The following is a 57671-nucleotide window of genomic DNA, read 5'->3' as shown; positions in this document are numbered from 1 at the left end:
TTGGATGGCTGGTGACCAAAGCCATACATTTCACTTCAGATTCCCGCTATCAGATTATGCTATCAGTGATTTTAGCTTATGGAAGCTTCTATATTGGTGAGGAAATAGGTGTTTCGGGAGTTCTTGCAACCGTGGCAAGCGGCATTATGCTTTCCTCTGAATATGAACGGACCATTAAAGAAGATCATTTCAGAAAACAGCTGGATGGTTTCTGGGAAGTCATTGAACCCACCATCCTCACCTTCCTGTTCTTATTGATCGGGATCAAAGCGGTCGATTATATCTCTTTTTCAATGATGGGATGGTTTTTCTTCTTATTTATCATTACCTTATTGGTCCGCTATGTTATTATTATTGGAGTTGTAAAGATAAGAAAAACATGGAGAAGCACCTACGGCTGGAAAGAAGTATTTATCCTGACATTATCAGGGATAAAGGGGACGATGTCGGTTGCCCTGCTTCTTGGTATGGAAGGAAAAGGAGCAGAATCGATTCAATCCATTTCGTTCGGCGTGATCATGTTCTCACTTATTATTCAGAGCTTGTCGATTTATCCTTTTTCCAAAATACTCTTTTCAAAAAGGAGTTAAGCAGGAAAGTGATAAAATTCAGGCATTTGTGAAAGTATAGAGGTAAGACTAAAGTGAATTTAGGTGAATCACTCAATATGAGAAAAGCCAAAGAGATTGCCCTTAAAGTAGCTCTTGCTTATGTGCTGCTCGGCATACTGTGGGTTATTCTGTCAGACTATTTTTCTGTGATCCTTGCGCATGAGAAGCTTAGTCTGTACATTTACTTTCAGCGCTTCAAGGGCTGGTTTTTTATATTTGTCACAGGAGTCATCCTGTATCTGCTGGTCTACCGCAGGACCAGGGATGTACTTCATTCAAATGAACAGCTGCGAAAGAAAGAACGGGAATTATATATTCAGAATGAACAGTATCATTCGCTGTTCAAACATAATCCTGATGGTGTATTGGAACTGGATTTGAAGGGGAAAATCATGGCTGTCAATCCTGAAGCTGAAGCGCTTCTGGAATCTTCCCAGGAAGAGTTGGAAGATATTCAATTGAGAAATTTCCTGAAGGAAGAGGACATAAAGGTCGTAACGGGTCATTTTATTGATACGCTTTCTGGAAAAGGATCGATGTTTGAAACGAATATCCATCTTGCAGGAGAAAAAGCAAAGATCCTGCGCTGTTCCTTCATCCCGATTATTGTAAGCGGTGAAGTGACGGGCGTATTCGCGATTGCCAGGGACATCACTCAATTCAGGAAAAACGAGGAAATGATGATCGTCTCTGAAAAAATGTCCGTCATCGGGCAGCTGGCTGCAGCGGTGGCCCATGAAATCAGGAATCCACTCACATCCCTTAAAGGATTCATCCAGCTGATGCAGACAACCGGCAGCGTCAACCGTGATCATCTGGATATCATGCTCTCAGAGGTCGATCGTATAGATTTGATATCAGGTGAAATGCTGATTTTAGGGAAACAGCAGGATCTGCACTATCAAATTGAAAATGTCGACTCCATCCTGAAGCAAGTGATTGTATTGATGAAAGCACAGGCGAATATTGACAATGTATCGATAGATCATAAACCTTATTCAGTTGAACCGTTATATGTTGAAGCTGAAGCAAATCAATTGAAACAGGTCTTTATTAATATAATCAAAAATGCGGTGGAGGCGATTCCCCATGATCGAAGAGGAAGGGTGTCCATATCTCTCAACCGGAAAGACAACGAGGCGATTATCATCGTGTCGGACAACGGTACAGGGATGGATCCCGAACGAATCGAGAAGGTCGGCGAACCTTTTTACTCTACAAAAGAAAAAGGTACCGGACTGGGACTCGCAATCTGTAAAAAAATCATCGAAAAACATAAAGGGAAAATTGTCTTTCACAGTGAAAAACAAAAAGGAACGGTCGTGGAAATATGTTTGCCATTGATCCAGGGAAACAGTTTGCGTGAAACGGCCGAGAGGGAAAGGAAATCGTAAAAATGAATACAATATCTGACATGATCCAAGCATCTTTTTTAAAAAACAATTGGGAGGAATCGGGTTTCTCCGCGTTAACACCGGTCCAGGAACGTGTGCTGCCGCTCATCCTTGACGGCAAAGACGTGGTTTGTGAATCTCCGACAGGAACAGGGAAAACCCTGGCCTATTTACTGCCGATCATTCAAGGGATCGACCCGGCGCGCAAACAGGCACAGGCCGTCATTATTGCTCCTTCCCGGGAACTCGTGATGCAGATCCAGCAGGAAATCCAAAAATGGGCAAAGGGCAGTGATGTGACAAGTGCCGCTTTCATCGGAGGCGCCAATATCAAGAAGCAATTGGAGAAATTAAAGAAGAAGCCTCATATCGTGGTCGGTACGACAGGCCGCCTTCTGGAACTGATGAAACTGAAAAAATTGAAAATGCATGAAGTCAAAACGATCGTCGTCGATGAGTTTGATTTAATGGTAGGTCATGAGCATAAACGCGAAGTGGAGGATATCATCAAATCGACGCTTAAAGAGAGGCAGGTCCTCTTCTTCTCAGCGACTCTTTCCGACCGGACGGAGGAAGTGGCAGAAGAACTCCTCCAAGATCATGAAATCGTCAAGATGGATGCCAATCTCGACAACCCGAAAGTCGACCATATCTACGTGTATACTGAGCTTCGGGACAAAATTGAGGCGCTCAGAAGCCTTGCCTATTTCAAAGACATCAAGGCGCTTGTATTCTTCAATCAGCTCGATAAACTGTCCGAAGCCGAAGAAAAATTGAAGTATAAAGGCGTTGAGCTCGAAGTTCTCGCAGGGGAATCGAAGAAAACGGAACGAAAACAATCCCTCGACCGCTTCCGGGCAGGGAAGGTGCCGCTTCTTCTTACGACTGATGTAGCGGCGCGGGGCCTCGATATTACCGACGTAACCCACGTCATTCATTTTGACTTTCCGACGGACACCAAGCAGTACATCCACCGTTCTGGAAGGACAGGCCGTATGGGAGCCGAAGGAACCGTCATTTCCCTCGTTTCCAAGCGCGAGCAAAGTTTCCTGGAGAAACTGAGCAGGGAACTGGACCTTCCATTCCAGGAAAAAACCATTCACGGCGGAGGATTGAAAGAACCCCGCAAATAAGTGGAAGGCCCGTCCCTCAATGCTTTACACATTGAGGGACGGGCCTTATTTATGCACTTCGTTCAGCCTTCAAAAATAATCTCCCCATCCATTATCGTCATAACTGTTTTCACCTCAAGGATTTCTTCGGGATGTACTTCAAATAAATTGCGGTCGAGCACAACAAGGTCCGCTTTCTTGCCGGCTTCAATCGTCCCGAGGTCGTTCTCGCGGAAATTCCCGTACGCCGCGCTATTTGTATAATGGATGAGCGCCTCGCCCAATGTTATTTTTTCCTCAGGGTTCCAGCCTCCCTCAGGTGTGCCATCCTCATGTTTTCTTGTGACCGCCCTGTATATGCCGAGCATCGGGTTTAGGTCGACGATTGGAAAATCCGTACCGAATGCAATCGGGGCACCATGCTGATTCATGGAACCGATCGGCCAAGTGTATCTTGAACGCTCCAAACCGAGGCGGTCTATGTATGCATGGGTGTCCATCGAGCCCGAGGTCATATGTTCAGGTTGAATCGATGCGATGACACCAAGCTCTTTGAAGCGGTTGAAGTCACTTGGATGGCATACTTCGATATGCTCGATTGTATGGCGCGAATCGCGCTTCCCGTTCACGCTTTCTGCATGCTCGAATAAATCGAGCCCCATGCGGACAGCCCCGTCCCCGCATGCATGGAGCCTGACCCTGAAGCCTTCCCGGTCTGCATCCTCGATCCATTTTTTGTACTGCTCCACTTCATAGATCGTTCCGCCTCTTTCATCCGGCCGGTCGGCGTAAGGCTCGAGCAGATAGCCGGTGTACGTAAGGGGGACGCCGTCCAGGAATTGCTTCAACCCGGAGAACTGGAGGCGGTCCGACTGAAACTCTTCTTTCAAGGCGCGGCTTCTGGCAAGATCCCCGTCCATCACGTCAAGGAAGTGGATCCGCGTCGTCAATCTCCCGCGTTCTTCAAACCTGCGGTAAAAAGAGGGGGCACCAAGCGTATAGCCTGGAAGCGGGAGCATATCCCCTACTGAAGTGATGCCGAATGAAGCGGTTTTTTTCAGCATATTCTCCATTAACTTTGCCTTCACGGACTCACTAAATTGAAAGGCCCTCGTGACGTATTTTACTGCAGTCTCATATAAGAACCCGGTCGGATCTCCATTTTCATCTTTTTCAATCCGGCCGAAAGGAGGCTCCGGTGTGTACCGGTCGATTCCAAGCTTCTTGAGTGCGGCTGTATTCAGCCACGCACTGTGTGCTTCCTCGTTCAGCAGGATGGCGGGACGGTCGGGGAGGAAGCGGTCCAGTGAATGGCGGCTCGGAAGCTTCTGGCCCGGCCAGCGGACGTGATGCCACCCGAAGCCGAGAACCCATTCATCCTCGGGATGGGCTAAGGCATAGTCCGCTGCCATCTTAGCCGTCTCATCTTCCGTTCCTCCATATGTCAACTGACAGAAGCTTTCAAACATCGCCCCTAGAAAAAAGTGAACATGAAAATCATGAAACCCGGGCATGATCAGCCGGTTCCCCATGTCGTATACTTTCGTCGAAGCATCAAGATAGCTTTCCAGTTCAGAAGGAGCACCCGTACCAATGATTTTATCTCTATTCAGCGCAACAAACCCGGGTGCAGGGAAGAGGGATGTACCGGTAAATAAAGCCGCACTCTTAATGATTTTCTGTGCTTTCATTCTGTTCATCCTTTGCAATGATCGTTTCTTTTCATTATACAGAATGCTGAACATTGAAAAACACCATTATTTTCAAAAAAGAGGTGATTGAAGGCGGGGTATTGAATAAAGTTAACAGACAAGAAACAAAGGAGTTAATAAGATGGATCACACACAGAAATTCCCGGTTCTGACAACCGGAAGATATATGTTGAGGCAGATGGAAGAAAGAGATGCGCCGGACGTATTTGCTTATTTTTCAAAAGATGAAGTGACGAAGTACTATGATTTTGAAACATTTACCGAAAGAGGGCAGGCAGTTGAGATTATTGACCGGTGGAATAAGAGATTCCAAAAGGGAGAAGGAATCAGATGGGGAATCGCAGATAAAGAATCCGGCAGAATCATCGGAAGCTGCGGATACCACTGCTGGGAGAAGGAACATTTCAAAGCGGAAATCGGTTTCGAAGTGCACCCGGATTACTGGAGGAAGGGAGTCATGTCGGAAGTATTGAAGCCGATTATCCAATATGGATTCGAAATGATGTCCCTGAATCGGATCGAGGCTTTCTATGACCCGGAAAATACGGCTTCGAGGGATTGTCTTTTTAAAGCGGGCTTCATATTTGAAGGGGTATTAAGGAGATCAGCATTTGAAAAAGGGGTATTCTGCGATGCGGCAGTATGCTCTATTTTGAAAGAGGAGTATGTATAAACAATTAAGACGCTGTCTATGTATCTTTCACATAAACAGCGCCTTAATGTAAGTAAATCTTTTTCAATTACACGTTCTATCCTTTCTTACTAATACACATACCAAACATTCAATTAATTTAAATTAATGGTGTTGCATGTTATTTAGTTTATTTTTTCTTTCGCTGCATCCCCACATGCCCACATGGTGCGAAGATAGTTTTCACGGGCTATCTTCTATATGCAACATGATCCTAGCATGCTTCGCTTACACTCTTCATTGGAATCATCTCCTGAAATAAGATTTGCGCGTCCCCGCATATCCACACATCTTGAAATCAGTTTTCACGGGCCGATTTCAGTTGCAAGATGTGATGTTGACATGCTTTGCTTTCACTGCGACATTGGAATCACGCCTTCCTTAAAGATTGTGTAAATCTTTTGTTAAATATATAGTAGCAAATCCCACCGGTTATTTAAATGTTCAGAAAAGTCCATATTTTCCGATTTCAGACGAATTTCAAATCGTAATAGGCATTTATCTTTCTTTATCGCATTCTATCTCATTTTTTGAAACTACACTTGCCTGCGCGAAAGGTAATAGTGTTCAAACCCCATTTCCCGATTGACGAGCAGCTCCATTTCTTCCAGGTGATGTGTTTCAACCACCGGATCACGGGAGGACCAGTGCACCTTATTGACAAAATAAAACGATCTGATTTTCCTGAGTATCACCAAAGAATGAGGGAATAGATCAAACTCTGCCTTTATCGAATTGCGCCGGGTAAAACCCCATTTTGTTATTTTCACGTTCATCACCTATTTGTTACTTACCTTTTTTTGACTTGTTTTAATCCTGGGAATGAGAGTTGTGGTTAAACTTAAGCCCGTTCCTTTCACTGCAGGCACAAGAAAGGAGGGCCGTCATCCGCCCGAGGAAAGCGAAGTCTTCCACACGGAAATCGGGCAGCGGTATATAAAACCCGATTTAAACAAACGTTTGTTTAACATCCGCAAACCTTGCAGCAGCAGGCTTAAACGATTTAAACAGTTGTTTAACTCCAATCCTATGAAATCAACATTTTGATCGAAAAAGTTAAACAAACGTTTGATTAACTTCCGGAAACCTAATGATAACGGCATGTAGAGGATTTAAACAGTTGTTTAAGAGAATTGGCAGAAATTGATTTTCACGAGAATCGATTGCGGGATGCCGGCGGCGCTTGTTATGATAGAAAGGTTACCTATTTCGGAAATGAACTTTTGCTATAGAGCAAGGAGAATGTGCGTTGAATAAAGTACAGGCGAACTACTCGATTTATCCATTTGAGGCAGAGAAGACGGACATCCCCTCAGCCTCATTACATAAAGGACAAACGTCAAGGGAATTGGTTGCTTCAGAAGAGGGGGATGCATTCTTTTTCAGGAAAATAGAAGAGGCGGGCATTCTTTTGAATGAAGCGCAGATAGCAGCGGTGCGTCACGGGAGCGGTCCGTGCCTGACACTTGCGGGTGCCGGGACAGGGAAGACGACGGTCCTTGTATGCCGCGCAGGATATCTGATGAATGTGAAGGACATCATGCCGCAGAACATCCTCCTCGTCACGTTCACGAAAAAAGCAGCCGAGGAAATGAAGCAGCGCATCAACTCGCTTCCAGGCATAGAAGGAAGGGGACGCAGTATCCAGGCCAGCACCTTTCATGCACTGTTCCTCTACTTGCTGCGTTCGAGGCATTATACCCAGGAGATTATTGGGAATGACCGCTACAAGCAAATCATCCTGAAGCAGCTCCAGCGTGAAATGAATATCTACGACCCATATGATGCCGAAACACTGCTTGCGAAGCTTTCGCACTATAAATTAAATAAAATAAACATAAAAGAAATGCCGCACTCTTCAAAGTCGGACAAGGAAATCCGGGACATCTTGATTCGTTACGAAGAATGGAAGCGAAGGAATCACAAGATGGATTTCGATGATATCCTGACCGAAGCATACGATCTGCTCGACATGAACCCGAATCTTCTGCAAAGTCTGCAGCACCGTTTTCAGTATGTCATGGTCGATGAGTTCCAGGATACAAACCTCATACAATATGAATTGATCAAGATGATCGCGGCCCATGGAAACCTGTTCGTGGTCGGTGATGACGACCAGACGATCTATTCCTTCAACGGGGCACGAAACGAGTTCATCCTCGATTTTGACGATGAGTTCCCCGAAGCGCGGATCGTCACGCTGAAAGAAAATTACCGTTCCGACGCCTCCATCATCGGGCTTGGGAATGAAGTCATCGACCGTAATGTCCACAGGCGGAATAAGAGATTGATAGCCACGAAAGAAGAAAAAGAGAAGCCTCTTTACGCAAGGCCGGCGACTGCCGATGAAGAAGCGGTCTGGGTGACAGAAGAGATTGAAAGACTGGTAGAAGGGGGCTATTCTTATCGCGACATCACCATCCTGCACAGGACAATGAGCAGCGGACGTGCTGTCTTTGAGCAGCTGTTGATGAAGGAAATCCCTTTCCAGCCATACAATCAGAAAGACTCTCTATTTTATGAAAACTGGACGGTCAAACCTGTCGTCGATTACTTGAGATTATGTATCGTGCCGCGAAACTTTGACGCGATCGGAAACATCCTCCCGACCATGTTCATCAGAAGGGAACAGGGGATGGCCCATATTTTACAGGAAGACAGCAAGGCAAGAAAAAAATATCCGCTCATCCACCTGACCACCATGAACGGGCTGAAGCCTTTTCAGGTGAAAAATATAAAATCAAGGATGAAATTCATTAAATCCCTTCAGGAGGATTCGCCCGAGACGGCCATCAAGAAAATCCGCAAAGAATTCTACCATCAATACCTTGATGCCCAGGAATCACATGTCGTGACGGAGCAGAAGGAACTGATCAAAGAAATGCTGTCGGAACTCGAAGGCTCGGCAAAGAGATTTGAAACGATATCGAGCTTCATCACCTTCATAGATGAAATGAAAGCAAAGTACGAAGACGTGAATCAGAATAAAAACCGCGACACAGACAGCGTGTCCCTTATGACGATTCACCGTTCGAAAGGTCTCGAGTTCCCGGTTGTCTTTCTGATCGGAGCGATCGAAGGCAATCTTCCGCACAGCTCCGCTTTGAATGCAGGGAAGCTTGAAGACAAGATCTACAAGGAATCTACCCATAAAGAGAAAGGGGCGCTCGAAGAAGAAAGAAGGCTCGCCTATGTGGCGATCACCCGTGCCAAAGAGAAGCTATATATATCGTCCCCTGCCTATTATCAGGGGGAGGCAAGGAAGTGTTCGCGCTTCATCAGTGATATCTTCAGCAAAGAACCCCACAAGGACGAGGTGAAAAGCGGCGGCTCCCGTGAGAAACGGACCGGCAGGCTGCACCGCGTCAAAGCCTGGCTCTGTACAAAAGGGAACTGCATCGCCTGGCAAAGGCGTGAAGCTGGTGAAACGGCTGCGGATAAAAAGAAATGCCCGATGTGCTCGAGCCCGATGGAGCTTGGGGAGAAAGAAGTATACAGTTAGAGATGAGCCTCTGCCTTGGATGCAGGGGCTTTTTTGTGAGTTGAAAATAAGTTTTTGCGGAGTTGAAGATAAAAGGATTAAAGTTGAAAACAATAGCCTGCAACTTGAAAATAAATGATCCGTTGACATCCAAGGAGGCAATGCCGGATACGAAAAAACGTTTCCACCGGAAGAATAACTCTCTTCCAATGAAAACGCCGCTGTTATTGCGAAAAATGGTCATGATCCTTATGCTCGTCAATCCGCTTCGAATCATTCGAGTCCAGGGCTTGTCTTAAGAAATAGATGAGGACGCCTAAAATCATACCAAGGAACACAATGAATCCCACTGTCGTCAATATACCCAATTCATCTTCCTCCTTCCGCCTTATCAGTTATGACAAACTTTCCAGGATTTTAAACCTTTATACGTTAAGTCTATGAACATTGTGTGGAATTTATATCTGTTGGCGGGGAATTAAGTGAGGCAGAGGTTTTTCAGGGAATGGGAGCTGAGTGCGGGAGGTGGGGGTGTACCAGGCACATTTGGGGCGGATTGTACCTGGTACACGGCTCCCGGATTGTACCTGGTACACGGCTCCCGGATTGTACCAGGTACAGGGGAGAAGTTGAGCCTGGCTCAAATCCGCGGTCACGAGCCTGGCTCATAACAATAGAATTGAGCCAGGCACCGCCCCTAAAATCGAAGGCACAGAAAGGCCAAATTGTACCAGGCACAAAACCACTCGATTGTTCCTGGCACAATCCTCGGTCCAATACCACCACCCCACAAAAAAAAGCAGCCATAAAGCTGCTTCCAACAAACAAAATTATTTTCCTTCCCGGTCAATCAATACCGCACGGACCGGTGAACCGTCACCGTCCCTGAGGGCGAGCGGCATGGCATACAAATCATAATAACCGGGTTCTACATCGTTCAACACGATGCCTTCCAGGATCAATATATCATTCTCGGTCAGTGCATGGTGGGCCTCCATCTCCTTGCTGTCCAGTTCATCCACCGAAGGGAGATCCACCCCGATCAGGTGGATACCTTTCTCTTTTAGCAACGGTGCCAGTTCCGGCTGGATCGGGGGGATGGACTCAGGGAAAGCATTAAGATCTTTCCACGCCCCTGTCTTGAAAAGTACTTTTTCAACCCCGCTTAAGTCTATGCCTGAAAGGTGTTCGGGGCCGATGCTCTCAGCGTTTTCAGCCGAAACGACGACGGCTGGTCCGATATAGCGGTCCAGCGGCAGATCCAATATACGCCTGCCGTCATTTTTAAAATGAAACGGGGCATCCACGTGGGTTCCGGTATGGGCGCTCAGGGTGAGCTGTCCGACATTGACCGAGCCCGTATCTTCCATTGCCCAATTGAGGGAAAAGGAAAAAGGGGTATCGCCCGGCCATACTGGTATATCATTGTGCAATGGCTGTGTAATATCGATGATTTTCATAATAGCCTCCTCATGCTACAACGTCACGGACGTTTTCAAATTGTTTATATTCTTCGTTCTCCATGATTTTCTTTAAAATCTGTACGGTGTTCCAAACGTCTTCATAAGACGAATACAGGGCCACGGGAGCAAGGCGGATATTATTGGGCGCACGGAAGTCAGGCGTCACTTTATTGACTTTCAAGGCCTTGCAGATCCTGGCGGCTTCGTCGTGCTGAAGGCTGATATGCCCCCCGCGCCTTTCATCTTCAATCGGGTTGCAGATTTTGAACCCGTATCCATTAAGTTCTTGATTCACAAGGTCCATCAAGAATCTTGTCAGGGAGAGGGATTTTTTTCGAAGTTCCCCGATTCCCGCTTCCTCAAAAAGTTCAAGGGATCCCAGTAAAGGCGCACTGCTCAAAATATGCGGCGTCCCGATCTGGAATGCCCCGGCGGATTCCGCTGGGGTGAGCACATGCTCCATATCGAACTGCTTATCTTTTTTTGAACCGAACCAGCCCGCGAGACCAGGTTTCTTCCCGAAGTAGCGTTCATGGACAAATAATCCACCGACTCCGCCTGGACCGCTGTTCAGGTATTTATAATTGCACCAGACCGCAAAATCCACACCGTCTTCATGAAGCTGATGGGGAAGGGCGCCGATTGAATGGGCCAGGTCGAAGCCGATGATGATCCCGCGCTTATGGGCTTCCGCCGTCAACCGTTTCATATCCAGGAGCTGACCGCTCCGGTATAAGACGGAAGGAAGGAGAATCAGGGCGATATCGTCTGTCATGGCCTCGATGATATCCTCTTCCTTCAGAGTATATCCGTCCCGGCTTTTCACCTGCACGAGATGCTCCTCATGGCTGTACCCTTTTAACTCCAGCTGGCTTTGGATTGCGTAAATGTCTGAAGGGAACGTCAATTCATCGGCCAAGATCTTTGTCCTGGTTCCCTCAGGCTCATAGAATGTCGCAATCAGTTGATGAAGGTTTGTCGTGATCGATCCCGTCACGATGACTTCTTCCGGTTTGGCCCCGGCTAAGGGAGCTGTTTTAGCACCTAGTTTTTCAGAATAATAGTACCAGGGCTCTTCGCCGTTCATCCAGCCGTCGATGCCGTGATCCTTCCAATCCTGGAGTGAAGTATTAAGCGCTTTCTCCGCACGTTTTGATAATAGGCCGAGAGAGTTGCCGTCCATATAGTAATGGTCTTCTTTTATGTAAAATTCGTCTTTAAAACGAGCGAGAGAGTCGCTCTTATCAAGTTCCTTTGCATGTTCGAGTGTATGCTTCTGTGACATCTTGATCCCGCCTTTTATTAGTTTCTTCTTTACATAGAATGATAATCCAAATGGTCTGAATAGTAAAACATTTCAAAAGCACCTTCCAAAACAAAAAAACAGCGCGGACCAAAAATGGCCCGCGCACCTATAGTTTAAATCCTCTTCAAAGATATTGCCTTCCTCATCTTCTTCAACGCATCCTGTCCGGTGGCTTCACGCTTCATCATGATGTTCACGTACAGGGTATCAATCAGCGTAAGCTGCGCGATCCGCGATGAAAGGGCTTCTGATCGGTAATCCGTTTCTTCTGATACGGTATATAAGGGAATGTCGACCCCTTGGCTCAGCGGGGATTTGGCGAAGTTTGTGATGCAAATGGTCTTCGCTCCCGTTTCCTTTACAACTTCCAATGTTTGAAGGATATCCTTCGTCGAACCGCTGTGAGAGATGAAAACGGCACAATCTGTATCAGTCATCTGTGAAGCGGTCATCAGCTGGATGTGGCTGTCCGAAGTTGCCCGAACGCGAAGTCCTGTCCGGATCAGCTTGTGATAGGCATCCAGTGCAACCACGCCCGAGCCTCCGCTTCCGAAAAACTCGATAGATTCAGCTCCGGTTAACGCATCGACTGCTTCCTGAAGCCTGCTTTCATCGACGACCATCAGGGTGTCTTCGATCGTTTTGATGTTTGAACGGAATACTTTTGAGGCGATTGTTTGAGGGGTGTCGCCCTCATCGACCCGTTCATGGATGTCTTTCAGCCCTGTCACGATTTCGGAGGCGAGTGCTATTTTCATAGCCTGGTAGCCTTTGAAACCGATTCGTTTGCAGAATCGGAAGACAGTTGAATCAGCTACACCAAGATCTTCAGCCAGGCTGTTGATGGTGGAATGAATGATATGGGTGGGATTTTCCAATATATAATCGGCAATCTTTTTTTCCGTCTCACTGAATTGCGGGTAATGTGAGCGGATGCTTGCCAGACAATGCTGATGTTCTTTCATCATGGGCAACACTCCTGTAAGGGTTTTCATGATTTTATTATACTAGAATAAAAGAAAAAGAAAAATATTTTTTGTAAACGGTTGCAATTCGAAAAATATTTTTTATAATAGAGATATCAAGAAAAAATAATTTTTCCGACTCGCGCGCTTCTCAAGAAAATATTTTCCTAGATAAACAGGTTGAGAGGCTCACTTACATAATGTGTTTTGTAAACGCTTAAATGTATTGGTTGGAATAAGAAATAAGTATATTCAAAAAAAGAAGGGCAGGGGTTCAAGATGTCAGATCAAATGCTGATATTGGTTGCGTTAGCAGGAATTTTTCTTCTATTATTTTTAGTTATTAAAACGAAGCTTCATGCTTTTGTTTCGCTGCTTCTGGTAAGTTTAATCGTCGGGATTGCAGCGGGTATGCCTCTTGGTGATGTTGTCACCTCGATCCAGAACGGAATGGGAGGGACACTCGGATTCGTCGCTGTCGTCGTTGGTTTAGGTGCGATGTTCGGGCGCATGCTTGAAGTTTCAGGAGGGGCAGAACGTCTTGCCCAGACATTGATCAACAAATTCGGGGAAGATAAAGCACAGTGGTCACTAGGAATTACAGGGTTCCTTGTAGCGATTCCCGTATTCTTCGATGTCGGTTTCATCATCCTTGTGCCGATCGTATACGGACTGGCAAGAAAAACAGGAAAATCATTATTGTACTATGGTATTCCGCTGCTTGCGGGTCTTGCCGTAACACACAGTTTCATTCCGCCGACACCTGGACCGATTGCGGTTGCCGACTTGCTCGGTGCAGATCTTGGCTGGGTCATTCTTTTCGGGGTGATTGCAGGGATTCCGTCCATGATTATTGCTGGACCGCTTTTTGCAAAATTCATCTCGAAAAAAATTCATGCAGTTGTGCCTGATTATATGCAGGTAGAAGAAATGGAATATGATAAGGAGCTTCCAAGCTTCGGTCTGATTGCATCATTGATTTCGATTCCACTCGTATTGATTCTTTTGAATACGCTGTCAGGAGTATTGCTGGATGAAGGGAATACACTGCGTTCGATCTTGACATTCCTTGGTCATCCGTTCGTTGCGCTCACTATCGCGACGATCCTTACATTCATCCTTCTTGGGACGAAGCGCGGCTACACAAGGGATGAAGTGCAGGAAATTGCAACAAAAGCACTTGAACCTGCAGGGATCATCATCCTTGTAACAGGTGCCGGAGGAGTCTTCAAGCAAGTCTTGATCGACTCAGGAGTTGGTGAGGTCCTTGGTGAAATGATGGCGGGATCAAGTCTTCCTCCAATCGCCCTGGCCTTCCTGATTGCGATGGTCGTGCGTGTTGCACAAGGTTCTGCGACCGTGTCGATGGTTACCGCGGCAGGTCTGATGAGCCCGCTGATTTCAACACTGGGCTTGGAAGGTCCTGTACTGGGATTGATGGTAATCGCCATCGCATCCGGCGCGACAGTATTCTCGCATGTCAATGACAGCGGGTTCTGGCTGGTCAACCGTTACTTCGGGCTGGACGTTAAAGACACGTTGAAATCATGGACCGTGATGGAAACCCTCATTGGTTTCGTCGGATTCGCGGTTGCGTTCATCCTGGGTATTTTTATCTCTTAAAGGTTTCATACTAAAGTCAAAGAAAGAAAAGGAAGGGCTCCCGGGGCTTCTTCCTTTTCTCTGTTTTCTATTATAACGGGTGACTTTTAACAAACCCCGTCTTATACTTGTCACAGCAATGGTTACAGGAGGAATGAATATGGCACAGATGATTGGCGTAGATATCGGAACAACAAGTACGAAAGCGGTACTTTTTAATGAAAAAGGAGAAGCACTCTGCCGTCATGGAGTGGAATATCCATTGCATACACCCGCACCGGGAACAGCTGAACAGGACCCTGAAGAAATTTTTCAGGCGGTCATAAAAGCAATCAGGGAAGTGACGGTGCAAGCGGAGGAAGAGATTTCGTTTGTTTCGTTCAGTTCAGCGATGCATAGCTTGATCCTTGTCGATGAGAACGGCCAGCCGCTCACGGGATCGATTACGTGGGCAGATAACCGCAGCGCCGGATGGGCTGAGAAAATCAAGAAGGAATACAATGGGATGGACATTTACCGCAGGACGGGCACACCGATCCATCCAATGTCGCCACTTGTGAAACTGGCCTGGCTCAATGCGGAGCATAATGATTTATTTTCAAAAGCAGCGAAATTTATATCTATAAAAGAATTTGTCTTCCACCGTTTCTTCGGTGAATATGTAGTCGATTATTCCATTGCGTCTGCCACTGGGATGTTCAACCTGGAAAATCTCTCCTGGGATGAAGAAGCCTTAAATACAGCAGGTGTAACGGGCGTTCAATTATCAAAACCTGTTCCTACAACCGAAAGTCTGACAGGCTTGAAAGAGGAATATACAGAAATGCTCGGGCTGCCGGCGGACACACCTTTTGTAGTCGGCGCAAGCGACGGCGTCCTGTCGAATCTCGGGGTGAACGCCATCGAACCGGGTGTCGTGGCAGTGACCATAGGTACGAGCGGAGCCATACGGGCCGTCACCGACCGGCCTGTGACCGATCCCAAAGGACGGATCTTCTGCTACGCATTGACGGACAAGCACTGGGTCATCGGAGGGCCGGTGAATAACGGCGGAATGATTTTCAGATGGGTGCGTGACGAACTCGCCTCAGCCGAAGTGGAAGTCGCCAAGCGGATAGGGAAAGATCCTTATGAAGTACTCACGGACATCGCAGAAAAAGTCGAACCGGGATCTGAAGGGCTCCTCTTCCACCCGTATATGGCAGGGGAAAGGGCGCCATTATGGAACGCAAAAGCCCGCGGATCATTCTTCGGACTCGGGATGCATCACAAAAAAGAGCATATGATCCGTGCGGTGCTTGAAGGGATCGTTATGAATCTGTACAGCGTGCTGCTCGCCCTTGAGGAACTGATCGGTTCCCCAACCCGCGTACAGGCAACGGGAGGATTCGCACGCTCAGAGCTGTGGCGCCAGATGCTCGCGGATATTTTCGACCAGGAAGTCGAAGTGCCGGAAAGCTTTGAAAGCTCCTGTCTTGGGGCGGTCGTCCTCGGCATGTACGGGCAGGGAACGCTGGACTCGCTCGAAGAAGTCAAATCGATGGTCGGCTCCGTCCACTCCCATCAGCCTGACAATAAAGCAACCGAAGCCTACCGCAGACTGATGCCGATCTTCATCCGCCTGCCGCGTCTTTTGGAAAGCGAATACGAAGAAATCAGTGCATACCAGGAACAAAACCGGCCGTAGAGCCGGTTTTTTCTTTTGAAGTTTTTAATAGGAATAATATAGATGTCAATTTACTTTTTAGCAGACCACTTATTTAGAATGATTCTTAAAAGATCATATTTTCCTGAAATGGATCATAAATTCCCAGAATGGAACGTATTTTTTTAGAATGGATCATAAATTTCTAAAATGGAACATAAATCGCCAAAATGGATCATAACCCCGTCCCGACCACCAAATTTCCGCCGTTCAAAATTCTCATAAAGTCGAATGAGGATTTTATTTGCACAAATATCCATTTTTTTTACTCACCAAAGACGATTTTGCACAAAAAAGAGCAACCTTAAGGCTCACCAACCGCCGACGGAAAGCGAAGCATTGCACGGAAATCAACTGCGTATTTTAGCCTCACTCCAACACATTAGCCAACTTTCGCCCTTTTCATGTATAATGAAATGGACAAACAAACATTCATTATCGATTAATTTTATAGACTGAAAGAGAGTGAAACAGAATGGGACGTAAGTGGAATAATATTAAAGAAAAGAAAGCGTCAAAGGACGCAAATACAAGCCGTATTTATGCGAAGTTCGGACGTGAAATCTATGTAGCGGCGAAATCCGGCGAGCCTGATCCAGACCTGAATCAGAATTTGAAATTCGTGCTGGAGCGTGCGAAAACGTACAACGTTCCTAAACATATCATCGACCGTGCCATTGAAAAGGCTAAGGGCGGTTCCGAGGAGAATTATGATGAGCTGCGCTATGAAGGCTTCGGCCCGAATGGATCAATGGTCATCGTTGATGCACTTACAAACAATGTTAACCGCACAGCTTCGGAAGTACGGGCGGCGTTCGGTAAAAACGGCGGTAACATGGGTGTGAGCGGCTCGGTTGCGTATATGTTTGATGCAACTGCCGTCATTGGAGTTGAAGGGAAATCTGAAGAGGAAGTCCTTGAGATTTTGATGGAAGCAGATGTAGATGCACGCGATATCCTTGAAGAAGATGAAGCAGTCATCGTTTATGCCGAGCCGGATCAGTTCCATGCCGTGCAGGAAGCGTTCAAAGGTGCAGGCGTGGACGAGTTCACGGTTGCTGAATTGACGATGCTTGCCCAAAATGATGTGGAGCTTCCTGAAGATGCTCAGGCACAATTCGAAAAAATGATCGATGCCATTGAAGACCTGGAAGATGTCCAGCAGGTCTATCATAATGTGGATTTGGGAGAGTAAATAACCTGTAGCGTATTCCTTAATGGGATACGCTTTTTCTTTTGCTTTTTTAGACGATGCTGTTTTTTAAAAGTTTGTTGCTTTTCGTAAATTGGCTGGCAGTCTGAATATTGCTCGTGGACGTGCTCTTTTCGAATTCAAGTTTAAACTACAGGTGGACGGACATCAGTAAATACCCAAGTTCAAAAGCAACAAAGTATGCGAAAAGAGCTAGACGAAAAACAACCCTGCATGTTTTGAATCCGCACAACTCATACTAAAACATGGAGGTGGTACAGGTGGAAAGAGATAAAAAAGAAACCGAACTGAACTTTGACACACCCATCAATCCGGAATATCAAAGCTTCATGCCGGAGAAGGATGGGCGCTATACTTCTGTGGAATTTAAGGAAGCATTCCACGGGGAATCAGTTGATGAACTGAGGGCGATCGAGGAAGGGAATATTTATTTTGCCGGGAAAGAAATCGGCCAGCAAAACGAAAATGGATAAGGAGGAGTCGTAATGAACACAGAACATTATCCGGTGGCAAAGCTTTCAGATGAAACGCTGGACAAATTACAGCATATTGAAAGCGAATTGCGCAGCCAAACCGATGAAGATATTGTGCTTATTGCCTATAAAAAAGAGAAGGAAGCTCATTAAAATGGAGGCAGGGGAAATGGATAAAGGAAAAAAAGAACTGCCTGACTTCAAGCAGCTTGATGATCGGCTGATTGCGGAGCCTTCACAAGGCCCCTTTTTTGAAATCAAAACCAATCTTGATACGCCGGTCACCGAAGACAATCCGTACATCTCATCAGAAACGAGCAATGAAGAGATCGAAAAGATCAAACGATTTTTCGATGATGACGTTTACTGATGTAAGACCTGGTCTTATAGGGATCAGGTCTTTTATATTTGTCTGTTTCGGGCCGGTTCATTCAGAGGGTCGAACGAACAATTTTTTTCAAAAGCCGTCCTTATTGTTACAATTGATAACTAAGAGGTGATATTTTGAAAGTATTGGTCATTATTTCACATCCCAGAACAAATTCTTTGACGTTCTCGATTGCCAAGCATTTTCAGGAAGGTTTGCAGGAACAGGGACACAAAGCGACAGTGTTGGATCTCTACCGGGAAGAATTCGATCCCGTACTCAAGGAGAAAGATGAGCCCGGATGGGGGAACCCCGTTAAAACGCGGGCGACACATGTGGTGGAAAGTGAAAGGAAAAGGCTGAAACGTTATGATGCTTACGTCTTTATCTTTCCGATATGGTGGGGAGGTTTACCGGCGATATTAAAAGGGTATATAGATAGAGTCTTCTTCTACCCTTCTCCTTCTAAATTCCGTGCTGACAAAGTGCTCTGGCTGGGACTTGCCGGCGACACCGAGCAGGAATTTACTTCAAGCGGACATGATAACGCTTTAAAACACCAACTAATTCATGGTATTTCAAAAAAAATGGGCATAATGAGTTCAGAAACAAAATTCTTTTTCGACACGAGTGACAAGGATAAAAAATTCGATTATGAAAAAACTATGGAAAAAGCTTATCAACTCGGCCTTTCTTTTTAAAAAAACAGGAAAAATGTCACGGTCTCTTTAAAATAAATTTAAATAATTTTTAATGAATAAATATCGAGTAATACTTTATATTTGTGTTTAAAATGGATATTTAATGTATATTTATTCATTGGTATCCTCGTTTTTGAAGCGCCGGACTTTTATTTTTTCTGTGTTATGTTATGATAATTCCTGTGTCTACATCGGAGAAGGTTATTGCAGAAGAGATTTATTGTGTATAAAAAATACAAAAATATGTATAAGGAGGTTGTTGCTGCGTGGGAGAACAATTGACTATGGCAACGTGGTTATGGCTGACCATACCAATGCCGCTATTGATTCTTTTATCGATCATTACATTCTTTACAGAAAAAACAAAGGAGTAGATAACAGACTATGGATATCAATATAGAAACGTTAACGTCGATTATCATTTATTTAGTAGGTATGTTAATCATCGGTTATTTGGCCGCTAAATTGACAAGTAATTTATCTGATTATGTATTGGGAGGAAGACGACTGGGCGCGGGAGTTGCAGCGCTGAGTGCGGGATCCTCGGACATGAGTGGATGGTTGATGCTTGGACTGCCGGGTGCGGTATACGCAAGCGGTATGGGTTCCATCTGGCTGGCAATCGGGCTGGCTGTGGGTGCATACTTGAACTGGCAATTCGTTGCGAAACCATTCAGGGTCTATACGGAAGTAGCGAACGATTCAATCACCGTTCCTGATTTCTTTGAAAATCGTTTCCACGATAAAAGCAAAATACTTCGAGTGTTTTCTGCAATAATCATTCTCATTTTCTTCACCTTTTACACTTCATCAAGTTTAGTCGGTGGAGCAATCTTATTGGAACAATCATTTAATATGGATTACCGTTTGGCCCTTTGGGTAGGTGCTGCAGTTATTCTGTCTTACACATTCTTCGGCGGATTCCTGGCGGCAAGCTGGACGGACTTCATCCAGGGGATCCTGATGTTCCTTGCATTGATCATCATCCCGATTGTTGCAATCAATGAGCTCGGCGGCTGGAGTGAAACAGTAAGTGCTGTCGGAGCCATCGATACGTCTTATCTTAATATCTACACCGGCGCTACATTTGTAGGTGTCGTTTCACTATTGGCATGGGGTCTTGGATACTTTGGACAGCCTCATATCATCGTCCGTTTTATGGGGATTAAATCAACAAGGGAAATTCCAAAAGCACGCCTGATCGGTATGGTGTGGATGATTGTTTCCCTATTCGGAGCAATCTTCGTCGGATTCTCAGGTATCGCTTACTTTGCAGATTCACCGCTTGAGAACTCAGAAACAGTATTCATCATGTTCTCCCAAGTTCTGTTCAACCCTTGGGTAGCCGGATTCTTACTGGCGGCAATCCTTTCTGCGATCATGAGCACAGTGGATTCACAGCTGCTTGTTTCTTCAAGTGCACTGGCTCAGGATTTCTATTCTGCAATCTTCCGAAAAGATGCAAGTCAGAAAGAAGAAGTTCTCGTCGGCCGTATTTCAGTTGTGGTCATCGCGATCATCGCCATCTTCCTTGGATATGACCGTGACAGTAAAGTATTGGAGCTTGTAAGTTATGCGTGGGCAGGATTCGGTGCCGCATTCGGACCGGTTGTCATCTTCAGCTTGTTCTGGAAACGCATGACGCGTAATGGTGCGCTTGCAGGTATGCTGACAGGTGCAGCAACCGTCATCATCTGGAAACAGCTGAGCGGCGGACTGTTCGACGTCTATGAATTACTTCCGGGATTCATCTTTGCATCGATTGCAATCATGGTCTTCAGTTTTGTCGGCAATGGCCCATCAAAAGAAGTACAGGAAGAATTCGATACAGTGAAAGCTCGTTTAAGAGATTAATCAGTATAAAAGAAAGGCCCGATACTCCGGTATCGGGCCTTTCTGTTTTAGAAATAAAAATAAAGTACATAAATGACCAATACCAGCAAAATGCGGTAGATCGCAAACGGAATCAATTTCACTTTGTTGATCAACTTTAGAAAGAATTTAATCGAAACAAGCGCGAAAATAAACGCAGAGATGAACCCTGCAGCCATGAACGGAAAGACATCGATCGTAAAGTACTGCCAGTTCTTTGCGAGAGACAGCACGCTTGCCCCGAGCATGATCGGAACGGCCATGATGAAGGTGAAATCTGCTGCCGTCCTGTGATTCATGCCAAGCAGGACCCCGCCCGATATCGTAGAACCCGACCGTGAAAAGCCCGGCCAAAGTGCGAGACATTGGATGAGTCCGACGATCAACGCCTGCTTGTGAGTAATCATGTCCACCGATTCAACCTTCACAGAGTTGTATTTCGAGCTGATCACATCGGCAATGATCATGAATACCGCGCCGACGAATAAACCGATCAGGACTGTCTCTATTGAAAATAAATATTCATCGATCGCGTCTTCGAATAAGACACCTAACACACCTGCCGGAAGCAGGCCGACAATAATGTGTGACAATTTTAGTTTATCGCCTGAAGATTTAACCGCTGTTCTCCGGGACTTGAAGTCCAGCATATCCATGAACCGTTCCCCGAAGATGACGATCACGGCCAATATCGAGCCGAGCTGGATGACTACCTTGAATGTATTCGCCGGGTACTTACCCAGAAATTCCTTTGACTGCAGCCACAGGTCATCCACAATGATCATATGTCCTGTCGATGAGATTGGCGCAAATTCAGTCAGACCTTCGACCAGTCCTAAGATGACTGCTTTAATTAATGTGTATAGATCCATTGTTGTTCTCCATTCTGTAAAAAATAATGTGGGGCGATAAAACTCTGTACCCGCGGCGGTCAGAGGCCGAATATCTTTGCAATCTTATCCCAGTTCATCAACTGCGACGCAGGGATATCGGGGAAAATGGAATCCAGGCTTTCTCCCATTAAGATGGAAGAAAAATAAATTGCCGCTAAGAAAGCCGCCAGACCTGCAAGGCAGGTGATGATGCAAATAATCGACTCTTTACTATAATTGTTCTCTCTCAATGAAATTCTCTCCTATACTCGGAATTTAATTTTCTAAGGCAATACAAACAAACCTCAGAAATGACTGAAGTTGAAAATAAATCATCTATTCATTTGAGTATGAGATTTAGATAGAGAGGTAATTCGAACAGTGCATGACCATATGGAGGAATCCGCCGGAATCAGGCGAAATGACCATATCAAATAAGTTCACATTGGAAAGTGAAGTGAGGATGGCTTGTCTGAAATGTAAAGAAGGCTTTTTGGGTAGCAAAATGTCAGGAAGCTGCGGCAAAGATGACACCGATGAAAGTATGACATCGACTCCTGTAATATAGGAGTTGTCGGTTATGCTCTGCTCATCGTCTGTAATCAATACATAGCGGTCTGTATTCTGCATAGGAAAGAAAAACACGATAGTGCTTAACAGAAATAATAGAGCAAACTTCTTCACCTTCAAAGCCTCCTTCTCAAACAAGACTAAATCTATTATAACTGCTTTTACCGGAGTGTCTAGAAAATGATGGGGATTTCTTTTAGTATTAGAATATGGAACTCTATTAAAATATGAAAGGAGGCGCTGCATGGATGAATAGGAAGCTGAGGGGCCACCATCTCCTATGTACCCACGGATTCAGGGGGATGGGGTACAGCGAGCGCTTCGTTAAAGTCATGTCAGATATCACTGATGATATCCGTGATGAAGATTCGGATTTTCAGGTGCAGGTGCTGCAGGGATTCGATGATGCCTGTCAGGCTTGTCCGCACAGGGGCCGGACAGCATGCGAGAAGAGTGAGGACTCAAACGGGCACGTCCTGTCGATGGATGGGAAAGTAATTAGCCATTTAGGATTAACTGCCGGGGAGACCTATATGAAATCAGACCTTGTCCAGCTGACAGTTGAAAAGGTGAACCCGGATGATCTCGATTACTTATGTGAAGGATGTTCCTGGCTGGAGTATGGGGTGTGCAAGGAAGGGATCAGGGAGTTGAAAGAGAAGTATGGGGGTTAGAGGGTAAGTGAGTTGGATTGGTGATGAATTTGGCAGGTTTTTTAGATGGATTCAGCTGGGATTTAGTCAAGTCCGGTTAATATTGAGGGATATACCTGGATAATGGTTGTTTTTATTAGCAGGAAGGAAGATATGCTCCCATCCAGGGGTTTATGCTCCTAATTCAAATTTTATGCTCCAAACTGGAAATTTATGCTCCAAATCAAGATTTTATGCTCTTATAATAATGATTCTAATATGGCGGTTACCAATCCAACCTCAGGGCCCAAACCATCAAAAAACCGGGTATCCCTACCCGGCCCAAGCCTGAAGCTCTTAAAGTTCGTAATACTCCCTGATTTTCTCCACTAATCCGCGCAGCGAAGAGTCACCTTCTATGTTAACGATCATTCCCTTGATCACAACCGTCCGTGTTTCTTCTTTTAATATTTCTTCTTTAATCACTTCAAGCGAGATCAATCCTGTTTCGTCTTCAACACTTAGAAGATGTTCATCGATCATGTTGACCAGCATATCTTCATTTACCGGCCCGGCTTCTGCCGACTGCAGCAGGGGAGCCAGTTTCTCGGTGGACAGGACAGGTTCTTCTCTGCTTCCGAGGAGGCCGTGAACCAGGTCATCCACACGTTTCATTATAAACTCTGACAAGTAACGGAAATCCATTTCGACTTTATCGAGCATCACGACTTCAAGGTAAGATTTGAGGATCCCCTGGATGATCAGTGAAAGGTCCCAGAAATATGGTTCGATTTCTTTTCCGTAAATGGCGGTCAGCCGGCGTTTATAAAATTCATACGTGTGTACCTTCATTTGGTGAAGCAGGGCGTGGATGTCTTCGTTGAAGGGCATCGCGTTTTCCCTGATCTGCATGATGATGAATTCTTTATGTTTCCAGACTTCCACGAGCTGGAACTCGAGCTGCTTGCGGAATTTTTCGTATGGCGCCAGGTCTTCGTGCTCGATAAGATCCACCTGATCCCTGATCATTTCGAAATAATATTTCATGATGGCCAGCAGGAGGGCTTCCTTCGATTTAAAATATAAGTAAAAGGCCCCTTTGGAAATGTCACATTCATTGACAATTTCCTGGACTGAGGTGGCATTGAATCCCTTGCTGGCAAATAACTTTATGGATGTTTCGATGATTAACTTTTCTTTTTCCTTCATGCTTTTCTCTCCCCGGTAAACTCCTTATTTACATTATGACCGATTGGTCAGTAAAAATAAACCTTTATTTTCTAACAAGTATTGACTATTGACTGTACGGTCAGTTATATTAGTCTATGTTATGACTAGTCAGTCAGAAAGAGAAGGGATGAATAAAGAGTGAACAGTATAATCAATTTTGTGCTTAAGAATAAGTTTGCTGTTTGGCTGATGACCATCATCGTCATCGTGGCAGGCTTATACTCAGGCTTTAATATGAAGCTTGAAACACTTCCAAATATCAATGTACCGGTTGTCAGTGTGACGACTGTCTACCCAGGCGCAGCGCCTGAAGATGTGGCAGATAAAGTCTCTGAACCGATTGAAAAACGTCTGGAAAACCTGGACGGGGTGAATGTGGTGAGTTCCTCATCTTTTCAAAACGCATCTTCCGTCCAAATTGAATACAAATTTTCAAAAGATATGGATGAAGCAAAGACAGAAGTAGAAGAAGCTTTATCCGAAGTTTCATTTCCTGAAGGCGTCCAGGATCCTGATGTGACAAGAATCAGTATGAACGCTTTTCCGGTCATCGCGTTGAGTGTCGCAAACGAGGATCAGTCACTTGCCCAGTTGACTTCTACAGTTGAAGAGACCATTATTCCGGGCCTTGAAGGTCTTGACGGTGTAGCTTCTGTTCAGGTTTCCGGACAGGAAATCCAAGAAGCCAATCTGGTATTCGACCAGGAAAAACTGACGAAATACGGCCTTGATGAAGAAACGGTCAAAAATATGATCAAGGGCTCCGATGTAACGGCGCCGCTCGGTCTTTATACGTTTGGTGATACCCAGAAGTCGGTTCTCGTTGACGGGAATATCTCCACTCTGGAAGATTTAAAAGAAATCAAAATTCCTGTGACGCCGTCCGGCGGAGAGGGCATGGCACCGTCCCAGGGTACACAGGACCAACAGGCACCAACTCAGCAGGCGGCTCCGCAGCAGAACATGCCTGCCGATGTGAAGATCCCTACGGTTGAACTGGGAGAGATCGCAAGCATCGAGGTGACCGGTAAAGCCGAATCGGTTTCAAGAACGAACGGGAAAGAATCCATCGGCGTACAAATCGTAAAGGCGGCTGATGCCAATACCGTCGATGTTGTAAATGCGGTTAAGGACGAAGTGAAGAAATTCGAGGGAGATATCGATAATATCGAGATCATCTCTACCTTTGACCAGGGTGAACCGATTGAACAATCCGTCAGTACGATGCTGAATAAAGCATTGTTCGGGGCGATATTTGCGGTCATCATCATCCTTCTGTTTCTGCGTGACATAAAATCGACGATCATTTCGGTCATCTCGATTCCTTTATCGCTTTTAATTGCGATTTTAGTGTTGAATCAAATGGATATTACGCTGAATATCATGACGCTTGGTGCGATGACGGTAGCCATCGGACGCGTCATCGATGACTCCATTGTCGTAGTGGAGAACATCTACCGAAGAATGTCCCTGAAGGGTGAAATGCTGAAAGGGAAAGAATTGATCCGTGAAGCAACGAAAGAAATGTTCGTGCCGATCATGTCTTCAACGATCGTTACGATCGCGGTATTCCTTCCGCTTGCACTGGTTTCCGGCATGGTAGGGGAGCTCTTCCTTCCATTTGCATTGACGATTGTGTTTGCCCTGCTGGCATCACTTCTCGTTGCCGTGACCATCGTGCCGATGCTTGCGCATTCCATGTTCAAAAAAGGTGCAGGCAAGAAGCATAAAGAGAAGCCCAGCCGCCTGGCGAACTGGTACAAAGGAGTACTGAATTGGACGCTGAATCACAAAATCATCACATCACTCCTTGCAGTGGCGATGCTTGTGGGAAGCTTGTTCCTCGTTCCCCTCATCGGAGTCAGCTTCATCCCTTCCGATGAAGAAAAAATGATGATGGCTACGTATAAGCCGGATCCTGGTCAGACGAAAGAAGATGTAATGGAAATCGCAGGTGAAGCGGAAGAATATCTGCAGGATCGTAAAGGTGCAGAAACGATCCAGTATTCAGTCGGAGGGGAAAACCCGATGAATCCCGGCAGCACAAGCGATGCCATCTTCTTTGTGGAATACAATGACGACACAGAAAATTTTGCTGATGAAAAAGAAAAAGTCATCCAGGACCTTCAGAAACAGACAGATAAAGGCGAGTGGGCACAGCAGGATTTCTCCGCGAGTGCAGGCAGCAATGAAATCGTCGTATTTGTGTACGGTGACACGCTCGAAGAAATCGAACCTGTTGTAAATGATGTCCAGGATAAGATGAAAGACATCAAGGATGTTAAAAAAGTGGATTCAAGCATCTCCGAGTCTTATGAAGAATACTCGCTTGTTGCAGATCAGGAAAAACTGAGCCAGTATGGCCTGACTGCGGGCCAGATTGCCATGGAACTCGGCCAGACCCGCGAACGGCCTGTCCTGACAACAATCGAGAAAGACGGGGAAGACGTAAATGTCTATCTTGATGTTGAAAAAGAAGAATATGAAAACATTGAAGATCTGACCGGAAAAACGATTCAATCTCCGCTGGGTATGGAAGTGCCGATCGAAGAGGTCGTGAAGGTCGAAGAAGGAGAAACATCTGATACCGTCTCAAGACGTGACGGAAAGGTGTACGCGAAAGTCAGCGGAGAACTGAGCTCAAGCGATGTTTCCAAAGCTTCCGCTGCCATCCAGAAAGATATTGAAGATCTTGACCTTCCATCGGGTGTTGATGTAAACATGGGCGGAGTGACAGAGGATATCCAGGAATCATTCACGCAACTGGGTCTTGCGATGCTAGCGGCGATCGCGATTGTCTATCTGATCCTGGTCATTACATTCGGCGGCGGCCTTGCGCCATTTGCCATCCTGTTCTCGCTTCCATTCGCGATCACAGGTGCCCTTGTCGCCCTGCTGATCTCCGGGGAAACCATCAGTATCTCTTCCATGATCGGAGCCCTGATGCTGATCGGTATCGTCGTGACGAATGCCATTGTGTTGATCGACCGCGTCATCCATAAGGAAAAAGAAGGGTTATCTACACGCGAAGCCCTCCTTGAAGCAGGAGCGACCCGTCTGCGTCCGATCCTGATGACGGCGATTGCAACAATCGGGGCACTGTTCCCGCTGGCTCTTGGTCTTGAAGGCGGCGGACTTATCTCGAAAGGCCTGGGTGTGACGGTTATCGGCGGACTGACAAGCTCGACGCTGTTGACGCTTATCGTCGTACCGATCGTGTATGAGATTTTAATGAAATTGAAACGGAAATTGTCCCGTAAAAAGAACGTGACAGAAGAAGTATAAGGTATAAAGGTAAGATGGACAGCTCCCGCTTGGTGCGGGGGCTGTTTTTTTATGGGGGAGGGGATGGATTTTTATGTGTGGAGGGTGAATTTGGACGAATGTGAGGGAGGAATTGCTCCAATTATATGAGTGGGGGGGGTGCCAGGCACCACGGATGGCGGAATGTGAGTTATCAGCGTTTTTGGAGTGGTTAGCGAGAAAGTGAGGGTTTATCGACAATTTTTCCGTGATACCGACGATTCTTCAAAAATCGACAAATTTCACCAGACTCCCAGCGAGCCGCCGCGCAGCTGCTTCTAAGCCGAGCGTTCGAATCCGAACTCACGAGGTTGAGGCTACGAAGTTGAGTCAGGCTCAATCCAGGCATCCTGAGCCTGGCTCATATCATCCCAATAGAGCCAGGCTCAAAACCTCCACTCTGAGCCAGGCTCAATTCACCATATCTGAGCCAGGCTCAATCACCCCTATCCGAGCCAGGCACCACTCTCCCAAGGCACCGCTCACCCAATCCAATCCCCAAATACCCACCCAACCCGCAAACACATAATCACCGGACAACCCTCATACAATGAATTATCATATTCGAAGGTGGTCCGGATCTATGAGTTTGTTTTTAAAAGGCACGCTGGTGCTTGTGATAACGGCTTTTTTTGGTGAATTGGTCGAATTCATGATCAATATGATTTTGGCTCGGGAGCTCGGGGAGGCGGGACTTGGTACATATATGTCGATTTTACCGACGGTTTTTTTGGTGATGATTCTCTCTAGTATGGAGCTGCCGATCAGCTTGTCGAAGTTCATTGCGGAAAAGGATGAGAAGTATCATCGCGGCATGCTTCAGTATGTATTCAGGTTTGCCGTGCTGACGACGATTTTTCTTTTGATTGGGATGGTACTTGTCTATATGTGGACACCTCTGTTCCAAGGGATTCATGCGGGTATCCGCTGGCTGATCCTGGCTGTTATTCCTATTGTGGCGTTTACCTCGATCACAAGGGGGTATTTTATGGGGGTCCAGCAGATGCGGAAGATCGCGGTCGCCAATTTTCTGCGTAAAGGGATACAGCTGATCCTCCTTGTTTCCATTTATCAATTTTTATCCTTCACAAGCGATACATCCATCTTTATTGCATTATGTACGCTGGTCGCCAGTGAAGCGGTCGTATTTATTTATTTGATGCAGGCTTACATTCTTAACCGGAGGGGTAAAGGGAAGGAAGGTATCCTGCATGTTCGTTTATCGAAGGGGGAGATGAGGAGGTCGATATTATCCGTCTCTGTCCCGACCACTGTCCTGAGGATTTTTCATGCTTTTACCCATGCCGTTCAGCCTTTTCTTATAAAATTGGCACTCGTCCACGCAGGGATGGGGGCGGTAGAAGCGAATGAACATTTTGGCATGATGGCCGGGATTGCATTGACTATCGGCTTTTTCCCTTCATTTATCGCTTTTTCGCTGTTGATCGTCCTGATACCGACAATTTCCGAGAAAGCTTCGGCGAATGATGGGGAGGGGATCCTCCAGCACTTGAAGCAGGTGATGTGGATCACGCTTGGGTACGGGGTGCCGGCAGTTGCCATCTATTATTTGCTGGGTGACTATATCACTGTGACGTTTTTCCACTCGACTACCTCTGCGTTTTACCTCAAGCTGCTGTGGCCGTATTTTTTCTTTCATTTTCTAGTGCTGCCACTCCAGGCTTTTCTCATCGGTCTCGGTCTGGTAAAGGATGCACTGATCCATACGGTTTGGGCAAGCATATTTTCCTTCAGCCTGATTTACATACTCGGGTCTCATCCTGATTTCGGCATGACAGGGGTCATCATCGGCATGAATGCAGGTGCAGTATTGAGTGCTCTTCTTCATTATGTGACGATATGCAGAGAATTGGAAACGACTATTTGGTTAAAATCAGCGGTAAAAATGTAAACTAACACATACTAGGATTCTTATCTTTTGCAACGAACCGCCCTTACCGATTATCATGTTCCATAAGCATAATGCCATCATTACAGCAGCGAATTTGCTAATTCATACATCAAAGGAGTACGCGATGATTGATTCTATATTGTTTAACTTAATGCTAATCGGTTTTCTCGGCATTGCTTCCCAATGGCTCGCATGGCGATTCAGGATGCCTGCCATTGTCGTGATGTCGATTGCAGGCCTTCTTGTAGGGCCGATATTCGGGCTGATCGATCCAAAAGCTGATTTCGGTGATATGTTCAAACCGATCGTGTCGCTGGCCGTGGCCATCATATTATTTGAGGGAAGTTTGAACCTCGACTTCCGTGAAGTAAGGGGACTTGGAAAACCTGTCTTCCGCATCGTGACATTCGGGGCTCTGCTGGCTTGGATTTTCGGTTCTCTCGGCGCCCACTATGTAGCCGGATTGTCATGGGCGGTGGCATTTGTCATCGGAGGATTGTTCATTGTGACAGGTCCGACAGTGATCCTGCCCCTTCTCAGGCAGGCAAAGCTGAAGCCGCGGCCTGCCGCAATTTTGAAATGGGAAGGGATCGTGGTAGACCCGTTTGGGGCATTACTGGCTGTCTTTGCATTTGAAATCATCAACTTTCTGATCAGCGAACATGTCACTGCAACCTCATTGCTCCTTTTCTTTGCAGCATCTATTTTTGCAGGAGTGTTCGGATGGCTCGTGGGGAAATTCACTGCCTTCATTTTTGAAAAAGGACATGTCCCCGAATTTTTAAAGTCGCCGGTTGTGTTCGTATTGGTGCTTGCAAGTTTTGCGATATCCGACCAAATCATGCATGAAACGGGTCTACTGGCAGTAACGGTGATGGGGATGACCCTGGCGAATATGCATATCTCTTCAATTGATGATATGCGCCATTTCAAAGAGAATATCTCGGTGCTGTTGATATCGACCATTTTCGTCATGCTGACAGCATCGTTATCAGTTGATACGCTGCTGCGGATCTTTAATTGGAATATCGTTGCATTCGTTCTGCTGATGCTTTTCATTGTCAGACCTTTATCAATCTGGCTGTCAACGATCGGGACTGATCTTTCGAATAAAGAGAAGCTTCTTGTCGGGTGGATCGCTCCGAGGGGGATCGTGGCACTGACGGTTTCAAGTTACTTTGCTTCCGTCCTGCTGGAAAAAGGATTCGAGGATGCATCGATCCTGACGTCGCTCACGTTTGCCCTCGTATTCTCGACTGTCGTGGCACATGGGTTCTCGATCAAGTGGCTGGCCAAGAAACTGGATCTTGCCATTGATGAGCAGCCGGGTGTTGTGATTGTCGGAGGCAACAGCTTCAGTACAGAACTCGCAAAGACACTCCAGGAATTGAAGATTCCGGTTTTGATTGCCGATTCTTCCTGGCAGCGTCTGATTCCGGTAAGGAAAGCGGGAGTACCTTTTTACAAAGGAGAAATCCTTTCGGAGCAGACGGAGTATTATCTCGATCTGACACCGTATGAATATATGATTGCGGCAACTGAACTTGACTCTTATAATGCACTTGTCTGCACCACCTTTGTCCCTGAAATCGGGAGGAATAATTTATTCCAGCTGAGCCTGCGCAATCAGGGGGAAGTGGATCTTGAGGACATGGTTCACACCATCGGGGGAAGAATCCTCTTCCAGGAAAATGTGACTTGGGAAGAATTGAATAAGCGGATAGAAAGAGGAGATGTGTTCAGGAAGACGAGCATCACGGAAAAATACCGCTTTGAGGCTTATCTTGAAGAACGTGATGAAAATACACTGCTGCTATTCGCCCTGAAGCCTTCAGGCAGAATCGAATTCTTCACCGAGGGTGCATCTCCAAAAATCGAACAGGGAGATACCATCGTAAGTCTTACCCAGCGCTGCAAGGAAATGAAAAAAATCAACGAGAAGCTTGCAGAACAGCGTGAGAACAATCAGAATGGGAATGTGAAATAAAAACAAAAAGAAGCTGGGACAAAAATGTTTTAGTCTGAATAAAACCCGAACTAATTTGCACAAAATGAGGCAACTCAGTTCGGGTTTTTAATTTCTACCGGTTGATTGGAGTGCAGGACGAAGACTCCTGCGGGAAAAGCGAGTTAGGTGAGACCTGTCCAGCTCCAGCGGCTAGAGGCTCGAGGTCATAAGTCAAGAAAGCCAAAAAGGCAAAGTACGCCTTTCCGGCTTTCTCGCCTTATGCTTGTCGCCTCTGGGCGAGCCGCTTCCGCTTTTCTATTTGTCCAGCTCCAGCGGCTAGAGGCTCGAGGTCATAAGTCAAGAAAGCCAAAAAGGCAAAGTACGCCTTTCCGGCTTTCTCGCCTTATGCTTGTCGCCTCTGGGCGAGCCGCTTCCGCTTTTCTATTTGTCCAGCTCCAGTGCTTAGAGGCACATGACATAAGTCAACTCGCCCAAGAAGGCAAAGAACGCCTTCGTGGGCGATTCGCCTTATGCCACCAGCCTCTGACCAAAGCCCTTCCGCTTACCTAACCCGCAGGAGCAGAGCGACGAGGAGGCTCACCAACCGCCCGCGGAAGGCGAAGTCTTGCCCGGAAATCATTAGCGGTATTAAGAACCTACTGCTATTGTTCGTATTTAATGATGATTTTTTTAGTCCCAACCTCTTTTCACACTGATTATTTATCCAGCTGCCAATAAAGCATATCATTAACTTTTCCGGTTTTTGTCATATTTAGTTTCTCTAATACTTTAATGGAAGGGATATTATCCTCCAGGCATTCAGCAACTATTTTATCTACAGAATGAGAATGAAGTGCCCATTCAATGAGACATGTTAATGCTTCTGTTGCATATCCTTTATTTTATTCAGAAGCTTTTATCCCGTAACCGACTTCTACGGAATTTTCTTCATCAGGCTTGCCTTTAAACCCCATATCTCCAATGATTTTATTCGTTTGTTTATCGATTACAAACCAGACACCCCACCCAAACACAGATGGGTCTTCTTTTAATTCTTCAAGGTGCATTTCGATGTGAGGTCCAAGTTCGTAGTCTTGAGCAGAGTGAGTTGCGAATGCCTCATCACTGCAAGGAATTAGTTTTAACCTCTCTGAAAACAGCTCTATACTCATGTTCATTCCCCTTTGATTCTGATTGATAAAATCATTTTATATCCAATAATTTGAAATAACAACAAAAAATGTTGATCTGCAAGACAAAAAACGCACTGTGAATTCCATGTAGAATTCAAGTGCGTTTTTCTAAAGCAACTCATAGAGCATCAGCCCGGTGCTTTAAGTTATTTTTTCCGGGAGTACTGCCCGCCAAGGAGTTGTTTCACCTGGTTGTACGTCAATCCCGACTCGCTGTTCAGCTTTTTCACTTCTTCAATATCTGTTCCGGAAACCGTCCGCTTCTTGCCGTGACCATTTTCCATACAAAAACACCCCCTCCAACTTAATGTCAGTCAGAAGCGGTGTTTCTATACCTGGGTACCCTGATGCCGTTAAGGACGTCCGGGAATGCGGGTCTTTCGGTAGAACAGGGTGATGAGCAGAATGACGATAGCCAGGGTGTATGCGGTATAAGCAAATGCTCCATGTGCATCTAAGTTTTTCATGCCGATCCCAACAAACGCGCAAACGAAGACAAGCGGATACAGCCAATCCTTTTGAGAAACTCTGACCACTATCGCAAGTACCGTTGCAATCAGCAGGCCGCCGTAAGACCAGAAACTGCCGGCACTGCCCTCTCCAATCAGACCGATGTCGGTAAAATAGTAGAGGATGTTAACGATCATTGCTATCGAGATCCACCCAAAATAAATTGAAAATGGGGCCATATCCAAGAGAGCCGGGTCCGTCCGTTTTACCTCCCTGTAAAGTGATGCGATGGTCAGGAACAGGCCGATCATTACAAATACCGAAACAAGAAAATAATTATAATGCCAGACAAGGATCCAGCCGGAATTCAGCAGACAGCTCAGTATGAAGAGACCGCTCGTGTTCTGATAAAGTGGCAGCCCCCTCCTGCTTTTAGGGATCATCCTCAGTATCCACACAGCCAATAGCAGATAAATCAGGCTCCATATCGAAAATACATAACCTGCCGGAGTCAGCAGGATATCCAATCGGTCGCTTATTTCCGAGGTCGATTGGTTATTTAGGGGCAATGTGACGGAAAGTATGTTCATGATGATAACAAGTGCAAAGGCCAGGATGTTCAATATCAATTTTGTCATAAGTAGTCCTCCCATCTTTGTCTAAACTAAATCTATGCGGAGTTATATTTTTAATACTATTCCACTGTTCTGTCAGGGTTAATCTTTTTTTAGAGAGTCGAAATATCTTTCGATTAATGGGAGGATTCAGTCCATGAATCGAGAATAATACAAAGACAGGTATTAGATAAAAATAGGGGGCAATTATGAACACTACATATTCTGATGTATGGGATTTAGATGTATTTTTTCAAGGCGGAAGTGAGTCACAAGCATTCAGGGAACATCTCGAAACGCTGAAAAAAATGAAAACGCATTTCGAGGAAAATGCGATTGCTTTTCACCCGCCGCAGTCAGGCAGCGATGCCGATCTCGTGTGGAATTTGATTGAGGAAGCCAAAGAAGTGATGCTTTATCTGCGTCAGGCAGGGGCGTTCGTCAGCTGCCTTGAAGCCCAGAACATGCACGACCGGAAAGCTGATGAGCTGAGGGGGGAAATCACGAGCATAAGCGCGGATTTTTCTTCTGTTTTCACGAAATTTCAGCAGCAGCTCTCAGACAGCTCCGAGGAAGTTTGGGAGGAGCTCCTTCAGCATGACAGGTTAAAAGAAATCACATTTGTCTTAAATGAATGGAGACAAAAGGCAAAAGATAAATTGTCCAGCACGGAGGAAGCGCTGATCGGCGCCCTTTCGGTGGACGGATACCATGGCTGGGGCCAGATGTATGACACGATTGTCGGCTCAATGGAGATCACGCATGAAGGCAGACAGCTCTCGGTCGGACAGGCAAATAATCTGCTGTCGAGTCCTGATAAGCAAACTAGGAAAGAGATTTTCGAAAAGCTGGAAGAGGCGTGGAAGCAGAATGAAGAATTATTTGCGAAGACGCTTAATCACCTGGGCGGTTTCCGGTTGACTGTTTACAAGAAGCGCGGCTGGGAAGATATCATGAAAGAGCCGCTTGAATATAACCGCATGAAGCAGGAAACACTCGATGCGATGTGGGGGGCGATTTCAAAAAATAAAGCTCCGTTTGTGGACTATCTTAATCGGAAAGCGCAGTTATTGGGCAAAGAGAAGCTCGACTGGTTCGATCAGGATGCACCGGTTGCCGAATCGACGAGCACGATGAGCTATGATGAAGGAGCCCGCTTCATCCTGAAGCAATTCGCCCGTTTCGGGGAGGAAATGGCCGGATTTGCTGAAAAAGCGTTCGAAGACAGCTGGATCGAAGCGGAAGACCGTGCCGGCAAACGTCCTGGCGGATTCTGTACATCATTTCCGATGAACGACCAGTCACGGATTTTCATGACGTATTCAGGGAGCATGTCCAACGTATCGACGCTCGCTCACGAACTCGGGCATGCTTTCCACTCCTACGCCCTGCGTCCGATGCATACGCTAAACCGCAACTATGCGATGAACGTCGCTGAAACAGCTTCAACCTTCGCGGAAATGATCGTCGCAGATGCAGCTGTGAAGGAAGCGGAGACGAAGGAAGAAAAAATCGCCCTTGTGGAAGATAAACTGCAGCGCAGCGTCGCCTTCTTCATGAACATCCATGCCCGCTACCTGTTTGAAACCCGCTTCTATGAGGAGCGTAAAAAAGGAATCGTTTCTGCAGATAAACTGAATGAACTGATGGCGGCAGCCCAGAAAGAGGCTTTCGCAGGTTCACTGGGGGAAGTGCATCCGCGTTTCTGGGCATCCAAACTCCATTTTTATATCACAGGTGTACCGTTCTATAACTTCCCTTACACCTTCGGCTACCTGTTCTCACTGAGCATTTACGCAAAGGCTCTCGAGTCAGGTGAGAATTATGAAGAAAAGTACATGGCGCTGCTTCGCGATACAGCAATCATGAACGTTGAAGAACTCGCCATGAAACACCTCGGGGAAGACATCACCCAGGAAGCATTCTGGGAAAAAGGCATAAAGCTCTGCATTGCCGATGTCGATGAATTCCTTGAACTGACAAACTAAATCGAAGGCCCGTCCCCCATCGCTTTAAAGCGGCGGGGACGGGCTTTTTTATATGCAGTCCTACCCGGGCTAAGCCTCAAGTCTTAGCTGAAAATAAAGCCAGAGCTCGTTATGGGGACTGCGAAAACCAGGTAGGATAAAGACATGAAGAAGAAAGGAGGCAACAACACATGAAAAAATTCGGATTGCTCTTAGCGGGAGGGATCGCAGCGATCGTGCTGCTTGCCAATTTAGGACCGATCGTGGGGCTCGCGCTGTCCCTGGTGATCATGTATTACAGCGTCAAGGCGTTCCTTAAAACAGACTCAACATTCAAAAAGGTCCTTTGGGCCCTGATCGGACTGGCGGCATTCAGCGCCACAGTATCCAACTTCCCGGCCATCATCGGACTCGTCGCACTCTACGTCCTCTACGTAATCTACAAAAACTGGAAAAAACAAGACATCATCATCCAAGAAACATCCAACGACCCATTCACCAACTTTGAAAAAGAATGGTCGCAGTTAAAGAACTAGGGTTTTATCAGTAGATCTTGGTCCATAGACAAAATGCAGTGTTGTATGTCTTGAGAATTTTAAGTTCCATCCAGCGGTTGATTGGAGTGCAAGACGAAGACTCGCCCATTTAGGCGCAAAATGTGTGAGTTTTGCATCCAGTTTAACAATATAAGACTTTCATACTTGGATGGATGTCTAGAGTGGATTGTAGCGGAAGGCACTTGACTCCGACGGGAAATAGAGGAAAAGTCGAGACCCCGCAGGCGGAACGCCGAGGAGGCTTGACTTCCTCCCCGCGGAAAGCAAGTGCCTGGAGCGAAAAGGAACGGTCCATGTTCAAAACCGATAGTAATAAAAAACATATCAAAAGGAGAGAAAAAACCATGCCAAACTTATTCCAAAGAATCAAAAATACAGTCATGTCCGACCTGCACGAAGCATTAGATAAAAAAGAGAAGAAAAACCCGATCTCCGTACTTAACCACTACCTCAGACAATGCGAAAACGAAGTAGAAAAAGTCAGGAAACTGGTCGAACGCCAATACCTTCTCAAAGAAGAATTCACAAAAGAATACCAGCAGGCAGTGAAACTTGCGGAAAAAAGAAAACATCAGGCGGAAGTGGCTTCAAAGGCAAGCGAAACCGAGCTTTACGAATTTGCCCTTCAGGAACAAAAATACTATGATGAGCGCGCAGAACGCATCGCGGATCTTAAGCTGAAGGCTGTGAAAGAGCTGGATGAGCTCGAAAGAAAATACGAGGAAATGAAGCATAAGTTGAAAGATATGTACATCAAAAGAATGGAGCTTATGGGCAGGGAAAATATCGCCCGCGCCCATAATAAGATGAACAGCGTGCTGGAATCTTCATCAGGCTACAATAACGCCTCGTTCTCGAAATTCGATGAGATCGAGACGTACCTGGATCAACTCGAGCACGGGGTGAACTCCTCATATTACCGCAACACAATCGATGCGAAAATCGCCAAATTGGAAAAAGAAATGAAAAAAGAGGAAACTGAAGCCATTCCATCGTAAAACATGGTATTCTTATAACAGAAAAAAGGGGGAGCCCATCCAGGGTTCACCCTCTTTCATACTATCAGGGGAAAAATAAAATACTATACATACATTCATGAAAGGAGGAACCCCCTTTGTTCAATAGACTGCGTTCAGACGGCATCAGCTGGATCATTTTGATCGGTACGTTACTCATCCTTTTGGAAGTCTCTTTTTATGACGGGGGGGTTCTGGTCTTTCTATTCTTAGCGGCATTTGCCATTTATTTCGGCCGCAAGAAACTTCATAAAAAATCAGGCAAGATCCTTTTCTGGTTCGGGGTCATCAGCCTGGGGATCAATATATTCAATACCGTCGCATTTAAATTTTTGCTTTTTGCCATTTTAATTTTCATTATCATGAGATTTGCGGATTCGAAGAAACATCCGAAATATATAGCGCCTGACATCAAAGAAACATTCACGCAATCCCAGGAACCGCTGATCATGAAGAAAGCTGCCCTTCAAAACGAATGGTTCGGAACAAAGCGCACGCCTGAGGATGTGTTTGAATGGAATGACATCAACATCCAGGGGATCATCGGTGATTCGGTCATCGATATGGGAAATACAGTGCTTCCGAAAGGGACGTCGGTCGTATCGGTCCGCAATATCCTTGGGAATGTGGAAATCCTCGTCCCGTATGAAGTGGAAGTAAGCATTCATCACTCTGTGCTCGCGGGTTCGATTGAGATATTCGAAAGTGTGGAACCGAAAGCGATCAACCAATCCCTATACTATCAAACGCCGGGTTACGAAACGGCAGGCCAGCGGGTGAAGATTGTGACCTCCCTCTGGATCGGTGACTTAGAGGTGAAGAGAATATGAGTACGGTCGGAAAACAACTGGCAGCCGGATTGTTCTTTTCACTTTGTGTATTGATTGTCGTGGCCCTGTCATTTTTCTATTTGTACCCGCTTGAAGACTGGTCCCTCTTATGGGAAGTCGAAGTGATGGACATACCGGCGGCCGGCTTCATTCTTCTGGTCACCATCCTGCTCGGGCTCATATTCGGTCTGCGCTCGGGTTGGCTCCATAAAAAACAGCTGCATGAAATCGAAGATGCCCTCCTCCATGTAGAACAGGGGAGGACCTTCACCCCGGCAGAGTCCTCGTCTGCAGAACTACAGCTTATTTGGAAAAAAGTGGACTCACTGGGGAAGCATCTTGCCGACCAGGCAAGGTATTCACAGAAGCTTGCCAATGAAAAAGCGGAGGAGCAGGAGAAGCGGATCCAGGAAATCGTCTCACAGGAGCGCAACCGGCTTGCCCGGGAGCTTCATGATTCAGTCAGCCAGCAGCTCTTCGCTGCTTCCATGCTCATGTCGGCAATCACGGAGACGCCGTCATCGACAAGGACGCCACAGGAAGAAAAACAGCTGAAGATGGTGGAGCAGATGATCCATCAGTCACAGCTTGAAATGAGGGCACTCCTTCTCCACTTGCGCCCTGTTGCACTTAAGGGTAAGGACCTGCAAGAAGGAATGAAGGAGCTGCTGGTCGAATTATCACAAAAGGTGCCTCTCGATATTCAATGGAAGATCGAGGATATGAAACTCGACAAGGGAGTGGAGGACCATCTGTTCAGGATCCTCCAGGAATCGGTTTCAAATACTCTCCGGCATGCCAAGGCCTCGTCCCTTGAAGTGCTGTTGATCAAAAGGGAATCCATCATCATCATGCGTGTCGTGGACGACGGTCAGGGCTTTGACGTCAACGAATCGAAAGCCACGAGTTCATACGGTCTTCAAAATATGAAGGAAAGAGCCATCGAGATCGGCGGTACATGCAAGATCATCAGTATCCCAAATAAAGGCACGCGCCTTGAGGTGAAGGTGCCGGTTGTAGAGAATGTAGGTGAAGAAAATGATTAAAGTCGTATTTGTAGATGACCACGAGATGGTAAGGATCGGTGTATCCTCCTATCTGTCTGCACAGTCTGATATCGAAGTCGTCGGGGAAGCCTCGGACGGGAGTGAAGGGGTGAAACTCGCGCTTGAACTGCGTCCGGACATCATCCTGATGGACCTTGTCATGAAAGAAATGGACGGCATCCAGGCGACGAAGGAAATTATCAGTCAATGGCCAGACGCGAAAATCATCATCGTCACAAGCTTCCTTGATGACGATAAAGTATACCCGGCTCTCGAAGCGGGCGCTGTCAGTTATATGCTGAAAACATCCAAAGCAAGTGAAATCGCGGAAGCGGTCCGCAAAACGTATCATGGTCAATCGATCCTCGAACCTGAGGTGACAGGAAAGATGATGACCAGGATGAGGCAGCGCACGGTTTCCGAACCTCACGAGGAGCTGACCAACCGTGAACTCGAAATCCTCCTGCTGATGACCCAGGGAAAGACAAACCAGGAAATAGCCGATGAATTATTCATCGCCTTGAAAACTGTGAAGACGCACGTGAGCAATATCCTATCAAAGCTTGGGGTGCAGGACCGCACACAGGCCGTGATTTATGCATTTAAACATGATTTGGCGAAATAAGGACCCGGAAGCTGAGGCTTCTGGGTTTTTTTATTTTTCAGGTAGAGAGAGGTTGTTTGAATCTGTCGGATTATGTAGATAAATTTGTAGTTCGCACATAAATCCAGAGGATTCGCACATATATCCAAATTTCCGCACATATACGAAATATTTCGCACTTATATCGGAAATTCCGCACATACCCGACTAACATGCAGGCTTTTAGTCCTATTCGAACACATCGACTGTCGTAAAAAGGATAAGAATTAAGTTCTATGAAATTTAAGGAAATACCCTGGGTGTATAGTATTATCAATTTACAAAACCAAAACACTATTTACAAAATAATAAGAATAATAACACCCTTCAGCCTATTACTCTGCAAAATAAGACAAAATATACTTGTACTGTAATCTATTTTTTATATTTGTCATCTATTTTGAAAGGGGAAAGGGTATGAGCATGAAAAAGTTTTCTTTGTCAGTAATGAGTACAGCGTTATTGCTTGCGGGGAGCCTCGTTCCACAAGGGTTCACGGATACTAAGGAAGCGGCGGCAGCCTCCAATACGGCCGTGATCAATGAAGTCGCCTGGATGGGGACGACGGCTTCTTATAATGATGAATGGATTGAATTGTATAACGGATCTTCATCCAGCTTGTCCCTTGATGGATGGGTGCTTGAAGCCCAGGACGGTTCACCGTCCATCCAGTTAAGCGGATCGGTGGCGGCGGACGACTATTTTCTTTTAGAAAGAACAAGTGACAGCACGATTTCAGGTGTGGCAGCGGACCAGATTTATACAGGAAGTCTTGGTAATTCGAATGAAGTACTCTACTTGAAGGATGCTTCAGGAACGGTCGTTGACGAGGTAGACAGCTGGTATGCGGGGGATAATACGACAAAGGCGGCGATGGAGAGAACTGACATCACCGCGACCGGTACGAGCGCAGCAAGCTGGGGTACATCGACTGCTGCCTACGAAGGCGGATATGGGACACCAAAGGCCCCTAACTCCCAGCAGTCTGCACCTCCTTCAGGCAGCGGAAGTGAATCCTTGACGAATGTCAGCGAGGAACTTGGCGCAATCAATGTCTTCTTCAACAAAAGTGCGGCAACTCAATATGCATCTTCTGGCAACGCGGCAAACTATAATGTGAATCTGGAAGATCAATTGATTGAAAGGCTGAATGAAGCGACGACCTCGATTGATTTTGCTACATATGAAATCAATCTGCCGCGTGTGGTTGATACGCTCATGGAAAAAGCAGCTCAAGGAGTCGATGTGCGTATCCTTGCCGATGCGAAGTACGGGGCAGATCCTCATTATGCCGAACGATATGAAACAATGAGACTTTATTTAGAGAAGCTTGTCCGCGGAAAAGATAAGATCGTAGGAACGGCGGACGATGCTCATATTCTGTCGGATTCCCCGATGTTTGCGGTTGAAGACGCCGCGAAACGTTCTGGGTACAATCTGCCTGCCGATTTCAATGATTTCACGCAGCGCACGGTGATGGTGGGAAGCACGGAGACGACAGGTCATCTGTTCGTTGAAGGTGAAGAGAAGGCAGCGGACAGTTACTATTCACCGGGTAACCAGATGCACAACAAATTTGCTGTGGTGGATGATCAATGGGTGTTCACAGGCAGCTGGAACTATACGGTGACAGGACTTTACGGATCAGAAGAGAATATGAATCAGGGAATTCTTGACGGGAACCAGCAGCATGTCGTAGAGGTGCATTCTCCTGAGCTTGCTGCCATCTATGAAACAGAGTTCGAGGAAATGTGGGGGAGCGCGACCACAACACCTGATAAGGCGGTTTCTAACTTCAGTACGCGCAAAATCGATAATACACCTCACTCAGTGACGATCGGGGGGAAAGAAGTCGAGGTATATTTTTCATCAGGTGATGATGCAGTCGGGCGTATGACTGAACTTGTGAGAACAGAAGCGGATGAGAATGCTTATTTCACGATTTTCGCCTGGAGTGACCAGGCTTTGGTGGATGAACTGAAGAACAAATGGGAAGGAAACTATGCCGATAATCAGGGGACGCTGACTGGCTTTGATGTCAAAGGACTGTTCGATGCAAGCTTCTGGAATCAATGGTGGTCTGCTAGTATTGAAATGACCGGCAGGACGGCAACCCAGACGAGCGAAAACAACCCGAATATCCGCTGGGCCAACCCGGCTCCGGTTTACTCTGCTAATGAAAGCAGAAAGCTCCATGCCAAAACGATGATCATCGATGCAGACACGGCCAGTGACCCGACCGTCATCGTCGGTTCTACGAACTGGAGTGAAAACGGGAACAATGTAAATGATGAAAATATGCTGATCATCCATGATGCTGCGGTAACAAATCAGTTTCTGCAGGAATTCAATGCGCGGTATGTGAATGCCGGCGGTGTAATTCAGTAATCAATAATGCAGTTTGGCTTTGGGAGTGAATCCCAGGGTTGGACTGCGTTTTTTTTTGTGAATGGAAAAGGTAAAAGCCTTCTTTTCTGGAATATTACAATAGATCGTGTTCAAAGAAAGGATGGCGATAATGAGTAATATCGATAAACGAAACCGCCTGGAAGAATCTCCGTTTACATATAGGGAAATGAAAAACGGTATGGTGTTTATAGATTATGAAGGAAAACAGGTTAGAATCCTTAAGGGGAAAGAAGCTGACAGATTCATAAAAAGAGTAAAAATGGCAGGAAGCGAAAAAGAAAAACAATTAGTGATGGCAAAGATCACCGGTAATTTTAAACGGGGAAATGAACATTGAGAATCAACCGAAAAAGATGCCTCCATCTGGAAGCATCTTTTTTCAGTTGAAGGCATCAGGATCATTCCATCCCAGGCGCCTTCTGAATTTCAAAAATAAGTACAATGGCAGTAATCGCGTGAGCAATCAACCGGATGATCGGGAAGAAATTGAGGAATGAGGCAATGATTCCAAGCGCACTTCCGAGAATCGGCTGATCTTCTGATTTTGAAACGTACAACACACAAGCATGCCAGACCGCCACTAAGCAAAGGAGAAACGGAATTGCGTCACCAGCAATATTTCCAAAGACCGGGACCGCGAGAAATAATTCAATCGAAAAGGACAACCATTTAATACGTGAAAGCACGGCACACACCTCCTGTTTACAAAGTATGCAAAGTGGGAGGAGTGGTGCTTGTAAGAATGAGAGGAACGGAAAAAACCTGGTTTGAGTTCTCTATTTCCTTTGATATCTAATTGTTCTTTTACTAAGAACATGGCCGTTTCACAAAAAACTTAAATCATTTTAGATGAGATCACTTTCTTAGTCAGATTGCTTCACACTAAGCACGGTGATCGTAACCAGGATGACCGCCATGCCAAGAATTTGAATGGCATTCAAATGATCCCCGATAACCAGAACGCCAAATAATGAAGCTGTCACCGGCTCTACCATAGCGACCATGGAAGCATTTGACGGAGTAGTCCATCGTATTCCAATCACGTACAATGTAAATGAAAGTCCAGCCCCGAGGATCCCAAGAAGTAAAAATAGTCCTAGATCACTTGATGCCAACACTTCAACTGCTTCAGCCTTATCCGTGAAGAGAAAAAGGATGAGACAAAATGAAAAAAAAAGAAATGGCTAACGTGGCGGGCGGATTCGCGATAGAAGATGCATTTTTAAACCCGAAAATAAATAAAGCATAGGAAAGACCGGCAGCAAGTCCCGCGCCCATCCCAATAAAACTCACTGAAATCGATTCAGTGTTGTAGGCACCTGTAAGCAGGACAATCCCTAAAAGAACACCGGCAATGCAGCCCCACTTGAACCAAGTAGAAGGTTCAATCCGTAAGAAAAAGGAGATTAAGAGAACGAATACAGGTGCGGTGTACATTAAAGTAGCGGCTACCGCAACACTGGATGCCTCGATACTCAAAAAATAAAAAGTGAAATTCCCGGCAACGCCCACACCCGCAATCAGAGCCCACATGAATAAACGGGGAGAGGTGACCCGGTTTTGTCTAAGACGAAAGAGAAACCACAGAAAAAAACATATAAAGCCGACGGCCCCCCGGTAAAATGAAATCACAATCGGATCCCAGCCCTTGTTCATTAATACATCGGCAATTCCCCCGCTGATGCCCCAGCATATAGCGGCTAACACTACTAAACCAGTACCTGCAAATTTCATCATGTACCTCCTGACCGAACATATGTTGATAGAAAAAGGTGTTATGGGTAATTCCTTTAATCTTTATTCCTTAAACATGCATGAAAATATATGAGTGGATATTTTAGAAAATAGATACTGGCTGGGGTCAATTGAAAGGCGGATTTCCGTAGTATATCAATCTATGTATAAAAATTTATAATATGACTGGAATGAAATTTGGGGGATCCAGGGGATTTGAAGCTCCAAAACAGTAAAAAACCCGGAACCGCAATCAGGATCCGGGTTTTATACGTTTAGGTCAGGCTAGAAGTTTCTCAATCACCTTATGTTCATTTTCATTTAAGAGATTCTTCTGAATCGTATCGTGAACGTCTTTATTCATATTTTCCGAAAGTACCGCCGCTTCTTCTTTGTCACCGACAAGGACGATTTTTTCCCAGTTTTCATCGGCGGCTTTTTTATCGAGGATACTGCCAAGGCTCTTCCACCAGCGCTGCTGATTGGCTTTCAGCCTTTCATCAAATTCATCCTGCTGGTTTGATTTTCCGCCTCCGCTGCCCATGCTGACATCTGCATGGTGCGGTCCTTCACTTCGTCTCCAGTCCTCTGTGTCGAGATCGAATTCCATGAACTCGCTTGTTTGGAGCTGTCCGAAAGCGGAGGTGAGGATTTTGATCTGATTTTGCTGCAGGAGGACCAGTCCGGTTTGCGGATATTGGTCGTGCAGTGATTTTAATTGCTCGAGATGGGGCTTTTCCTCCCAATAGAAGTTCGTTTCGACCGGTACCTGCAGCTCGAACGTTTCCCAGATGCCGCTGTCATCTGAAGCAAAGATGATGAAGCTTCTGGGCAGTTCCCTTTCCCGGCTCAGGATATGATTTTCAACTTTTGGCCGGATCGCCTGCAGTCTTTCACGTTCTTCAGGGGCGCTTTCCAAATATTCGACTAGACTGTTGAAGCCGTTTTTCAGTGCGATTTTCCATTCGCCGCCCTGCTGATCGGGATCGCTTCGGTCGGTGTTCAGATAGACGGTCAATAGTTTGTCCGGTTTCTGCAAGGATAAGTTTTCAAGCTTGTTCATCGTTCGTTGAAAAGACATCGAACCTCTCCTTTGAAATTTTATGTCTATAGTATTCTATAAACGAGTTTGACAACCGTTAAACATGATTTTTGGGAGATTGGGTAAAATCTCCAAACCACATTGAAAGCAGCGAAAATGATAAACTGGAAAAATAAGAAAAGGGGGAGAATACATTGAAAATTACACAACAATGGAATCAGGAAGACAGCGACTACATAAGAAAAAAGTTGATTGAGTACAATATGAAATCAATCAATGACGAAGTGAAAACCCCATTGGAGAAGGTGAGTTTCGTTGTAAGGAACGAAAAGGATGAAATAGTGGGCGGGGTGACGGGTGAGACATTCTGGCACCATCTCCACATCGATTTCCTTTGGGTGGCCGAGGAACACCGAAAGGAAGGACTGGGTGTACAGCTCATTGAAAGAATAGAGGAATACGCAAGGGGACTTGGATGCTACTTGTCGGTACTTGATACATTCAGTTTTCAGGCACCCGGTTTTTATAAAAAACTCGGTTACAGAGAATTCGGTGTGCTGGAGGACTTTCCAAAGGGAGGGCGCCAGCATTTCATGGAGAAGCGATTATAACAAAAAACAACCAGCTCTAGATGAAGCTGGTTGTTTTTAAAGAGAATTACACTTCTTCGGGTTTGACGTGGGTCACATAGGTCCCGGCGATAAAATCATGAATCGCCCGTTTGTCTTCACGGATGCCGACCATAAAGGCACTGACGATGATCCCGATCCCCAATGTAAGACCGTAAACAATCCCGGAAACGATTGTCCGCATCAGCATGTTTCCTATGTGGACATTGCTTCCATCCTTTTTAACGATGCGGATACCCGCGATCCGCTTTCCGACTACATACCCTTTCCAAAGGACAGGAGTGATCAGAACATATAAAAACGTAATGGCAGAAACATAGGAATTCTCTTGTGAGAACTCACCCGTTACGAGTCCTGCAATAATAATCAGTGGAAGATTGATGATCAACCAATCCACTAAGTTGGCTACGAATCTGACCCCGAACCCCGCTGGCTGCGTCATGAACTTTCCCCCTTACCTCTCTGATTTGTAAAAATTGTAACATAATGACTACTACTATATGAAAAAGTTTCCTTAAATAAGACGAACTCCCTAAAAAAATGTGCTTAAAGACTGAGATTTTATAGAAAAATAGATTAAAAATGTTTTACAAATATCTCATCGGGTATATATTTACTAAATCAAACTTGACGGGAGAGAGTATAAAGTGAGCTACATTAATCGCGGAAGAGAACGTATTCAATTTGATCGAAAAGGCAGCGAACAAGATCTACATATCGTGGAATGCAGTCACTGTGAAAATGAATTCAGGACCCCGATGAATGTCCAGAAAATAGAATGTTCCCACTGCTCGGCATCAGCTAAATTCGATCATTCAGACTTCAGGGTCATCGGATTTATCGAAAATCATCAAGGGAGTGAAATGGCATGCTGAATAAAGATAAAATAGCAGATATGAAAATGGATTTCAGTGATATTCTCTGGATGAGTTCCGGTATCGTCATCATCCTTCTTCTGATCGCTATGGCAAATTTCTTCATCGTATCTTAAAAAAAATCTTATGAACGGCTTAAAAAGTCCCGTCTGTGATGGGGCTTTTATTATTATCATTCGGCCATACGTATAAAGCCCGTCCCTCTCAAAAAAGGGACGGGCTTTTCGATTGGTTATCCTTTATAGTTTTCATCATATTCAAGGTACACGACGTGAGTTTCCAAATACTCGTTCAGGCCGTGTTTGCCATCTGCCCCGCCAATTCCTGATTGGGCACGGCCGGCGTGAAAACCGTTGATGGCTTCGAAGTTTTCGCGGTTGACGAAGGTTTCCCCGTAGCGAAGTTCATTTGCCGCCCTCATGATTTCATGCAGATTTTCACTGAAGATGGATGAAGAGAGACCATACTCCGTGTCGTTGGCAAGTTCAATCACTTCATCGAAGTCCTTATATGTCATGATCGGCAGCACGGGACCGAAGATTTCTTCTTGGATGATCTCCATGTCCTGCTTGACGTCTGTGAGGATGGTGGGTTCGTAGTAATATCCTTTAGCATCAAGCGGCTTTCCGCCTGTAAGGATTCTGGCTCCGTTCTCTACAGCGTTATTGACCATTTCGGTTACGGTATCCAATCGATCCTGGTTCACAAGCGGGCCGATCTCATTGTTTCTGTCAGTAGGATCTCCGACAGACGTCTGTCTGAATGCGTCCGTGATTTTTTCGATGAATTCATCGGCCACACTCTCATGGACATAGACCCTTTCAGCATTCGTACAGGCCTGTCCTGAATTCGTGATCCTGGAGGTTTTGATTTTTTCAACAGCAAGGTCTATATCCGCATGCTTTGTCACGATGGCCGGGGCTTTGCCTCCAAGCTCCAGGTTCACCTTCGTGATGGATTTTGAAGCAGCCTCCATTACTTTTGAACCGGTAGGATAGCTTCCCGTCATGGAAACCATGCGCACCTTCGGATGACCTGACAAAGGATTACCGATGTCGGAACCTTTTCCTGTCACCAGGTTAAAGACCCCTTTCGGAAGCTCGACTTCATCAATGATTTTTGCGAACTCGCATGCTGTATTCGGCGTGTACTGACTCGGCTTCAGCACGATGGTGCACCCCGTTACGATTGCAGGGGCAACTTTTCTTGCCAAAATGAACATTGGGAAATTCCAGGGGACAATCCCTGCCACTACACCGATCGGCTTTTTGTAAACGAGGATATTTTCATTGGAACGTTCACTTTCAAGGATTTCCCCTTCATATCGGAGTGCCCAGCCAGCCATGTAGCGGAAATATTCGATGGACAGGTCGATTTCTCCCTCGGAGGCATCGATCGTCTTTCCATTTTCCATTGTCAGCAACTGAACAAATTCATCCCTTCGCTCCTCAAGCTTATCCGCGATCTTATGAAGGTACGAAGCCCTCTCTTTAGAAGGGACCTTCTCCCAAGTAAGAAAGGCGGAGTGGGCAGCTTCGATTGCCCGGTTTACATCTTCCTCCGAACCATTCTGGATTTTCGAAACTACTTCTTCTGTTGCGGGGTTGAGCACATCGAGGGTTTCACCTTTCGAGCCGTCTGTGAATTCCCCGTTGATATATAATTGATAGGATTTCATGAATCTTCCTCCTTGGTGTACTTTCTTTCTTGTTTATTTCTTTCCCTTTGTGAATAAGGAAGAAACATGGGGATGGGCTCGTAAAAAAAGACAGCCCTGTATGGACTGTCTTTTGTGAATATTATTTTTCAGGCTCTGCCACTTTCACAAGCTGCTTGCCTAGGTTTTTCCCTTGGAACAAGCCGAGAAAAGCATCCGTTACATTGTCAAAGCCTTCTGTGATTGTCTCTTCATACTGAAGTTTGCCTTCTGAGAGCCATTGGCCAAGCTCTGTCGCCCCTTCTTTGAATCGGTCGCTGTAGTCGTTGACGACAAATCCTTTCATGAGGGCGCTTGATTTAATCAGTTTCGATTGTACTCGCGGCCCAAGGTCCCTGTCGGTTTTATTATAGGAAGATATAGCTCCGCATACCGGTACGCGTCCGTGCTTATTCAGCAGGCTGATGGCTGCATCACCGATTTCGCCGCCGACGTTTTCAAAGTAGACGTCGACTCCATCCGGGCATGCTTCTTTCAATGTGCTGTAGATATCGTCTGTTTCTTTATAGTTGATGGCCTCGTCAAATCCGAGTGTTTCTTTCAAGTAATTCACTTTTTCCTCAGATCCTGCGATGCCTACCACGCGTGCACCTTTGATTTTCGCGATCTGGCCGACAACAGATCCAACCGCTCCGGCTGCACCGGAGACCACAACCGTTTCTCCTGCCTTAGGCTGGCCGATGTCAAGGAGACCGAAGTAGGCTGTCAGGCCTGTTAATCCGAGTACACTCAGGTGAGTGGATAGCGGGGCTGCATCCGGATCGATGGAGCGCACTTCTTTTTCGCCCGCCAGTGAATATTCCTGCCATGGAAGCATGCCTACGACGAAATCGCCTTGCTTGAATTGCTCCGATTTTGATTCCATGACTTCTCCTACGACACCGCCGGAGAGTGCTTCATTCAATGCGAAAGGCTCTACATAGGATTTAGCATCGGACATTCTGCCGCGCATGTAGGGGTCGACTGAAAGGTACAATGTTTTGATAAGAACCTCGCCCTGGGACGGATGAGGAACATCGACCTCTTTGTAAAGAAAATCACTTTCTTCGGGCATTCCCTCTGGACGGGATACGAGTTGGATCTGCTGCTGGGTTTCAGGGAGCATAAATTGGTTCCTCCTTTGAAAAGGTTGTATTTAATGAAACTTATCACAAACAGAACATGGGATACAAAGATTCGGCTTTTTCAATATGTAAAAAACCGCTTTGGTTTTTAAGTCAAAGCGGTTTTCCCTTAAGATTATTTCACATTCTTTTTAATATATTTCACGGTTCTTAAAAGTTCATCGGGATGCGGCCGTCCGAATGGGCCGGTCTGCTGCTGCTGATACATCAATTCGCCTTTTTCATTTACAAGGAAATAAGCAGGCTCGCCGTGCTCACCGTGATCTTCATACGGGGCGTCCTCGCCATGGTAGTAAACGTCGTACGCTTTAATGGCTTCGAGTTCCTTGTCTGCCATGATCGGGAATGTGATGTTTTCTTTGTTTGCATATTCCTGCAGGTCTTCTAAATCATCGTTCGCAACCGCCAGGATATGGACACCCTGTTCCTCGAATTTCTCTTTATTCGCCTGGAACTCACGAAGCTCCTCTTGACAGACCGGGCACCATGCTCCCCTGAAGAAAACGATCAAATGCCAGCTGTCATGTTCCTTTTGATGCTCCTTGAACGAGAATTTCTCACCTGCGACTGATGGGAGTGTGAAATCAGGTACCGTATCTTTTAATTGAAAGTTTGCCATATTTCATTCCTCCTTATCTGCATGGATAAACCATACTGTGTGGACATGCATACAATATAGTCTTAACTATTTTCTCTTACAAAGGGTGTTTTCCCGTTGTGTAAGAAATAAAACGTCTAAGGAGGTTCAGTATGGGACAAAGGGGAAGAAGAGGCTATTGTATTCCAGGTTATAAATGGTGCGGCCTGGGGTGCAGCGGACCTGGACAGCCAGTCAATGAAATTGACGCCGTCTGTATGGAACATGACCTGTGTTATGAAGAACACGGACCAGCTTGTCACTGCGACAGGGAATTCCTTTCAAGATTAAAACCGCATATCAATTTGGATTCCCGGGAAGGAAGGGATGCCTTCATCTTTTATCACTATATGAAATTCCAGAGCAGTGTAAAATGCGGTCAGGAGCGCAGGGGCTGCAATCGCGGGATGCGTTGGATTTAATGCGGTTTATCTATTGAGTTCTATATCTAAAGCCGATTGATGCTGAAATCTATTTCCGATGCGGTGACCCCACATTCCGTCTGCCAGAGATTACGGAGAGATGTACAGTCGGATTTATGAAATTGCTCTGGTAAAGCATATTGGGGTTATCGTTAATAAGTGAAACCCGAACTCATTTAAAAACTAAGTTTCTAATGAGCTCGGGTTTTTATTAGCATCGTTTAATAAGATATTAGCTTGTTCAAAGTCCACTCTAAAATGTTCGCATTTAGACCCTTGCCTTAAAGTTTTGTCCCACCCTCATTTAATCTTCCGAATAATGGGTATTCACTCATAAAGTCAGCGTATAATAATAAACTTCATCGTCCCTTACATAGCCATTTTTCTCATACAGATGCTGAGCGTGAAAATTATCATGATCGGTTTCGAGTATAACCGCTTTTGATCCGGTCAGTACGGCGTGCTCCCTTGCAGCAGCAAGAAGCAGCCGGCCGATGCATTTGTTTCTTGCCTGTTCCGCGATAAATAAATCATTCAGCTTCCAGATCGGTTTGAGATAAACGGAAGAGAAAGAAGGATAGAGCTGTGTAAATCCAAGGCATGCATCGTCATCGACAGCAATGAATATGATCGATTCATCGTTTGCCAGACGTTCTTCAAGGTAATGGCGCGCTCCTTCCAGGTCAGAAGGCTTTTTGTAAAACATGCGGTATTGGTTAAACAGCACAGCCACCCGGTCCAGGTCCTGAAGTCTCGCCCGAAGGATTTTCAAAGTTCTGAAGCCTCCTTTTAAAAAAAGTATTTACGTTTCCTATGTTTATGGGAAAAACGAGCTGAACATTCCTTTGAAACGGGGACCGGAACCCTTGGCAGGCAAAATCCAATGCTTACCGATATATGTCTCACGCCAACAATGGTATAATAGGCATGTCCAGACAGATTAGCAGAAAGAGGTTTTTATATGCTTAATTCAGCAATAGGGCGTTTCAGAGTGAGCGGTTTCATCGAGGGCGCTTCATTATTGATTTTATTATTCATTGCCATGCCTCTCAAGTACATGGTTGGTGTGCCGGAAGCTGTCACGGTTGTGGGTTCATTGCATGGATTATTTTTTGTGGTGTATGTGTTCGTCATCGGTTACACGACACTTAAAATCAGGTGGAACATCAAATGGGCGGCAGGTGCTCTTGCAGCAGCGTTCATCCCTTTTGGCAACCTGGTTCTGGATCGTTATATTAAGCGTTCATTTCCAGCTCAATAGAACTTGAACTTTATATAAAGGATGACTTACCAGTGAAGTTTATCAATCAACTATTTTCAAAGCGAAAGAATGTCACAGTCGAATTTTGCGAGAAGAACCTGGATCGGTTCTTAACAGAAGAGACTATGCCTGAGTATAGTGGGTTCTTGAATAGAAAGAACGTCACATATAAAGAATACGAATGCCAGAGCAGGTGCAAGGAATGCAAAAAGTCACCTTATGCCCTGGTGGATGGGGAGTTCACTCCCGCTGAAGATTCCCGTGCTCTGCTGGAAAAAATGAAAAAGCATATTGAAGAGAAGTAAACCGCGCAGATGTTGTGCGGTTTTGCTTTTCGTGTATTGATAGTAAGAGAAGAATGAAAGGTAAAGGAGGAATACCGGATGAGGACAAAAGAAGAAATCCGTCACCAAGTGTGGAACAGCCTGACCGAAAAAAAACTGGGACGTTTTCCGTTCCCGCTGGTCAATCGCATCCCTAACTTCAAAGGGGCGGAAGCGGCGGCGAAACATATGCAGGAAATGGATTTCTATAAAAACGCAAAAGTGGTTAAAGTGAATCCTGATGCACCACAGCTGCCACTAAGGACTTCTGTCTTGAAAGATGGTAAGACCCTACTCATTCCTACGCCGAGGCTGAAGGATGGGTTTGTTATGATCAAACCTGAGTGGGTGCCGAGTGGGGAAGAGAGGAAAGCGGCGAGTATCAAACATATGAATTCCTATGGGAAAGTGGTGCCCCTTACTGACATTCCTGAAATCGATTTGATTGTTGTGGGTTCTGTCGCAATTCACATGGACGGCAGAAGACTTGGAAAAGGGGAAGGGTATGCAGACCGCGAATATGCGATCCTCCGTGAAATCGGCAACAAACCCGTCCCTGTCATCACCACCATAAACAGTGAACAGCTGGTGGATGATGATATCCCAAGGGACTCATATGATTTGGCGGTCGATTGGATCTTTACAGAGAAGGGCGGAGTGGAGACACATACGCCTTACGAAAAGCCTGAAGGGATCGAGTGGGACCACGTCAGCGAAGACGATATGGAGAAGATGCCGATACTGAAAGAATTGAAGGATTTCTCGAATAAATAGAATGAATCAGGAGATTTTTTTGGAGAAAGAGTCTTATTTCAGTTAAAACATATGCATGCAGGCGGCAATCATGTGATTTTTTCTTCAATCCTCAGGATTTATCCCGGGACTCTGATGCCGAACGAAGAAACAGCACATAAATTTATTATCGAAAATGAAGAATTTATTATCGGAAATCAAAGATTTAATAGCGAAAAACGGCTTTTTATTATCGAATGCAAAAATTGTATTTTAAAAAATTGACCGGTAATAGTGGAAGAATGGATTTATGATCAAAAAGGCTTTTCTATTATTAAAAAGGCCGGCATGAAATCAAAAAAGGACAGCCCCGCAACGTTTAGGGGCTGTCCTTCTTTCATACACTTAATATCCTTCCACAACCAAATCAAGCTTCCCGGTTTCGGGAGAGATGACAAGTCCGTGGACGGGGATGTTTTTATCCATCAGCGGGTGGTTTTTGATCATGTCGACGCTGTGGGAAACACTTTCTTCAACGGAATTGAAGCCTTTCAGCCAGTCGTGAAGGTCGATCCCTGAGTAACTCAGAGTGTTAAACGTGTCTTCGTCGATGCCGCGCTCTTTCATCTTACCGATGATGTGTTCACTGTTGAGGGCGCTCATCCCGCATTCATGATGGCCGATGACGAGGACTTCGTCCGCCTGAAGCTCATACACTGCCACCAAAAGGCTTCGCATGATACTTCCGTATGGATGGGCGACAACCGCTCCGGCATTCTTGACGATTTTCACATCGCCGTTTTTCATATTCATTGATTTAGGAAGAAGCTCGACAAGGCGCGTATCCATACACGTCAAAATAACAAGCCGTTTGTCTGGAAACTTAGTCGTCCTATACTCTTCATATGATTTTTCTTCTACAAATTTCTGATTGTACTCAAGCAGATTTCCAAGTAAAGTCATATTCGATTCTCCCAACTTTGAAATGATGTACATCTTTATTGTACATTTTTCATAAGGAGGATTTCAATTTCTCTCACCCGATCCATGACTTCTTCCCTATTCCAATCACTCGTATTGGTCAATTTTAAGTAGAGTGAAGAAACACTTGCCAATACTTCTCTATGATTTGTATCTTTCCTGACGATATTCGATTCCCCAAGTCGGTCGAATAAGCCGTTCATCTGCTGCGAGACTTTCTCATATTCGTTGTCTTTTGTGATGACCGCCATATGAAACCGCTGCTGAACATCTGAAAACCTGTAGAATAGATCGACAAGTTCAAAGGAAGAATTCTTTTTCAGATTCACTTCCATTTTTCCGGATAGATCTTTGTGGATGATCCGGGCGAATTTAGGGGAGCTTTCTTCTTCAAGAATCGAGAGGAAACTTTCTCCCCGCTTTAAAAGGTCATACCCTGAGTCTGAGGCATCAAGGACGTTTAATCCCCTATCCAATATCAGATAGGGGATCGGACAGAAATCAAGATTTTCCACAGTATCCCTCCCTGTGAAAGGTTACGGACACCATTGTTCCGGCATCTCCGAGATGAAGTGCCGGTTAATTGTGAGAGAAACCTTCAGTTTGATATTTTTTCTTCTATCAGTGCAAGGAACTGATCGGCATGCTCCTCTAAGTACTCGTTCAATTCCCCTAAATCATAAAAGGTTTTGATCGAATCCTTTTTCAAGAATTCAAGTTTGTAGTGGGAGATAAGCCTTCCGCCAACCAGGATCTTTATATCCGGCTGCACTTTCTCTATCTCCTCAAGGCACTCTTTCAGCTGCTGTATTGTCGTTGTCATCCCGATGGATATCGCAACTGCTTGAGGTTTCCAGGCTTTGACGAATGTGACTGCATCCCGGATCGGCACATTCGCTCCCAGATAGCGTGTATTCCAATGCTGCTCTTTGAATATCTCGTTTGCAAGTTCAAGTCCCAGGCTGTGCTGCTCGCCTTCTATGCAGAATAAGAGGCCTTTTGGGCGGCGTTCGGACACTTCGTATGGAGTATAGACACTTGCAAGTAAATATTTTAAGGTGGCCGTAGCTAAATGTTCTTCAGCCACAGTGATTTGATTTTTCTCCCAAAGATCACCAATGCGATACATGGAAGGTCTTACAACAGATTCATAGAAAGTAAGGGAATCAGTACGACCCTGTATCGAAGAAGTATAAAGTTCAGATAATGCCTGAACATCACCCTTCAGTATTAATTTGGTAAAGGTGGGGACAAGCTGTTTCATGCATTATTACCCCCTTCTAAAGGTGAGGAAAGACAACTACGTAATTATATTCCACATATATTGTGAAATTCCTCTAAGAAAACGACTTAGAAAAACCATCCATATAATGAATATAAAAGTGTGGACCAGCCTTGCTTTATTCAAGGGATACGGGTCCAGGAATCACCGGCATCAGCATGTTGACTTTCTTAGCAATCTTATTTATGATAACCTCTGTACAACTATATGACGCTCACATAACTTGAGAGAGGTTCATAGCATTAACCCTCTATAAAAAACTATGTTTCTATGAAACGAATGGTTTTTCTAAAATCTAGAAAATCATTATCTACTAAGCGTAACAGTCAGCAGAGGGAATTGCAAAAATGCGGATTGCTGTTGTTTTTAAACAGGCTAATGCTATGTCCTCCTTTATTTCTGTGTACAATGAATGGGAGGATTTTAATATGTCAGGCAGAAAAGATGAAGAATTAACAGATATTACCTTGCTGGGAAATCAAGGAACAAACTATTTGTTCGAATATTCCCCGGAGATTCTTGAATCATTTGATAATAAGCACCCGAATCGTGATTATTTCGTGAAGTTCAACTGTCCGGAGTTCACAAGTCTCTGTCCTAAGACAGGCCAGCCTGATTTCGCAACCATTTATATCAGCTACATCCCCGATCAAAAAATGGTAGAGAGCAAGTCATTGAAGCTTTATCTGTTCAGCTTCAGGAATCACGGTGATTTCCATGAAGACTGCATGAACATCATCATGAACGATCTCATCGAACTGATGGACCCGCGCTACATCGAAGTATGGGGCAAATTCACGCCGCGCGGAGGAATCTCCATCGACCCGTACTGCAACTACGGAAAACCCGGTACAAAATATGAAACAATGGCGGACCACCGCTTGATGAACCATGATCTGTATCCGGAGAAAATCGATAACCGGTAAAGGCTTGAAGGCCCGTCCCGCACTGCGTTAACGCAGTGCGGGACGGGCCTTATCTTTATGGGCCAATATTTCTATTGCCGAAATAATCTCCGCGGGATTATACTTGCTTGAGACGTAATTGAAGAGGAGGGGGCAGGATGAAACCAATCAACGCATCACTATGTGTCCTTGCAGGTGCAAGCAGCTACGGCATCCATGCTTCTGTGGTAAAGCTCGGGTTTGCGGAGGGTTACACCGTAACGGAGATAACGGGGGTTCAATATCTATTCGGTCTGATGATGCTGCTGGCGGCTTTTCTTTTTACCAAAAAAGTGAAGGTTTCGCTGAAGCAGGTGCTCTCTTTGTTTGGAATCGGAGCGCTGCTATCCATGACCGGCGTTTTTTACGGCCTCAGCTTAAGCAAGGTGCCGGCGACGATTGCCGTTGTCATGTTATTTCAATTTACCTGGATCGGACTTCTGATCGAAGCGCTATATATGAAAAAATGGCCAGCGAATAAAAAGCTCGTATCGGCTGCTTTCCTGTGGATGGGGACGGTACTTGCAGGAGGTATTGCTTCTTCGGGAGGCTTTAACTGGACTGAGAATATCCCTGGAATCCTTTATGGAGTCGCTGCTGCTTTCACGTTTGCGCTATTCCTTTTCCTGAGCGGAAAGGTGGCGAGAGGGGTGCCTACCATTCAAAAAAGTCTGTTGATCACATTTGGAGGCATGTTGGTTGTGATTTTGGCGCTTCAGCCTTCTTTTATAAGGGAGCCGGCGCGGTTGATAGACATGGGTGAGTTCGGGTTGGCGGTGGCGGTCGTTGGAACGATCTTTCCGGTCGTTTTTCTGGCGATTGGTTCACCGCATCTCGATTCCAGCATCACGACAATTCTCGGTGCAGCGGAATTGCCCGCAGCGATTTTGTCGGCAATGTTGATCCTTCATGAGCAGGTCACAGCGCTGCAGATGATGGGGATCATCCTCATCTTGATCGGAATTGCGATTCCGCAGCTTCATTTCAAGACGATGCATTCGGGAAAACAATATAGCTAGATAGTGGCTCTCTTCTTTGGAGGAGGGTCTTTTTTGTAAATATCAGTATAACGTTCCTCATAAAAAATAACCCCTCCACCCTGGCAGAGAGGCATTTGCAAACCCTTGCAATTGTCACAATTATTAAACCTTATTTTTTTGGCCGCATTCCCTTTACAAAGGGTGTTTGCGGGCTTTATAATCCCGTTGTTCAATCATTTACGGAAAAACCTAAAATACTAAACAATAAAGGAGGTTGCGGTGATGCGACAAAGATTATTTTCCTTCATCATGATGAACCTTGGTGCGTTCCTTGTATCCATCAATGTTCACTTTTTCTTATCGCCAAATAATTTAGCGACAGGGGGAGTCAGCGGATTGTCGATCATCATGAACGACTTGTTCCCGGGGCTGTCACTCGGGCTGTTCATGATTATCATTAATATCCTGCTGTTCATTGTCGGAGTCATTTTTCTTGGGTTCAGCTTTGGTGCAAAAACAATTTATGCAAGCTTTGCGCTGTCGTTCTATGTATGGCTCTTGGAAATCGTTGCACCGATGAGTCAGCCGTTAAGCGATGATATCCTGATTCAATTGATCATCGGTCAATGCATCGCCGCAACCGGCATGGCGATCGTGTTCCACCAGCAGGCATCAACAGGCGGGACCGATATCCTTGCATTGATCTTTAATAAATTTTTCAATATAGAAGTAGGCAGGGGAGTCCTGCTGGCTGACTTATTTATCGCACTTTCCTCTGCCGTACTGTTTGGGCCGCAGGTTGGTATGTATGCGTTCTTTGGTGTCATCCTGAACGGACTCGTTATCGACTATACCCTGCAGCAGTTCAATTCAAACAAAGAAATTGTGATTATCAGCAAATACAGTGATGAAATCAAATCATTCATCGTGCACGAACTTGGAAAAGGCGCGACGATCCACACGGCAAAAGGAGCCTTCACTTCTGATGAAAAAGAAGTAATCACGACGATCCTGGGCCGCAAAGATTTCTCTAAGCTGAGAGGCTTTATCACCCAGATCGACAACCGTGCCTTCATCACGGTGCACACGATGAACGAAATATTGGGACAGAATTTTAAGCGGTTGGCT

The 57671-nt window shown here is 45.6% G+C and carries 58 protein-coding genes and 2 pseudogenes (2 of these 60 running past the window's edge); 35 read left to right on the top strand and 25 right to left on the bottom strand.

Going from position 1 to position 57671, the window contains the following annotated elements; genetic code table 11:
* The 3 genes from ACKA06_RS01435 to ACKA06_RS01425 form a co-directional block, all read left to right on the top strand.
* A protein-coding gene (locus ACKA06_RS01435; RefSeq protein WP_411158880.1) for a cation:proton antiporter crosses the window boundary here: on the top strand, positions 1 to 590 show its 3' end. Its footprint begins 607 nt before the window's first position; 590 of the gene's 1197 nt are visible here — the last part of the coding sequence; its start codon lies off the left edge, out of view; its stop codon occupies positions 588 to 590.
* Between the two features lie 77 nt (positions 591 to 667).
* Positions 668 to 2005 carry an ATP-binding protein gene (locus tag ACKA06_RS01430; protein WP_411158879.1) on the top strand — a complete coding sequence of 446 codons (1338 nt, stop codon included), beginning with the start codon at positions 668 to 670 and terminating at the stop codon, positions 2003 to 2005.
* 2 nt (positions 2006 to 2007) lie between these two features.
* Entirely contained in the window at positions 2008 to 3138 is a 1131-nt protein-coding gene (locus ACKA06_RS01425; RefSeq protein ID WP_214872989.1) for a DEAD/DEAH box helicase, read from the top strand.
* A gap of 62 nt (positions 3139 to 3200) precedes the next feature.
* Here the strand turns inward: ACKA06_RS01425 and ACKA06_RS01420 are convergent, their stop codons facing one another.
* A complete protein-coding gene (locus ACKA06_RS01420; protein WP_411158878.1) occupies positions 3201 to 4808 on the bottom strand; it encodes an amidohydrolase in 1608 nt (535 codons plus the stop codon).
* A 142-nt stretch (positions 4809 to 4950) separates the two neighbouring features.
* Between ACKA06_RS01420 and ACKA06_RS01415 the strand changes: the two genes are divergently transcribed.
* The gene (locus ACKA06_RS01415; protein ID WP_214872991.1) at positions 4951 to 5502 is read left to right on the top strand and encodes a GNAT family N-acetyltransferase; all 552 of its coding nucleotides are present in this window, start codon (positions 4951 to 4953) and stop codon (positions 5500 to 5502) included.
* A 554-nt stretch (positions 5503 to 6056) separates the two neighbouring features.
* Here the strand turns inward: ACKA06_RS01415 and ACKA06_RS01410 are convergent.
* A complete protein-coding gene (locus ACKA06_RS01410) occupies positions 6057 to 6290 on the bottom strand; it encodes a hypothetical protein (protein WP_032085561.1) in 234 nt (77 codons plus the stop codon).
* A gap of 479 nt (positions 6291 to 6769) precedes the next feature.
* Between ACKA06_RS01410 and ACKA06_RS01405 the strand changes: the two genes are divergently transcribed.
* Positions 6770 to 9022, top strand: a complete 2253-nt coding sequence (locus ACKA06_RS01405; protein ID WP_232353903.1) for a UvrD-helicase domain-containing protein — start codon at positions 6770 to 6772, stop codon at positions 9020 to 9022.
* Between the two features lie 203 nt (positions 9023 to 9225).
* On the opposite strand, the gene ACKA06_RS01400 is transcribed toward ACKA06_RS01405, so the two are convergent.
* The 4 genes from ACKA06_RS01400 to ACKA06_RS01385 form a co-directional block, all read right to left on the bottom strand.
* The gene (locus ACKA06_RS01400; RefSeq protein WP_197670030.1) at positions 9226 to 9369 is read right to left on the bottom strand and encodes a hypothetical protein; all 144 of its coding nucleotides are present in this window, start codon (positions 9367 to 9369) and stop codon (positions 9226 to 9228) included.
* A gap of 462 nt (positions 9370 to 9831) precedes the next feature.
* Positions 9832 to 10461, bottom strand: coding sequence for an arylformamidase (kynB, locus tag ACKA06_RS01395; protein ID WP_032085563.1), 630 nt, complete (start codon positions 10459 to 10461; stop codon positions 9832 to 9834).
* A 10-nt stretch (positions 10462 to 10471) separates the two neighbouring features.
* Entirely contained in the window at positions 10472 to 11749 is a 1278-nt protein-coding gene (gene kynU, locus ACKA06_RS01390; protein ID WP_032085564.1) for a kynureninase, read from the bottom strand.
* Between the two features lie 134 nt (positions 11750 to 11883).
* On the bottom strand, positions 11884 to 12738 hold the full coding sequence (locus ACKA06_RS01385) for a MurR/RpiR family transcriptional regulator (protein WP_032085565.1): 855 nt from the start codon (positions 12736 to 12738) through the stop codon (positions 11884 to 11886).
* A 276-nt stretch (positions 12739 to 13014) separates the two neighbouring features.
* Between ACKA06_RS01385 and ACKA06_RS01380 the strand changes: the two genes are divergently transcribed.
* From ACKA06_RS01380 to putP, 8 genes are all read left to right on the top strand, one after another.
* Positions 13015 to 14358: a GntP family permease gene (locus ACKA06_RS01380; RefSeq protein WP_032085566.1), complete on the top strand. Its 1344-nt coding sequence runs from the start codon at positions 13015 to 13017 to the stop codon at positions 14356 to 14358.
* 148 nt (positions 14359 to 14506) lie between these two features.
* Complete coding sequence (gene gntK / locus ACKA06_RS01375) at positions 14507 to 16024, top strand: gluconokinase (RefSeq protein ID WP_411158955.1); 1518 nt, start codon at positions 14507 to 14509, stop codon at positions 16022 to 16024.
* 493 nt (positions 16025 to 16517) lie between these two features.
* The gene (locus tag ACKA06_RS01370; protein ID WP_032085567.1) at positions 16518 to 17237 is read left to right on the top strand and encodes a YebC/PmpR family DNA-binding transcriptional regulator; all 720 of its coding nucleotides are present in this window, start codon (positions 16518 to 16520) and stop codon (positions 17235 to 17237) included.
* A 278-nt stretch (positions 17238 to 17515) separates the two neighbouring features.
* The gene (locus ACKA06_RS01365; RefSeq protein ID WP_032085568.1) at positions 17516 to 17728 is read left to right on the top strand and encodes a hypothetical protein; all 213 of its coding nucleotides are present in this window, start codon (positions 17516 to 17518) and stop codon (positions 17726 to 17728) included.
* A 12-nt stretch (positions 17729 to 17740) separates the two neighbouring features.
* On the top strand, positions 17741 to 17881 hold the full coding sequence (locus ACKA06_RS01360; protein WP_169792815.1) for a hypothetical protein: 141 nt from the start codon (positions 17741 to 17743) through the stop codon (positions 17879 to 17881).
* A gap of 16 nt (positions 17882 to 17897) precedes the next feature.
* Positions 17898 to 18098, top strand: coding sequence for a hypothetical protein (locus ACKA06_RS01355; RefSeq protein WP_032085832.1), 201 nt, complete (start codon positions 17898 to 17900; stop codon positions 18096 to 18098).
* Between the two features lie 134 nt (positions 18099 to 18232).
* Positions 18233 to 18796 carry an NAD(P)H oxidoreductase gene (locus ACKA06_RS01350; RefSeq protein WP_032085569.1) on the top strand — a complete coding sequence of 188 codons (564 nt, stop codon included), beginning with the start codon at positions 18233 to 18235 and terminating at the stop codon, positions 18794 to 18796.
* A 384-nt stretch (positions 18797 to 19180) separates the two neighbouring features.
* A complete protein-coding gene (gene putP, locus ACKA06_RS01345; protein ID WP_064563424.1) occupies positions 19181 to 20650 on the top strand; it encodes a sodium/proline symporter PutP in 1470 nt (489 codons plus the stop codon).
* 47 nt (positions 20651 to 20697) lie between these two features.
* Here the strand turns inward: putP and ACKA06_RS01340 are convergent, their stop codons facing one another.
* From ACKA06_RS01340 to ACKA06_RS01330, 3 genes are all read right to left on the bottom strand, one after another.
* Positions 20698 to 21540: an undecaprenyl-diphosphate phosphatase gene (locus tag ACKA06_RS01340; protein WP_411158877.1), complete on the bottom strand. Its 843-nt coding sequence runs from the start codon at positions 21538 to 21540 to the stop codon at positions 20698 to 20700.
* Between the two features lie 59 nt (positions 21541 to 21599).
* Positions 21600 to 21791, bottom strand: coding sequence for a hypothetical protein (locus tag ACKA06_RS01335; RefSeq protein WP_058299018.1), 192 nt, complete (start codon positions 21789 to 21791; stop codon positions 21600 to 21602).
* A gap of 106 nt (positions 21792 to 21897) precedes the next feature.
* The gene (locus ACKA06_RS01330; RefSeq protein ID WP_197670036.1) at positions 21898 to 22224 is read right to left on the bottom strand and encodes a hypothetical protein; all 327 of its coding nucleotides are present in this window, start codon (positions 22222 to 22224) and stop codon (positions 21898 to 21900) included.
* 134 nt (positions 22225 to 22358) lie between these two features.
* Here ACKA06_RS01330 and ACKA06_RS01325 point away from each other — a divergent pair, with 134 nt between their 5' ends.
* A complete protein-coding gene (locus ACKA06_RS01325) occupies positions 22359 to 22784 on the top strand; it encodes a DUF1284 domain-containing protein (protein WP_411158876.1) in 426 nt (141 codons plus the stop codon).
* 315 nt (positions 22785 to 23099) lie between these two features.
* Here the strand turns inward: ACKA06_RS01325 and ACKA06_RS01320 are convergent, their stop codons facing one another.
* The gene (locus ACKA06_RS01320; protein WP_411158875.1) at positions 23100 to 23951 is read right to left on the bottom strand and encodes a TetR/AcrR family transcriptional regulator; all 852 of its coding nucleotides are present in this window, start codon (positions 23949 to 23951) and stop codon (positions 23100 to 23102) included.
* 159 nt (positions 23952 to 24110) lie between these two features.
* On the opposite strand from ACKA06_RS01320, the gene ACKA06_RS01315 reads away from it, so the two are divergent.
* From ACKA06_RS01315 to ACKA06_RS01305, 3 genes are all read left to right on the top strand, one after another.
* Positions 24111 to 27257, top strand: a complete 3147-nt coding sequence (locus tag ACKA06_RS01315) for an efflux RND transporter permease subunit (protein WP_032085833.1) — start codon at positions 24111 to 24113, stop codon at positions 27255 to 27257.
* A gap of 601 nt (positions 27258 to 27858) precedes the next feature.
* A complete protein-coding gene (locus tag ACKA06_RS01310; protein ID WP_411158874.1) occupies positions 27859 to 29187 on the top strand; it encodes an oligosaccharide flippase family protein in 1329 nt (442 codons plus the stop codon).
* Between the two features lie 124 nt (positions 29188 to 29311).
* Positions 29312 to 31174 carry a cation:proton antiporter gene (locus tag ACKA06_RS01305; protein WP_064563416.1) on the top strand — a complete coding sequence of 621 codons (1863 nt, stop codon included), beginning with the start codon at positions 29312 to 29314 and terminating at the stop codon, positions 31172 to 31174.
* Between the two features lie 677 nt (positions 31175 to 31851).
* Here ACKA06_RS01305 and ACKA06_RS01300 read toward each other — a convergent pair.
* From ACKA06_RS01300 to ACKA06_RS01285, 4 genes and pseudogenes are all read right to left on the bottom strand, one after another.
* Positions 31852 to 32025 (bottom strand): annotated as a pseudogene (locus ACKA06_RS01300) (GNAT family N-acetyltransferase); the annotation flags it as partial.
* Between the two features lie 12 nt (positions 32026 to 32037).
* Positions 32038 to 32307, bottom strand: coding sequence for a GNAT family N-acetyltransferase (locus ACKA06_RS01295; protein WP_411158873.1), 270 nt, complete (start codon positions 32305 to 32307; stop codon positions 32038 to 32040).
* 167 nt (positions 32308 to 32474) lie between these two features.
* Positions 32475 to 32612 carry a hypothetical protein gene (locus tag ACKA06_RS01290; protein ID WP_032085577.1) on the bottom strand — a complete coding sequence of 46 codons (138 nt, stop codon included), beginning with the start codon at positions 32610 to 32612 and terminating at the stop codon, positions 32475 to 32477.
* A 69-nt stretch (positions 32613 to 32681) separates the two neighbouring features.
* Positions 32682 to 33416 (bottom strand): TspO/MBR family protein, encoded by a 735-nt coding sequence (locus ACKA06_RS01285; protein ID WP_411158872.1) that lies wholly within the window; start codon positions 33414 to 33416, stop codon positions 32682 to 32684.
* Positions 33417 to 33598: 182 nt separating this feature from the next.
* On the opposite strand from ACKA06_RS01285, the gene ACKA06_RS01280 reads away from it, so the two are divergent.
* The 8 genes from ACKA06_RS01280 (at position 33599) to ACKA06_RS01245 (ending at position 42197) form a co-directional block, all read left to right on the top strand.
* The gene (locus ACKA06_RS01280) at positions 33599 to 35380 is read left to right on the top strand and encodes a M3 family oligoendopeptidase (RefSeq protein ID WP_411158954.1); all 1782 of its coding nucleotides are present in this window, start codon (positions 33599 to 33601) and stop codon (positions 35378 to 35380) included.
* A 170-nt stretch (positions 35381 to 35550) separates the two neighbouring features.
* Positions 35551 to 35895 carry a lmo0954 family membrane protein gene (locus ACKA06_RS01275; RefSeq protein ID WP_197670042.1) on the top strand — a complete coding sequence of 115 codons (345 nt, stop codon included), beginning with the start codon at positions 35551 to 35553 and terminating at the stop codon, positions 35893 to 35895.
* A 365-nt stretch (positions 35896 to 36260) separates the two neighbouring features.
* Positions 36261 to 36914 (top strand): PspA/IM30 family protein, encoded by a 654-nt coding sequence (locus ACKA06_RS01270; RefSeq protein WP_032085837.1) that lies wholly within the window; start codon positions 36261 to 36263, stop codon positions 36912 to 36914.
* A gap of 116 nt (positions 36915 to 37030) precedes the next feature.
* Positions 37031 to 37762: a cell wall-active antibiotics response protein LiaF gene (liaF, locus tag ACKA06_RS01265; protein WP_032085581.1), complete on the top strand. Its 732-nt coding sequence runs from the start codon at positions 37031 to 37033 to the stop codon at positions 37760 to 37762.
* A complete protein-coding gene (locus ACKA06_RS01260; RefSeq protein ID WP_411158871.1) occupies positions 37759 to 38808 on the top strand; it encodes a sensor histidine kinase in 1050 nt (349 codons plus the stop codon). The genes liaF and ACKA06_RS01260 overlap by 4 nt, the downstream gene beginning before the upstream one ends.
* Positions 38801 to 39433: a response regulator transcription factor gene (locus ACKA06_RS01255; RefSeq protein WP_032085583.1), complete on the top strand. Its 633-nt coding sequence runs from the start codon at positions 38801 to 38803 to the stop codon at positions 39431 to 39433. The genes ACKA06_RS01260 and ACKA06_RS01255 overlap by 8 nt, the downstream gene beginning before the upstream one ends.
* Before the next feature lie 435 nt (positions 39434 to 39868).
* Positions 39869 to 41839, top strand: a complete 1971-nt coding sequence (locus ACKA06_RS01250) for a phospholipase D-like domain-containing protein (RefSeq protein WP_411158870.1) — start codon at positions 39869 to 39871, stop codon at positions 41837 to 41839.
* Between the two features lie 130 nt (positions 41840 to 41969).
* Positions 41970 to 42197 carry a hypothetical protein gene (locus ACKA06_RS01245; RefSeq protein WP_411158869.1) on the top strand — a complete coding sequence of 76 codons (228 nt, stop codon included), beginning with the start codon at positions 41970 to 41972 and terminating at the stop codon, positions 42195 to 42197.
* Between the two features lie 61 nt (positions 42198 to 42258).
* On the opposite strand, the gene ACKA06_RS01240 is transcribed toward ACKA06_RS01245, so the two are convergent.
* The 3 genes and pseudogenes from ACKA06_RS01240 to ACKA06_RS01230 form a co-directional block, all read right to left on the bottom strand.
* Positions 42259 to 42546 carry a hypothetical protein gene (locus ACKA06_RS01240; protein ID WP_032085585.1) on the bottom strand — a complete coding sequence of 96 codons (288 nt, stop codon included), beginning with the start codon at positions 42544 to 42546 and terminating at the stop codon, positions 42259 to 42261.
* Positions 42547 to 42723: 177 nt separating this feature from the next.
* Positions 42724 to 43594, bottom strand: a pseudogene (locus ACKA06_RS01235) (DMT family transporter).
* Between the two features lie 280 nt (positions 43595 to 43874).
* Positions 43875 to 44675 (bottom strand): VLRF1 family aeRF1-type release factor, encoded by an 801-nt coding sequence (locus ACKA06_RS01230; RefSeq protein ID WP_032085586.1) that lies wholly within the window; start codon positions 44673 to 44675, stop codon positions 43875 to 43877.
* A 155-nt stretch (positions 44676 to 44830) separates the two neighbouring features.
* On the opposite strand from ACKA06_RS01230, the gene ACKA06_RS01225 reads away from it, so the two are divergent.
* A complete protein-coding gene (locus ACKA06_RS01225; RefSeq protein ID WP_058299008.1) occupies positions 44831 to 45247 on the top strand; it encodes a GNAT family N-acetyltransferase in 417 nt (138 codons plus the stop codon).
* Between the two features lie 46 nt (positions 45248 to 45293).
* Here the strand turns inward: ACKA06_RS01225 and ACKA06_RS01220 are convergent, their stop codons facing one another.
* Entirely contained in the window at positions 45294 to 45707 is a 414-nt protein-coding gene (locus ACKA06_RS01220; RefSeq protein WP_032085588.1) for an RDD family protein, read from the bottom strand.
* A 205-nt stretch (positions 45708 to 45912) separates the two neighbouring features.
* On the opposite strand from ACKA06_RS01220, the gene ACKA06_RS01215 reads away from it, so the two are divergent.
* Positions 45913 to 46140 (top strand): hypothetical protein, encoded by a 228-nt coding sequence (locus ACKA06_RS01215; RefSeq protein WP_032085589.1) that lies wholly within the window; start codon positions 45913 to 45915, stop codon positions 46138 to 46140.
* Positions 46134 to 46256 (top strand): hypothetical protein, encoded by a 123-nt coding sequence (locus ACKA06_RS01210; RefSeq protein ID WP_269751547.1) that lies wholly within the window; start codon positions 46134 to 46136, stop codon positions 46254 to 46256. The genes ACKA06_RS01215 and ACKA06_RS01210 overlap by 7 nt, the downstream gene beginning before the upstream one ends.
* Positions 46257 to 46372: 116 nt before the next feature.
* On the opposite strand, the gene aldA is transcribed toward ACKA06_RS01210, so the two are convergent.
* From aldA to ACKA06_RS01195, 3 genes are all read right to left on the bottom strand, one after another.
* Positions 46373 to 47818, bottom strand: coding sequence for an aldehyde dehydrogenase (aldA, locus tag ACKA06_RS01205; RefSeq protein WP_411158868.1), 1446 nt, complete (start codon positions 47816 to 47818; stop codon positions 46373 to 46375).
* Positions 47819 to 47939: 121 nt separating this feature from the next.
* The gene (locus tag ACKA06_RS01200; RefSeq protein ID WP_032085591.1) at positions 47940 to 48962 is read right to left on the bottom strand and encodes an MDR family NADP-dependent oxidoreductase; all 1023 of its coding nucleotides are present in this window, start codon (positions 48960 to 48962) and stop codon (positions 47940 to 47942) included.
* A 134-nt stretch (positions 48963 to 49096) separates the two neighbouring features.
* Positions 49097 to 49600, bottom strand: a complete 504-nt coding sequence (locus ACKA06_RS01195; RefSeq protein ID WP_032085592.1) for a peroxiredoxin family protein — start codon at positions 49598 to 49600, stop codon at positions 49097 to 49099.
* A 131-nt stretch (positions 49601 to 49731) separates the two neighbouring features.
* On the opposite strand from ACKA06_RS01195, the gene ACKA06_RS01190 reads away from it, so the two are divergent.
* On the top strand, positions 49732 to 50040 hold the full coding sequence (locus ACKA06_RS01190) for a hypothetical protein (RefSeq protein WP_032085593.1): 309 nt from the start codon (positions 49732 to 49734) through the stop codon (positions 50038 to 50040).
* Between the two features lie 331 nt (positions 50041 to 50371).
* Here the strand turns inward: ACKA06_RS01190 and ACKA06_RS01185 are convergent, their stop codons facing one another.
* Positions 50372 to 50812 carry a GNAT family N-acetyltransferase gene (locus ACKA06_RS01185; protein ID WP_032085594.1) on the bottom strand — a complete coding sequence of 147 codons (441 nt, stop codon included), beginning with the start codon at positions 50810 to 50812 and terminating at the stop codon, positions 50372 to 50374.
* A 189-nt stretch (positions 50813 to 51001) separates the two neighbouring features.
* On the opposite strand from ACKA06_RS01185, the gene ACKA06_RS01180 reads away from it, so the two are divergent.
* The 3 genes from ACKA06_RS01180 to ACKA06_RS01170 all read left to right on the top strand — a co-directional run bounded on the left by ACKA06_RS01180 (position 51002) and on the right by ACKA06_RS01170 (position 52398).
* Positions 51002 to 51301, top strand: a complete 300-nt coding sequence (locus ACKA06_RS01180; RefSeq protein WP_411158867.1) for a DUF3817 domain-containing protein — start codon at positions 51002 to 51004, stop codon at positions 51299 to 51301.
* 32 nt (positions 51302 to 51333) lie between these two features.
* Positions 51334 to 51606: a DUF1450 domain-containing protein gene (locus ACKA06_RS01175; RefSeq protein ID WP_032085596.1), complete on the top strand. Its 273-nt coding sequence runs from the start codon at positions 51334 to 51336 to the stop codon at positions 51604 to 51606.
* A 78-nt stretch (positions 51607 to 51684) separates the two neighbouring features.
* Entirely contained in the window at positions 51685 to 52398 is a 714-nt protein-coding gene (locus ACKA06_RS01170) for a 5-formyltetrahydrofolate cyclo-ligase (protein WP_058299000.1), read from the top strand.
* Positions 52399 to 52761: 363 nt separating this feature from the next.
* On the opposite strand, the gene ACKA06_RS01165 is transcribed toward ACKA06_RS01170, so the two are convergent.
* From ACKA06_RS01165 to ACKA06_RS01155, 3 genes are all read right to left on the bottom strand, one after another.
* Entirely contained in the window at positions 52762 to 53319 is a 558-nt protein-coding gene (locus ACKA06_RS01165; RefSeq protein WP_032085599.1) for a beta-class carbonic anhydrase, read from the bottom strand.
* 35 nt (positions 53320 to 53354) lie between these two features.
* Complete coding sequence (locus tag ACKA06_RS01160) at positions 53355 to 53852, bottom strand: hypothetical protein (RefSeq protein ID WP_032085600.1); 498 nt, start codon at positions 53850 to 53852, stop codon at positions 53355 to 53357.
* A gap of 83 nt (positions 53853 to 53935) precedes the next feature.
* Complete coding sequence (locus ACKA06_RS01155; RefSeq protein WP_064563390.1) at positions 53936 to 54601, bottom strand: cobalamin B12-binding domain-containing protein; 666 nt, start codon at positions 54599 to 54601, stop codon at positions 53936 to 53938.
* Between the two features lie 446 nt (positions 54602 to 55047).
* On the opposite strand from ACKA06_RS01155, the gene queF reads away from it, so the two are divergent.
* The 3 genes from queF to ACKA06_RS01140 form a co-directional block, all read left to right on the top strand.
* The gene (queF, locus tag ACKA06_RS01150) at positions 55048 to 55545 is read left to right on the top strand and encodes a preQ(1) synthase (protein ID WP_032085601.1); all 498 of its coding nucleotides are present in this window, start codon (positions 55048 to 55050) and stop codon (positions 55543 to 55545) included.
* 137 nt (positions 55546 to 55682) lie between these two features.
* Complete coding sequence (locus ACKA06_RS01145) at positions 55683 to 56582, top strand: EamA family transporter (RefSeq protein WP_032085602.1); 900 nt, start codon at positions 55683 to 55685, stop codon at positions 56580 to 56582.
* A 243-nt stretch (positions 56583 to 56825) separates the two neighbouring features.
* A protein-coding gene (locus ACKA06_RS01140; protein ID WP_032085603.1) for a YitT family protein crosses the window boundary here: on the top strand, positions 56826 to 57671 show its 5' portion. 3 nt of this gene lie beyond the right edge of the window; 846 of the gene's 849 nt are visible here — the first part of the coding sequence; its start codon is at positions 56826 to 56828; the stop codon falls past the right edge of the window.

The sequence above is a fragment of the Rossellomorea oryzaecorticis genome (assembly GCF_045897515.1).
In the GTDB taxonomy this organism is placed as follows: domain Bacteria; phylum Bacillota; class Bacilli; order Bacillales; family Bacillaceae_B; genus Rossellomorea; species Rossellomorea enclensis.
Note: the sequence above shows the minus strand (reverse complement) of the source record. Positions and strands in the feature narration are given on the sequence as shown.

Coding starts and splice junctions, on each gene's coding strand:
- ACKA06_RS01260 (WP_411158871.1), top strand. CDS start 37,759: ATGAGTACGGTCGGAAAACAACTGGCAGCCGGATTGTTCTTTTCACTT.
- ACKA06_RS01325 (WP_411158876.1), top strand. CDS start 22,359: ATGAATAGGAAGCTGAGGGGCCACCATCTCCTATGTACCCACGGATTC.
- ACKA06_RS01145 (WP_032085602.1), top strand. CDS start 55,683: ATGAAACCAATCAACGCATCACTATGTGTCCTTGCAGGTGCAAGCAGC.
- ACKA06_RS01420 (WP_411158878.1), bottom strand. CDS start 4,808: ATGAAAGCACAGAAAATCATTAAGAGTGCGGCTTTATTTACCGGTACA.
- ACKA06_RS01250 (WP_411158870.1), top strand. CDS start 39,869: ATGAGCATGAAAAAGTTTTCTTTGTCAGTAATGAGTACAGCGTTATTG.
- ACKA06_RS01385 (WP_032085565.1), bottom strand. CDS start 12,738: ATGATGAAAGAACATCAGCATTGTCTGGCAAGCATCCGCTCACATTAC.
- ACKA06_RS01310 (WP_411158874.1), top strand. CDS start 27,859: ATGAGTTTGTTTTTAAAAGGCACGCTGGTGCTTGTGATAACGGCTTTT.
- ACKA06_RS01155 (WP_064563390.1), bottom strand. CDS start 54,601: ATGAAACAGCTTGTCCCCACCTTTACCAAATTAATACTGAAGGGTGAT.
- gntK (WP_411158955.1), top strand. CDS start 14,507: ATGATTGGCGTAGATATCGGAACAACAAGTACGAAAGCGGTACTTTTT.
- ACKA06_RS01165 (WP_032085599.1), bottom strand. CDS start 53,319: ATGACTTTACTTGGAAATCTGCTTGAGTACAATCAGAAATTTGTAGAA.
- ACKA06_RS01245 (WP_411158869.1), top strand. CDS start 41,970: ATGAGTAATATCGATAAACGAAACCGCCTGGAAGAATCTCCGTTTACA.
- kynU (WP_032085564.1), bottom strand. CDS start 11,749: ATGTCACAGAAGCATACACTCGAACATGCAAAGGAACTTGATAAGAGC.
- ACKA06_RS01270 (WP_032085837.1), top strand. CDS start 36,261: ATGCCAAACTTATTCCAAAGAATCAAAAATACAGTCATGTCCGACCTG.
- ACKA06_RS01285 (WP_411158872.1), bottom strand. CDS start 33,416: ATGACAAAATTGATATTGAACATCCTGGCCTTTGCACTTGTTATCATC.
- aldA (WP_411158868.1), bottom strand. CDS start 47,818: ATGAAATCCTATCAATTATATATCAACGGGGAATTCACAGACGGCTCG.
- ACKA06_RS01255 (WP_032085583.1), top strand. CDS start 38,801: ATGATTAAAGTCGTATTTGTAGATGACCACGAGATGGTAAGGATCGGT.
- ACKA06_RS01340 (WP_411158877.1), bottom strand. CDS start 21,540: ATGGATCTATACACATTAATTAAAGCAGTCATCTTAGGACTGGTCGAA.
- putP (WP_064563424.1), top strand. CDS start 19,181: ATGGATATCAATATAGAAACGTTAACGTCGATTATCATTTATTTAGTA.
- ACKA06_RS01200 (WP_032085591.1), bottom strand. CDS start 48,962: ATGCTCCCTGAAACCCAGCAGCAGATCCAACTCGTATCCCGTCCAGAG.
- ACKA06_RS01190 (WP_032085593.1), top strand. CDS start 49,732: ATGGGACAAAGGGGAAGAAGAGGCTATTGTATTCCAGGTTATAAATGG.
- ACKA06_RS01425 (WP_214872989.1), top strand. CDS start 2,008: ATGAATACAATATCTGACATGATCCAAGCATCTTTTTTAAAAAACAAT.
- ACKA06_RS01295 (WP_411158873.1), bottom strand. CDS start 32,307: ATGAGTATAGAGCTGTTTTCAGAGAGGTTAAAACTAATTCCTTGCAGT.
- ACKA06_RS01415 (WP_214872991.1), top strand. CDS start 4,951: ATGGATCACACACAGAAATTCCCGGTTCTGACAACCGGAAGATATATG.
- ACKA06_RS01290 (WP_032085577.1), bottom strand. CDS start 32,612: ATGGAAAATGGTCACGGCAAGAAGCGGACGGTTTCCGGAACAGATATT.
- ACKA06_RS01360 (WP_169792815.1), top strand. CDS start 17,741: ATGAACACAGAACATTATCCGGTGGCAAAGCTTTCAGATGAAACGCTG.
- ACKA06_RS01275 (WP_197670042.1), top strand. CDS start 35,551: ATGAAAAAATTCGGATTGCTCTTAGCGGGAGGGATCGCAGCGATCGTG.
- kynB (WP_032085563.1), bottom strand. CDS start 10,461: ATGAAAATCATCGATATTACACAGCCATTGCACAATGATATACCAGTA.
- queF (WP_032085601.1), top strand. CDS start 55,048: ATGTCAGGCAGAAAAGATGAAGAATTAACAGATATTACCTTGCTGGGA.
- ACKA06_RS01220 (WP_032085588.1), bottom strand. CDS start 45,707: ATGACGCAGCCAGCGGGGTTCGGGGTCAGATTCGTAGCCAACTTAGTG.
- ACKA06_RS01305 (WP_064563416.1), top strand. CDS start 29,312: ATGATTGATTCTATATTGTTTAACTTAATGCTAATCGGTTTTCTCGGC.
- ACKA06_RS01430 (WP_411158879.1), top strand. CDS start 668: ATGAGAAAAGCCAAAGAGATTGCCCTTAAAGTAGCTCTTGCTTATGTG.
- ACKA06_RS01370 (WP_032085567.1), top strand. CDS start 16,518: ATGGGACGTAAGTGGAATAATATTAAAGAAAAGAAAGCGTCAAAGGAC.
- ACKA06_RS01210 (WP_269751547.1), top strand. CDS start 46,134: ATGCTGAATAAAGATAAAATAGCAGATATGAAAATGGATTTCAGTGAT.
- ACKA06_RS01355 (WP_032085832.1), top strand. CDS start 17,898: ATGGATAAAGGAAAAAAAGAACTGCCTGACTTCAAGCAGCTTGATGAT.
- ACKA06_RS01230 (WP_032085586.1), bottom strand. CDS start 44,675: ATGTCTTTTCAACGAACGATGAACAAGCTTGAAAACTTATCCTTGCAG.
- ACKA06_RS01195 (WP_032085592.1), bottom strand. CDS start 49,600: ATGGCAAACTTTCAATTAAAAGATACGGTACCTGATTTCACACTCCCA.
- ACKA06_RS01320 (WP_411158875.1), bottom strand. CDS start 23,951: ATGAAGGAAAAAGAAAAGTTAATCATCGAAACATCCATAAAGTTATTT.
- ACKA06_RS01170 (WP_058299000.1), top strand. CDS start 51,685: ATGAGGACAAAAGAAGAAATCCGTCACCAAGTGTGGAACAGCCTGACC.
- ACKA06_RS01380 (WP_032085566.1), top strand. CDS start 13,015: ATGTCAGATCAAATGCTGATATTGGTTGCGTTAGCAGGAATTTTTCTT.
- ACKA06_RS01180 (WP_411158867.1), top strand. CDS start 51,002: ATGCTTAATTCAGCAATAGGGCGTTTCAGAGTGAGCGGTTTCATCGAG.